The organism is Bacteroidales bacterium (assembly GCA_029210725.1).
GTDB lineage: Bacteria > Bacteroidota > Bacteroidia > Bacteroidales.
This window is the reverse complement of record JARGFM010000021.1, coordinates 1-55906: the sequence shown is the minus strand read 5'-3', so window position 1 is coordinate 55906 and position 55906 is coordinate 1. Positions and strand designations below refer to the sequence as shown.

The window sequence follows — 55906 nt, the reverse complement described above, 5'->3', positions numbered from 1 at the left end:
TTGTCTGGAGATGTTCTCCATAATGAGAGTCTAGCCTTTGCTATATCTTTGAATTACTGACATATGTATAAGAACGATAGCTGTCGTGTGGGAAAAGTATGCACATAAATCACGAAAACGGCCGAATTTTATGAAAAACCACATCAAATTCGTGGAAAAGGATTTGGTATGAATGAAACTTTGCCTGGAGAAAGCTCAATTGAGATTGCGATGTAGTATCTTGGTTTGAAAATAGGAATGAAAAAACCCGGATTTTGGAGTTTATGAATTAATCAGGCTAGCACATTCCTTTTGGATGCGAGAGTCTGCCGCAGGCGGACGGGCAGACAAAAGTTCAGCGAATGCTGAATGTGCTAGAACATAGTAGTAAACACATATTATTGTGTTTATGGAATACAAGTTAAGAAGATAAAATCAATGGAGTTTATTCTGGGTTAAGATTATCCAGTGGATTTTTGATTTTAGTGAGTTGCCTGGAACTGACGTGTGTATAGATTTCGGTGGTTTTGACGCTGGAATGTCCCAGGATCTCCTGTATGTAACGAAGGTTGATGCCCTGCTCCAGAAGATGGGTGGCGAAACTGTGGCGCAGGGTGTGGGGTGTCGCGTTTTTGTTGATGTTGGCTTTTTTCAGGGCTTTCCTGAAGATATTTGCAATACTGGTGGCACTGTACTGTCCACCGCTCTGGCCTTCAAACAGCCAGTAAGCAGGTTTGTAGAATCTGTAATAGTCCCTCAAAAGCTTTAGCAATTTTTCAGACAGCAGGGTATATCTGTCCTTATACCCTTTTGATTGGATGATACAGATAAGCATACGCTCAGAGTCAATGTCCGTGATTTTCAGGTTTATCAATTCAGATCGTCGCAAGCCCCCGGAGTATAGGGTCATTAGAATGCATTTGTGCTTGAGGTTTGTACATTGCTTAAGGATAAGTTCCACCTCTTCCACCGTCAGGATCCTGGGCAGTCTTTTTTCTTTTTTTGGTCTGTTCAGATGATAGTAGGCCTTTTTTCTTCCCAGTACATGTTCAAAGTAAAATTTGATTGCACTGATTCTCTGGTTTTGCTGCGAAGATGAAATATCCCTGGTGCGAATAAGCCTTAGGATGTAAGCATTTATTTCCGGAATAGTTACGGATTGCAGATCCCGGCCAGCAAATTCGTCCATGAAGGATCTCATGTAGCTCACATAGGTTTTAATGGTATTCTGGCTATATCGTTTCTGAGTTAGCTTTTCCAAATATCCAGATGGCAGTTCCATACTGGTATATGTAGTCAGGATTCTGATATCGATGTTCCCGTCAGATATAAGAGCCATCAAAAATTCAATACGCAAAACGTATATAACAGGAAGATGTTAATTTTATCAGACAAAAAGCGAACCCTGATAAAGATTACTTTTACTTGCTTTCATACATCTGGTTCAAGGCATCTTTGACCTCATTTACAGGCAGTTTACACACTTTATCCCGGCATACATAAATGGTGGTTTGACCTTGAATGAGTTTTCCATGGAGCAGGGAGAGTTTTCCTTCGCTTTTTCCCCCAGAGAAAAACACATCTGGTAAGTACTTCTTGTTGAAGGCTTTGCGAATGGTCTTATATTCGTCTCCCAGAATGGCAACTTCGTAGGGCGGACTGGTAAACCAGGCCATCAAAATATCCCAGTTTGCATAATAGGCGCCACCTGTTGAAGTTCCCGCCTTTACATTATTGAGCATCTGTCTGGCCAGGTAGATGTGGTCATTATTGTTGAAATAAGTTCCGAGTATAAACAGGTTTTTGGCCATCTCAGAATTGGAGGCGGGAATGACATTGTCGGTGACTTCCATTTTCCGGGCGATTAATGCTGGATCCACATCGGAAGTGTAAAAAAACATGCCGCTTGCAGGATCATAAAAGTGATCAATGGCATAGTCTGTCAGGAGCTGTGCATCTTCTATCCACTTTTCATCTAAGGTGGTCTGATACAAAGAAATTAAAGCCGCGATCGTAAAGGCATAATCATCCAGAAATGCATTGATGGAAGCCTTGCCGTTTTTGTAGTTCCGGTTTAGTCTGTGATCCGGCGCTTTTAGTTTTTCCTGGATAAACCTGGCGTTCTGCAGGGCCATATCCAGATACTTGCTGTTGTCAAACGCATGATAGGCATCCAAACAGGCTTTAAGCATAAGCGCATTCCACGCAGTAATGATCTTATCATCCAATCCGGGCGGGATCCGCTTCATTCTTTCTTTCAGCAAAATTTTTTTCGCCAGGGAAACCTGCCGGAGCAGATCAGTTTCAGTGATGTTGTACTTAAAAGCCGTCTGTTTATCATTCCCGGATTTGAACAGGATATTCCGGCCATGCTCCCAGTTTCCTTTCTCTTCCACACGGTAATACTCGATGATTAAGTCTGCCATATCACCCAGAATCTGCTGCAACTCATCTTTGGTCCAGACATAATACTTTCCTTCTTCTCCCTCGCTATCCGCATCCAGGGAAGAATAGAAACCCCCTTCATCAGAGCTTAGTTCTCTTTGTATAAAATCCAGAGTTTGGCTTACGACAATTTTATAGTTGACATCCCTGGTATGCTGATAGGCTGATGAATACAGGCTGACGAGCTGTGCATTATCGTATAGCATTTTCTCAAAATGGGGTACTTTCCAGAATGCATCCACAGCATAGCGGGCAAATCCACCTCCAATCTGATCATAAATACCGCCATCAGCCATTTTGTTCAAGGTTAACTGGACGGCTCTTAAGGCATCTGCATTACCAGTAAGATAATGGTACTGAAGCAAGTACTGGAAGCCAACAGGCAGCGGGAATTTCGGGGCCCCTTTGTGCCCCCCGTGGACATCATCCAGACTGCTTTCCCAGGCAGAAAAAACCTGATCCAGGTCACCAATAGAAACCTCCGCTTTCTCGATATTCAGCGAAATCAGGTCACTGGACTGCAGACCTTCTGTGAGCGCTCTGGCCTGTTGTTCTGTTTTGTCCGGATGTTCCTTTACAAAAGTCAGGACCTGGGAAAGCATATGGAGCCATTGATCCTTAGGGAAATAGGTGCCGCCATAAATGGGCCGTCCATCGGGCAGAGCGATACAGTTCAGTGGCCAGCCTACCCTGCCCTCAATCAGCTGAACAGCATTCATATAGACCTGGTCTATATCGGGCCGCTCTTCCCGATCCACTTTGACCGAAACGAAATGTTCATTCATGAATCTGGCAATGGCTTCGTCCTCAAAACTTTCGTGTTCCATGACGTGACACCAGTGACAGGCTGCATAGCCAATGCTGATGATGATCAATTTTTTTTCTTCCCGGGCCTTTTCCAGTGCTTTTGCTCCCCAGGGGTACCAGTTTACCGGGTTATGGGCATGCTGCAAGAGATAGGGACTGCTCTCATGCATGAGTTGATTTGTAATGCGATGTTCTTCAGAATTCATTTTCTGTCCGTTGTATTTTGTCTTATGATCCCGGAGATACCATTTCAAGTCTGCTCTTCACTCTGTATTGACAACCGGAATGAAAGATTGTGCGGTTGTAATATTGCTTTTATTGATTCAAGTCTGTGACAATAAACAGAGGCTGCCCGGTCTGGACAGCCTCTGAGCCAGCTTCTGCTGGGGTGCTTGGGTGCCTTAATATACTAATTTTCAGCGCTCCACTCTTTCAGGGAGTCGGCCAGTCTCACCAGCTTCAGGAATTCGGAGCGGTAACCTTCCTCGTCCTCTCCCCTGGCCTCTTTTGCAAGGGCAATCACCTCCTCCATGGAAGCTTCTGCCTTGTATTCGGAGTTTCTGAGGAGCAGTCCGAATTCAGCGATGGCTGCAGAAAAGCGGAAATTATCCGAGGTTTCTTCCAGGTCCAGAACCTTTCCTTTGACCGGGATCTCCACCCTGGTGCTGGTATCTCCGTCGGGCTGCTTATAGCGCAGTTTCACGGTCATCAGCTCGGCTTTGGGGTCGGCTTGCACCTTTTCAGAAGCTTTTGCATCAGCCCTGTTAGCCTGGTACTTCAATGGGGCTATGCTTTTCAGCGGCTCATCCGAACCGGCGGGAATGATCTCATAGAGTGCGGTTACCGTATGTCCGGCACCCATTTCTCCGGCATCCTTCTTATCGTCATTGAAATCTTCATCATTCAGCAGGCGGTTCTCATAACCCACCAGCCGGTATCCTTTCACACGGGCAGGGTTGAATTCCATCTGGAACTTCACATCCTTGGCGATGGTGAAGAGCGTTCCGCCAAATTCGGTGATAAAGACCTTGCGGGCCTCCTGGATGTTATCGATATAGGCATAATTGCCATTGCCCTTGTCGGCAATGATCTCCATCTTGTCATCCTTGTAATTGCCCATGCCGAATCCCAGCACGGTCATAAACACGCCGTGTTCGCGCTTCTCTTCGATCAGGCGTTCCATTTCGGCATTGCTGGAAGAACCCACATTAAAATCGCCGTCTGTTGCCAGGATGATCCGGTTATTGCCCTCCACGGCAAAATTCTCCTGGGCGACCTTGTAGGCCAGCTTCAGACCGGCACCACCGGCGGTGGATCCGCCCGATTGCAATTGGTCCAGTGCGGCCAGGATCCTGGCTTTCTCATTGCCCGGGGTAGATTCCAGGACCAATCCGGCTGCCCCCGCATAGACCACGATGGCCACCCGGTCCTCGGGCCTCAGCTCATTGACCAGCATACGAAAGGCCTGCTTCAGAAGAGGAAGTTTACTGGCATCACTCATGGAACCCGACACATCGATCAGAAAGACCAGGTTGGACGGAGGCAATTCATCCTTGTCAATGCTCTTGCCTTTAAGTCCCACGTGCAACAGCTGGTGCTTGCTGTTCCAAGGGCATTGTGAGATTTCAGTGTAGACAGAGAAGGGATGCCTGCCTTCCGGTTCGGGGTAATCATAGGAGAAATAGTTGATCATCTCTTCGATCCGGACCGCATCCATGGGGGGAAGTTGTCCCATATTCAGGAACCTGCGTACGTTGGAGTAGGAGGCCCTGTCCACATCAATGCTGAAGGTGGACAGGGGATTGTGAAGCACATCTTTAAATCCGTTTTCATCAATGGCCGTGTATCCTTCTGTATTGTGCTGGATATAACCCTGCTCGGGTGCAGCAAAGCTCGGGTAGCTTGCCCGTTTGATGTATGAATTTGAGGAGGCACCGAGGAGCGGTACACCGGAGGATTTCGCTTCCCTGGGGGCCGCCATGTCATATTCCATGTCATATTCCATATGAATCACCTCCTCCAGCGCCTGGCTGGATGGCTGAAGGCTGATATGAATACGGTTGGAACGGGGTATTTTGACTTCCTCGGTTTCATATCCGGCATAAGAGAATACCAGGGTTTTGGCTTCTGAGCTTATCTGGAGCCGGAAGGCGCCGTTCACATCTGTAATGGTGCCCTGGGTGCTTCCTTTCACCACGACGGTGACACCCGACAAAGGATTTCCCGCTTCATCACTGACCGTTCCGCCGATCGTACGGATCTGATCGGGCGCCAGGCTGAAGGCTGAGAAAAAAAGAACTGTAAGTATTGAAATGATTGCTTTCATGATTTCTGTTTTTTTGTTTGACTTCACCCTTAGGATGCAGCCTTCTCCCCGATTCCATAAAACCTAAGGCAATTTTTTTTAATTTTAGCTCAATTCATTCCCGGCTTATGCTCGAAATCAGCGGTAAACATCCCGAACGCAGCGATGAGGAACTCCTCCTGCAATTCAAACGTACGGGCAGCCTGGATACGCTGGGAGAACTTTATTCCCGCTACATGCACCTGGTTTACGGGGTGTCACTCAAATACCTGGAAAACAGAGAAGAAGCCAAAGATGCGGTCATGCAGATCTTCGAAAAACTGGTAACTGACCTGCCCGGACAGGAGGTGCGGAATTTCAAAAACTGGCTGTTTGTCCTGACCAAAAACCACTCTTTGATGCAGATCCGCTCGCAGAAAAGTGTGTCGGGCCGTATGGAAAAGTATAAAATCGAACGGGAATTTATGGAATCGGAGCAGGCTTTGCATCCTATAGACGAAGAGCCGGCTACTGTGGATACTGTGGAGGACGCCTTAAAAAACTGTATTGAGCAGTTAAAGAATGAACAGAAACAGTGTATTGTACTCTTCTATTATGAGAAACTCTGTTACCAGGAGATCGCGGAAAAGATTCAGATCAGTGAAAAAATGGTGAAAAGCTATCTCCAGAACGGTAAAAGAAATTTGAAAATCTGTCTGGAAAAAAACAAATGACCGCTAAAAGGAAACATAGAAGCACCCAGGAGTACCTGAAGTACCTGAAAGGAGAACTTTCTCCCGGGGATCGTTATTCCTTTGAAAGAGACCTGGAGGCTGATCCTTTTGAAAAGGAAGCGTTGGAGGGTATGGAGCAGGTTTCTGACCGTGAGCTGGAGGAAGACCTGCTGTCTCTTCATGCCGGTTTACAGAAGCGACTGAGCAGAAGGAGAAGACGCACCTGGTATTATGTGGCGGCTTCAGTGGCCTCCCTGTTGATCGTTGGTACTGTTTTCCTGAATATTTATGAGTTCGATCCTGAAACTGCCCCGGAATCCCTGCCAGGTGATCAAATATATCTTCAGGAAGATGCAAGTGCAGATAGGGAAACACCCGCCCCGGAAACAGCAGAAGCGGAAGAGGCGGAATCTGATATGGGTTTGATCCAGGAAGAAGCGCGGGTTCCTGAAGAAGAAACCATCGTGGAAAAAACTGGTCTTGAAAGGGACGTCAGTACAAGGAGGATTCGTCAAACAAAGATTGCCGAAAGGAATGAACCGGTTGTGGCTGAGGCTGAACCGGTCTTGGCTAAGGCTGCCGGGGCCACGGACCCTGCTGAAATAGCACCGGAGGACAAAGGACCGGGGAAAAGGGCTTTGGACAAAAAAGCGGTAGAGGAAATGGCGATAGAAGACCAGGCGCCGGAGGTAAGGGCGCCGGAGGTAAAGGCGCTGGAGGTAAAGGCGCTGGAGGTAAAGGCGCTGGAGGTGGAGGCCAGGACTCCTGCTCCGGTGGCCGGTGAGGTGGGTGTGGAGGCACAGCCCGATCTGGCCGTTTCAGATGAGGTGGTGGTCATCGGATACGAGGGCGGTAAACCGGCCGATCCGGGCGATAAGGCAAAGCAGGTGAGACTTGAATCAAAAGAATATACATCCCAAAGGGCAGAGCCTGAAGGGGGGCTCGAGTCCTTCAAGATGTACATAGAGGAGCAGATCCGGTTCCCAGCCGGAGATACCCTGAGTAAGAGGGAGGTAGTGGTCCTGAGGTTTAACGTGGCCAGGGATGGATCTATTTCCGGTATTCAGACTCTTCGTTCTCCCGGTTCAATGTATACAGAAGAGGCCATCAGGCTTTTGCAGGAAGGTCCCCTCTGGAATCCTGCCAGGAACGAAAGCGGAACCACTGACGAAAAGGTCCGTATGCGTATTGTATTTGAACGATAGTTTAATACACCGACATGAAACGTAATTTCCTGAACAATGCAGGACTGCTCCTCCTTGCCATTGTTTTCTCCTTTGGTTTAGTTTTTGCCTTTATCGAACTTCCCACGCTGCTGGATGCAGGCCTGCAGAACAATCTTGGGTTTCCCCAGTTTGACCACGGCGGAGGGGATGCAAATGCTTTTAAAACCGAGCTTTTTATCCAGGGACTTCACCTGAGATGGATCGGCTATGGCTCGCTGATCCTGATCCTTGGATTGATCGTTGTAAGTTATCTCACCCGGAAAACCGGCTTGGCCGTGACCGGAGCCGTTGGTCTCTTTATCCCGGTATTCGGTCAGTTTGCCTTCAGTATGTTTTTCCTGGCCGGACTGGGATTCCTCCGGGTGGGCTGGCTCCCTTTCCTGGAAATATCCTTCGATATCCTCGATCTCGGGAAAGTTATCTATGTTCCCTACTGGATCCTCAGGTGGTTCCTGGGGCTCTTCCATTGGGATGCGCATGATTTTATTTCCTGGTTTTTTATGGCTGCGGGGGCCTTTCTTTTTACCTGGGGCGTCCTGCTCTGGTTTAAAACCAGGTACAGCGGTGATAAAGTGGCAAGCTCCTGGATTTATAAAATATCCCGCCACCCGCAGTACCTGGGCTGGATTCTCTGGAGTTATGGCTTCATTCTTTTCTCTCCCCATGAAAGAAGCATGAAAATGACCTGGCAGGTACCCTCTTCCCTTCCCTGGCTGCTGATGACCATGATCATTATCGGGATCTGCATGATGGAGGAGATCCGGATGATGAAGATCACCGGGGGAAGCTATGCAAGCTACAGGGAATCCTCCCTCTTTTTTTTTCCGCTTCCGAAATGGCTGAACAGGATCCTCACCTGGCCGGGCCGGATGGTCACAGGAGGAGAATTCCCCGGAAAGCGGAGACAGGTACTCTGGATCGTACTGATCTACACCGGTATATTCATGGCGCTCTCCCTGTTCTGGATGGACCTGGGTGGATCGGACAGAAAGGCAGAAACGCCTGAAGAAAGCAAGCAGGAACTGAGCGAAGTACAGGCAAAACTGGAGGAGGCCCAGGACAAGCGCCGTGAGATTTATGCCCTGATCGAACAGATCCCCGGGTACGGGGAGGCCGGAAAGGATCTCCATCTTGGCCTTTCCGAAAGCCCCAATCCGGTGATCCGGGAGTTTGCCCTGATGCATCTGGGCAGCATGAAAGTCCGGGAAGCAGAAGACATCATTGTCCGGTCCCTGTACGACTCCGTAAAACGGGTACGAAGCAGTGCCATTGTGGCGGCAGGGGAAATCAAATCGGCCCTTGCTTCGGACAGCCTCGCCGGCATACTGACCAATCCCACCCAGGATAACAACTTCTTTCTCATTTACGGGGCTCTGGGTACCATAGGAGACCCGGGTGCCCTTCCGGTCCTGCTGGAAGGATTGAACGGTGGAGAACATTACAACCAGATAGCTGCCCTGGATGCCATCGTGCAAATCGATCCCGGCATTGGGCTCACCCAGGCCATCGGAGAACTGCAGGACGAGCATGTCGATGTAAGAAGAAACGCGGTCATTGTCTGCATTCAATCGGGAAATCCCCGTGCTATTGAACCTTTAAAAGCCGTGTTTAGCAACGAGGACTTTGAAGTTCGGTTTTATGCAAAACAGGGAGTGAAGCGCTTAAAAAATAAACTACCGCACCACCGGGAATTCAGTAATTCTGAGGGTTGAACACCCGTAGGGAATCAGGGTGATCTCCAGCGGGAGATCGCCCTGCAGGTGCTTCAGGGGCAGGCTGTGTGGAAGCGGACCGGCCATCTCCCGGTACAGTTCCCAGTCGGGAATGATCCTGCCTCTGCTGTGCAATTCCACCGGGGCATTCTCCAGGGTCCAGGGATAAATGCCCTTTTCCTGCCAGTCCGGACCTTCTTGTTCACTGAAAGCCTGGCCTGTTTGGCGCCCGGCCTGTCCGGGATTGCCGAGCGATCCGCCCGGCTTACCGCCCGATCCTTCCGCTCTGCCGCTTAATTTTTCCCTGACAGGAAGGGAGACAAATTCAAAACCGGATTCCGGGTCCAGAACAGCCGCTTCCAGCAATCCGATATTCCAGGGATCCAGGGGGCGGACTTCGCTGTAGTTCCCGTATTTGTCCTTGTTCTCCACCTCTGTCCATTGCTCTCGGATCTTTAAGACATATACCAGCGGGCCCCGTTCCACGGAGACTGCGTTTTCCTCCCAGCGGTTCAGGTAAACGTCCATGGGCAGATGCAGCTCCAGCAGGTCTCCCTCCTGCCAGGTGCGGTCCACCAGCAGCATCCCTTTTTCCACCTGAAAGGAGGCTGGCTGTCCGTTGACAGTCAGGCCTGGTTCTTTGCACCATCCCGGGATTCTCAGGTGCAGCGGGAATCCGGCCGGATTCTCCAGTGAAAAATGGAGGCGGATCTTATCTTCAAAGGGATAGGCTGTTTCCTCCCGGATGGTCACTTCTGCGCCCTCACCCACCCTGGCTGTCAGATGACAGGGACCATAAACCACCGCGGCCAGTCCGCCCCCATCGGTGGCATACCAGAGATGGGAGACCAGTTTGGGCCAGCCCTGGTGCAGGTTGCAGGTGCAGCATGGATAACCGGTGAGCAGGCCGTAGCAAAGGTCCGTTCCTCCGTGATGGTCCTCTTCATAGAAGTTGTGGCGGTGACGGGTGAGCATCACCTGGTTGGCCTGCTGGAAATACTGCCGGGCGCTGAAATCATCTGTCACCTGGGTGGGCAGGGCATTGTAGGCAATCTTTTCCAGGTGGTCCATCATAGCCGGATTGCCCGTAATGGCAATCATCTTCTCCAGGGAATACATGAGTTCCACCACCGAGCACAGTTCAATTCCCTGGGTGGGATCCTTTCCGTGCATGGGCTCATCTCCCCCGTACATCCCCTGGGGCTGTCCGTGGTAGAGGCGGATATCCTCCAAGGCCTGTTCCACCGCTTTCAGATAGCGCGGATCCGGGTCCTGCTGGTAACGGATCAGGGGTTCCTTGATCCCCTGTGCCAGGTTTACACAGTGGAAACTCTGCAACTGCCTGGTGCAAAGCCGTGAAATCAGCTCCTGGTCGAAAGGATAGCGGTTCCCGGTATTATAGGGATAAAGATGATCCAGATCCGCGCCCTGGTAACCATTCTCATTCAGGAAAACCTCTGTCCAGGGGAAGGTCTGTTCGTGGAGCAGCTCCCCCAGCTCCAGCAGGAAATCCTCGCCAGTCAGGTTATAGAGCCAGTGCACCAGCATCAGGTTATCCCCTCCCCGGCGGTTGGCCCAGAAGGTCCAGTGATCCAGCGGAGTTTCGGGGAGTTCCCTGAGCTGGAACCTGAAGTAGTTCAGCATCAGCTCGATGACACGCTTATCGCCCGACACTTCGTAATACTGCTGCAGGACCTTGAGCATCACCATCTTGGGCCACCAGTCCTGCCGTTTGGTCTTTTGGAGTCCGGGCTCTGCTTCAGGGGGCTCCTCAAAAGGCACCGGGCCGAAATATCCGGATTCGGTCTGACTCCCCAGGGTCCATTCGATCCAGGGTTTGGCCTTTTCCTTCAGAGCCTCATCCTCCAGCAACCAGGCCAGGGGCAGCAGTCCGTCCAGCCAGTATACCCCGCGCTCCCAGCCATCGCCATCGCCTCCCAGCCAGCCGTTCCGCTCGCCTACCACCGAGGGGTACCATTCATCGAGGTGACCGGTCATCCCGTCCCGCATCAGCTCCAGCTGCTGCAGGAGCCAGCCCTCAGGACGAATGGAACCCAGGGGAAGCTCCAGGTATTTTTTGGGAAAAAGAGGCGCACGGTTTTGCAGGCAGAAACCAGGGGCTTCCGAAAAGGTCCGGTCCGGACAGTCTTTGGATTTTTCTGCACAGGCTGTCAGGAACAGCAGCAACAGCAAAAAGGATATCCTGGTTTTCATCTGCGGGGAGTTTAATCTGAGTTAAATCATTTTAAGATTTCCGTCATCAGAACGGGCCGGTTTTCCTGAACCGATTTTTTGGCTGCCAGTCCGATGGCTATGGAGATCAGTCCGTCCGATCCCCCCACGGGCATATCGCTTCCCGATAGCAGGGCATCGATAAATTCACGGATCTCCTGATTGTAGGAGGCATCATAGCGCTCCAGGAAAAAGTGGAGGGGAAGGTCGCCCGATACCCCTTCTTCTGTATATAGTTTGTGGTTGTTTGGGAAATGGTTCCCGGCCTGCGCCATTCCCTTGCTTCCGAACACCTCCAGGCGCTGATCGTAGCCATAGGCTGCCTTTCTGCAATTGTCGATCACAGCCATGGAATCATCCTCAAAGGTAAGGGTGATCACCGCGGTATCCACGTCCCCGGCCTGACCAATCTCAGGATCCACCTTCACAGCCGCTTTTGCAAATACCTCTTTCACCTCTTTCCCGGAGATGTAACGGGCCATATCAAAATCATGGATGGTCATATCCAGGAACATTCCTCCGGATACCCGGATATAAGAAACGGGAGGAGGGCCCGGATCGCGACTGCTAATTTTTATAATCTGCGGATCTCCCACCGCATCGCTTTCCACCAGGCTCCGGATCTTCCTGAACTCCGGATCAAAGCGGCGGTTAAAGCCCAGCATCAGCTGTACCCCGGATTCTTTTACCACCTCCAGGACCTCCTGCACCCGTTCCAGGGAGAGGTCCAGGGGTTTCTCGCAAAAAATCTGCTTCCCTGCCCTGGCGGCCCGGATGACATAGTCGGCATGTGTATCTGTGGGCGAGCAGATCACCACAGCATCCAGATCCGGCACTGCCAGCAGCTTTTCGAAGGTTTCTGCGAACACCGGGACCCTGAACTTTTCGGCGATTTCCCTGGATTCTTCCAATGGATCCATGGCCGCCACCACCTTGATTTCACTGAAGTTCCGTGCCAGATTTTCCAGGTGAATCTTGCCTATTCGGCCCAGGCCGGCAATTGCTACATTAATCGTTTTCATCATTTGTTTGTTTTATGATCCTATAATCCCATTGATTTGATGTAATTCCGGTTGCTGGCCGCACAACATTTCGGGGAGCCCATCCCGGGCAGTACGTCCTGCTCTACGACGATCCATCCCTCATAAGCTTTGTCTTTCAGTATTTGAACGATGGCTTTGAAATCCACATTTCCCTTTCCCAGTTCGCAGAATACGCCCTGTTCCACCGATTTAAAATAGTCGTAAGATTTCCTTCGCACCTGCTCTCCCACCCCGGGGTCGAAATCCTTAAAATGCAGATGCCAGATCCTGGAATAATACTTCTCCAGCGCTTCCACCGGATCCCCTCCTCCAAAGGCATAATGGCCCATATCAAGGCAGAGGCCCAACAGGCCGGGATCGGTCAGTTCCATCAGTTTTGCCACTTCCCCCGGGGTCTCCACATAGCCCCCGCAATGATGGTGAAATACAGTTCTCATTCCGTAGCGTTCTTTCACCGCCCGGGCCACCAGCTCTGCCCCGGAGGAAAAGGTGCGCCACTGTTGCTCCCCCAGCCCCATGGCCGGCGTAATACGCCCGGCATTTTTAGTGCGCTCTTCCACGGAACCATTCTCATCGGCCAGGACAATAAATGCCCCGGGATAGCCAGCCTCTTGCATTAGTCCGGCTGTTTTCAGTGCCAGCTCCACCCCGGCCTTATGGGCATCACTCTTTGCCAGGGCCACCGGGACAAAGGCCCCCAGAAGCTCCAGGTTCCGGATGCTCAGAACCTCTTGTAATTCCAGGGGAGAGGTGGGCATAAAGCCCCAGTCGCCCAGCTCAGTCCCGGCATATCCGGTTTCCACCATCTCGTCCAGAACCTGCTGGTACCCGGAGGATTCACCCTCCAGGTCGAATTCTAAAGCACCCCAGGAACAGGGTGCGTTGGCTATCTGTATCATTCTCAAGAAAATTTCAATTTATTGATTATCCGTATAATTCATGTCATGTCGCTTTAAAACTTGCGAGACCACTCCCTGGGCCAGCGCTCGATAACCACCTTCGTCTGGGTATAAAACTCAATGGCATGCCGGCCCTGTCCATGCAGATCCCCAAAGAAACTGTCGTTCCATCCACTGAAAGGGAACTGGGCCATGGGAGCGGCCACTCCGATGTTGATTCCTATATTGCCGGCATTGGCCCGGTTGCGGAAAGTCCGTGCACTCAGGCCGCTGGAGGTGAACAGACAGGCCATGTTCCCATAGCTGTTTCCATTCACAAACTCGATGGCCCGATCCAGGCTGTCCATGGAAAGCAGGCTCATCACCGGGCCGAATATTTCCGTCCGAACAAGCTCGCCATCCGGGGACACATTTTCCAGTATGGTCGGCTTAATGAAGTTCCCCTTTTCGTAGCCCGGGATCTTAGCTCCCCGGCCATCCAGAAGAAGCCTGGCCCCTTCAGCCACTCCCTGATCAATTAGCTGCTCCACCCGCAATTTGCTTTCGGGGGTGATAAGCGGACCCATCTCTACGCCTTCGTCCAGGCCAAACCCGGTGACTTTGTTTTTTGCGGCTTCAAACACTGCTTCTCGAATTGTTCCTTTGGTATCCCCCACTGTTACTATGTTTGAAGCAGCCAGGCAACGCTGACCGGCACATCCGTATACACTGTCGGCAATGATCCTGGCGGTCATTTCCATCTCCGCATCGGGCATCACAATAAGCGGGTTTTTCGCTCCGCCCTGCGCCTGAACGCGCTTGCCATTGGCAGCCCCTCTCTGATAAATGTATCTGGCCACAGCAGTCGATCCCACAAAGCTGATGGCCTTCACCTCCGGGTGATCGAGCAGTGCATCCACACTCTCTTTCCCCCCGTGCACCAGGTTGACCAGCCCTTTCGGAAGGTCCAGCCGGTCAATCAGTTCAAAGACCCGCATCATGGTCAGAGGCACTTTTTCGGAGGGTTTCAGGATAAAACTGTTTCCGCAGGCAAGAGCATAGGGCATGAACCAGAAAGGAATCATCCCGGGAAAATTAAAGGGGGAGATACAGGCAGTGACTCCCACAGGCTGACGGATCATAAACTCATCAATGCCGGTGGCTATATTTTCCGAAAACTCGCTTTGCAGCAGCGTGGGGGTGGCGCAGGCCGTTTCCACATTCTCTATACCGCGTTGCATCTCTGCCACCGACTCTGCAAAACTTTTTCCGCATTCCAAAGTGATAAGCCTGGCAATTTCTTCCATGTGTTCTTCCAGCAGGGACTTCAGTTTATAGAGCGGCTGCACCCGTCGCATGACCGGTATCTGGCGCCATTCCTCCAGGGCTTTACTTGCTGCGGCCACCGCCTCTTCGACATCCGCCGCTGTTCCTGGTCCGAAGGGGATCCTGGCCAGAAGCTCCTGGCTGGCCGGATTAAGCACCTCTCTGCTCGCTTTCTCCCTGCCGGTGGTCCACTGCCCATTAATGTAGTTCTTTAATATCTCCATGATTCAGTTTCTTTGATTCAGTTTATTTGATTTCATTGGTTTACAGAATGATATATAACTCAGGCCCTTCCCAGCAAAATATAGATCAGGATGGTGACCACTACCAGCACAGCCGAGAGGTGTCTGGCATATTTCCACTGCACCATCTCCATCTTCACCGGAGCCGTCCGGATCCCGAAATTTTTCCGGGGATAAAAACAGGATACCGTATACATGATGATCACATTCATCACAAATTCAATCCCCCAGTTATGAATAAAATGAATATCTATTTTCAGAATAATCGTGGTCAGGATATAGTAGGCCATACCAAATAGCAAAGCGGCCTTGGCTCCCACCGCTGAAACCTTTTCCATGAAAAAACCGGCCAGCATAATGGAGGCGATGGGAATGAAAAAAATTCCGTTCAACTCCTGCAGAAGCTGGTACAGGCCCTCTGGAGCCCTGGCCACCAGAGGGGCGGCAAGAATGGCAAAAACGGCCAGGACCGAGGATACCGACCGGCCGATCCAGACCAGCCGCTTGTCTTCCACATCCTTTTTGATCAGCCGTTTATAGACATCCACGCTTAAAATGGTCGCCGCACTGTTCAGGACACTGTTAAAGGTACTCAGTACCGCACCCATGACCACGGCCGCAAAAAAACCGGACAGACCCAGGGGAAGCACCTTTTTGATCAGGGCAGGATAGATCAGATCCTGGTTTTCATACATGCTGTCGCCGAAATAGTAGAAGCCGATCACACCGGGCAGGATAATGATAATGGGGACCAGTATTTTCAGAACACCTGTAAATAAAAGTCCCTTCTGGGCCTCCACCAGGTTTTTTGCCCCCAGGGCCCGCTGAATGATGGTCTGGTTCATTCCCCAGAAATAGAGCTGGTTAATAATCAGACCGGTGAATAGCACCCCGAAAGGCATCACCGATCCCTTTTCCCCGATGACATTAAACTTCTCAGGTGCATGCTGAAATACCCTGGTAAGTCCGCTTATGGGATTGCCATCCCCAATGGCCACCAGGGCAAACAGCGGGACCAGCACCCCCCCGATCAGCAGTCCGTAGCCGTTAATGGTATCGGACACTGCCACCGCCTTCAGTCCGCCGAAAATGGCATACATGGAGCCAATAAGCCCCACGGCCACCACGGTGATCCACAGTCCCTGGGACCTGGACACCCCCAGGGTCTCGGATATATTGAAAATACTCTCCAGGTTGATGGCTCCCGTGTACAGTACGATGGGCAGCAGGGTGACCACAAAGGAGACCACCAGAAACAGGGCCACCAGGCTGCGGGTCAGTCCGTCGAACCGTTTTTCCAGGAATTCCGGAATGGTGGTCAGACCGAGTCGCAGGTATCTGGGTATGAAAAACATGGCAGCCACCACCAGCGCAATGGCGGAGGTCACCTCCCAGCCAATGATGATAAAGCCATTCTTATAGGAGGAGCCATTCATCCCGATCAGGTGCTCGGTGGAAATATTGGTCAGCAGCATGGAGCCGGCAATCACCACCCCGGTCAGACTTCGTCCCCCGAGAAAATAACCCTCGGAGGAATCCAGTTTTTCCTTTCGAAGTTTAAACCAGGCATAAAAGGCAACAAAAGCAGTAAAAGCGATAAAGGTGACAAGAGTTAACATAGGCGTGCTATCTTAGAAGAAGTAACGCTGTTTCTTTTTTTGCTCTTCGTAATTTTCACGGGCCTTCTGCACCGGCTCCGATCTGCTTACCTCGGCAATGGGAACATCCCACCAGGCATATCCGTATCCGGCCATTTTCCGTTCGGGAACCGTGGTAATATGAATGACCGTGGTCCGCTCCTCCTTCCGGGCCTCTTTCAGGGCATCCTTCAGGGAGGCCACATCGGCTGCCCGGAAGACCCTGGCCCCCAGGCTCTCTGCATTTTTAGCCAGGTCCACCGGAAGCGGCTCTCCCTCCAGCAGCCCCGATTGCTGGTCCCGGTATACATACCTGGTGCCAAATCCTTCACTTCCAATGGATTTGGAAAGTCCGCCTATGCTGGCAAAACCATTGTTATCGATCAGGATAATAGACAGTTTATAGCCCTCCTGCAGGGAGGTAATGATCTCGGAGGGCATCATCAGGTAACCTCCATCGCCCAGGATCACGTATATCTCCCGGTCGGGACAGGCCATCTTGGCTCCCAGTCCGCCCGAAATCTCGTAGCCCATGCAGGAATACCCGTATTCCAGGTGAAAACCCTTGGAGTGACTTGTGCGCCAGAGCTTATGCAGATCACCCGGAGCGCTTCCCGAGGCGCAAAGGACCACATCTTCCGGATCCATAAATGCATTAAGCGCCCCCAGGACCTCGGCCTGACTGGGCTGCTCCCTTTCTTCTGCCCGGTAGGCCTGCGTCACTTTTTCATCCCAGCTTCTGTTGTATTCCGCTGCCCATTGTCTGTATGATTTCTCCACCCTGTAGTCTTCCAGGGCTGCCAACAGCTCCTCCAGGATCACCCGGGCATCTCCTGTCAGGGGCAGTCCGCTGTGCTTAAAAGCATCAAATTCAGCGATGTTGATATTTAAGAACTTCACCTCCGGATTCTGAAAGGCAGTTTTGGAGGCCGTAGTGAAATCGCTGTAGCGGGTTCCTATTCCGATGATCAGATCCGCCTCCCGGCTGAAGGCATTGGCCCCTTCGGTCCCCGTGGCCCCGGTGGCACCCAGGTTATGCGGATCGTTGTAAGGAAGGGAACCTTTTCCTGCAAAAGTTTCTCCCACCGGGATTCCGGTGTGATGCACCAGCTTCTTCAGGATCTCTTCTGCCCCGCTGTAGATCACACCGCCTCCGGCGATAATCATAGGTTTTCCGGATCTGCGTATCAGTTCCACAGCTCTCTGAAGCGCCTGTTTGTCGGGGCGCGGACGTGGAATATGCCAGATTCTCTTTTCAAACATCTCCCGGGGAAAATCGAAGGCTTCGGCCTGCACATCCTGGGGAATACAGAGGGTCACCGCCCCCGTATCGGCCGGCGAGGTGAGCACGCGCATGACTTCCGGCAGGGAGGTGATCAGTTGCTCCGGACGGTTGATCCGGTCCCAGTATCTGGAGACCGGTTTGAAACAATCGTTCACCGAAATATCCTGGGAAGCGGCCGATTCCAGCTGCTGAAGGACGGGGGCCACCTTTCGTTGTGCAAAAATATCCCCGGGCATCAGCAGTACCGGCAAACGGTTGATGGTTGCTCCGGCTGCAGCGGTGATCATGTTGGTGGCCCCCGGACCGATGGAGGAGGTGCAGGCAAAGGTCGACAAGCGGTTCTTCATTTTCGCATAGCCCACAGCGGTATGGACTGCGGCCTGCTCATTACGTACCAGGTAGTACCGGAAATCGGGGGTCTGTTGCAGGGCCTGCCCGAAACCCGCCAGGTTTCCGTGACCAAAAATGCCAAAACAACCTGCAAAAAAGGCCCCTTCCCTGCCATCCCGTTCCGAGTATTGTTTCTTCAGGTATTCCAGGGTTGCCTGGGCAACGCTTAATCTGATCGTGCTCATGGTCGATGATTTAAATTCTGCATCCGGATTAAAACCCGCCTTTTGATTCAATGAATTTGAGAATATCCTTTTCGTATGGAGTGAAGTTGGCACAACCCAGCTGGGTAACCACGTGGGCCCCGCAGGCATTGCCCATGCGGCAGCTCTTGTACAGATCCCATCCCTTCAGGTATCCGTAAATAAAACCTGCTGCAAAAGCATCCCCTGCACCCAGGATGTTCACCACCTCCACCGGGAAACCGGGGACCTCTTCCACACGGCCATTGGCCCGATAGACCTTTGCTCCCCGGGAGCCGGTTTTAACGATCAGGGCCTCCACCCCCAGTTGCAGGATCCCCCGGATGGCCTCCTGGAGATCTCCCTTTATCTCGGGCGCTGAAATCTGCTGGTGGCTGATATACAGCTGGGACTCATCCTTGAGGTAGGCTGCCAGGATCTCCTCTTCGGTGCCCAGCACCAGGTTCACATTCCGCATGAAGGCCCGGCTGGTCACCCCGAAGGCCCGGATATCATGCCACTGGTCGGCCCGGAAGTCCAGGTCCAGCAGCACCGGGATCCCCTTACTGCGGGCGATCTCTGCAGCCAGGAACGCGGAACTGCGGGTGGGCTCCATATTCAGGGCCGTTCCGGAAACCTCCAGCAGCCTGGCTTGCTCGATCTCAGCATCCAGCACATGGTCAATGCTGATCTGTGAATCGGCACAGTTGTCCCGGTAGTAGACCAGCGGGAAGCGGTCCGGGGGCTCAATGCCCAGGATCACGGCCGAGCTTCTGGCCCCTTCAATAACCGGGATATGATCGGTCACCACGCCTTCCTCCTTCAGAAAATTCAGTATGAAATCCCCCACCTTGTCCCTGCCCACACCCGTCAGCAAGCAGGCCTTCAGGCCCAGCCTGCTGCAGCCCACGGCAATGTTCAGGGGAGAGCCCCCCACAAAGGCATGAAATCCTGGGATTTCCTCAAAAGGGGCACCTACTTCCTGGGAATAGAGGTCAATGGAAGAACGCCCGTAGGTGATCACATCGTATTTTTTGTCCAGTGCGCTCATAGCCTTAGTTTCGGATTAACTCTTCTTGTTCATTTCAGCAGTGACCAGCGGGATTCTGGGATCCAGTCCCTTCCAGGAATCATAGATCCACTTATGGTCCGGATCATCGGTATTGGCCAGCGACTGGTCGCTTCCGGTCAGAAAGTTCAGGTAATAAACATGGTAACCATGTCCGGCCACCACCGGATGATAGCCTTCCGGCACCAGGACCACATCGTTGTTCCGGGCCACGGCGATCTCATCCAGGCTGCGGTCGTCGTTATATACCTGCTGAATGGCAAAGCCCTGGGCTTTGTCGATCTTATAGAAATAGGTCTCCTCGAGACAGGCCTCCACCACCTCTCCCTTCTCATCCAAACGGCGTGCATCATGTTTATGAGCCGGAAAGGAACTCCAGTTTCCCGATGGGGTATATACTTCGACCGAGACCAGCCGGTGGCAATCGAAGCCCGGCTGAATCAGGCTGTTTATCTGGCGGGTGGCATTGTCTCCTCCCCGGATCTCCATGGCCACCTCTTCGGGAGCCTTGAAACGGGCAGGATGGTCCTGGTCCGTTTTGCACCAGCCATAGGCGATATCCAGCACTTCACTCCGGGCGCTGAGTTCAAACCGGGTGTTCCGGGGAAGGTACAGAGTATGCGCAATCCCGCTGAACACATCCCTGCGCCCGTTCACGGTTTCCCAGTTCCCCTTGTCGGATTTCACCGAATAATTTCCTCCCAGAAGAATGATGGCATATTCGTTTCCTTCGGTGTGGCCCGACCAGCTTTCCCCCTTTTTCATCAGCCGGGCCTGGAAATTCAGGAATTGCCAGCCGGTCTCCTCCTTTAAAACACTCTGGTAGATGCCGTGGCCTGACTCCGCTTTGGCCAGCAGGCGGTATTTGGAATCTCTGATCATACTGGATTTTTTATTTGTGTTGCTTTTCCCGTGGATTTCAATAATTCAAATTTCTCCAGAAGGAACTCTTCGAAGACCTTCACATAGGTTTTACCCGGTACTACCGGGTCGAACTGGGCAGGTGCATATTTGAAAAATTCGCGGTGTACGCGGGTCCAGATCAGTCTGGCGTCGGTGGCAATGTTAATTTTGCAAACCCCATATTCCAGGGCTTTTACAAGTTCATCGCCCGAAACTCCTCTGGCATCGATACCCAGCTGTCCGCCTGCTGCATTGATCCTTTGTATCTCCTCACTATTTACTTCTGAACCACCATGCAGCACCAGTGGGAATCCGGGCAAACGTTTTTGAATTTCGCTTAAAATATCAAACTGCAGTCCCTTCCCCCCGGAGAATTTATAGGCTCCGTGACTGGTGCCCACAGCCACAGCCAGGCTATCGCACCCGGTCTGCTTTACAAACTCTTCCACTTCTTCCGGGCTGGTATATTTCTCAGCCTTTCCCTCCACCATCCCCTCGTCCTCAATGCCGCTTAATACTCCCAGCTCCGCTTCCACTGCCATGTCTTTTTCATGGGCCTTTTCCGCAAGCTGACGGGTGATGGCGATGTTATCCCGGAAGGATTCATGGGAGGCATCGATCATAGCCGAATTATAGTCTCCCGACCGGATGCACTCCAGCACATCTTCCCTGTTCCCGTGATCGAGGTGAATGGCAAAAACAGTATCCGGATAGATACGGGAGGCGGCGGCAATCATGGCAATCAGCATGCGTGGATGAGCATAGTTCCTGGCCAGTGGGGTGGTCTGCACAATAAAAGGTGCCCGGGCCTTTTGTGCGGCGCTGAACAGTCCGTGAACCTGCAACATATCCCAGACATTCACTGCGGCAATTCCAAATTGGCCATAACACATACTGAAAAGGTCCCTGGTTGATACAAGCATGGACGGATTGTTTTAAGGGTCAGAGGACCTAATTTAGCCCTTTATTTGGATCGAACACAAAAAAACGAAGGAAAATCTTTATGCAAAGGTTTGCATTGAATTTACATAGAAACCGTATATATCAAACTGCTTATCAAGGGTTTTCTGCGATTAACACTGCCCTGGAATTACCTGGAAGAACCCCGGATCACCAGTTCCGGGTGTAGCGTTTCAATTCTCAGCCTGGACAGCTCATTGTTGGAAGAGATACGCTTCATCAGAATGCGGGTAGCCAGCATGCCCATCTCGTAGGTGGGTTGCCAGACCGTTGACAGGGATGGCTTGAAATAGGACGAATGCGGGTCGTCATCAAAACCGATTACAGAAATTTCACCGGGGATCTGTAGTTCCGCCTCTTTGATTACATACATGGAACCTATGGCCACCCCATCGTTAATGGTGAATACAGCATCCGGAGGCTCCGGAAGAGAAAGCAGCTTTTTGCAGGGTTCGATCCCATGCTCCGGTGCGAAACCATCAGCTTCCACCATATACTCTTCCCGGACAGGCAGGCCGTGTTTCTTCAAGGCATCTTTATAGGCTTTGAACCGGTGGCGAGCCGTGGAGAGGGTCTGCGGACCCCCGATATGTGCAATCCGCCTGCACCCGGTCTGAATCAGATATTCCACAGCCTGGAAAGCCCCCTTGTATTCGTCCACAAACACCTTATCCACATGGAGACCCACACAATCCCGGTCAAAAATGACCAGTGGAATATTATTGGATGCCAGTATTTCCAGGTGATCATAGGTTTTGCTTTCCGAGGAGGGGGACACCAGGAAACCATCCACATTGATGGACGTAAAGGTTTGTACAATGCTTTTTTCCTCCTGGCAGGATTCGTTCGACTGGCCTATGATCATGTTTACCCCAAGCGAGTTCACATAATCCTGGATACCATTGATAATGGAAGAAAAAAAATAGCTGGTAATCTCCGGCACGATCACCCCGATGGTATTGGTCTTTTTCTGCAGCAGGTGAAGCGCCAGAAGGTTCGGTTGGTAGTTTCTCTTCCGGGCCAGCTTTACAACTGCCTTCCGGGTTCTGTCACTGATGGCCGGGTGCTTGTTCAGGGCCCGGGAAACCGTGGAGGGAGAAATTCCCAGCTCCCTGGCTAGATCTGTTATGGTGGTCCTCGATCTTTTCACAGGCCCAGATAGCGTTCCAGTTCCTTCATATGTGTAAAGCTTATGGCACCCAGTTGCTCAAAATGCCCCCTCTTCCTTTCTCCGGCCCGGGCATACACCATAAATCCACCCGACAGCGCCGCCCTGATTCCAGCGGCACTATCTTCAATCACCACACACTCTTCGGGCAGAAAACCCATCTCTTTTGCGGCATGCAAAAATATTCCCGGTTCGGGTTTCCAGCTGCCAATATCATAGGAACTGTAGATCCTGTTCTCGAAATATTCGAGTAAACCGACCAGTTGCAGATTTAATCTGATTTTCTCGACAGGACCGCTGGATGCCACACAAAAAGGGACCTGCAGCTTCCCGGTAAGATCATGGATCCCTTCCACAGCCTTCAGTTCTGTCTTAAAAAGCTCATAGGTCCGCTCTCTGAACTGCTTCTCAAAATCTTCCGGCAGGGTTCCCGGTATATTTTTCCGGATGAAATTCAGATTCTCCTTCATGGAGATTCCTGCGAATTGCTCCACGGCAGTTTCGAAATCGAGCTCCAGGCCCAGTTCCCGGGCTATCTCCTGAAATACCCTGGCCGAAAGAGTTTCACTGTCGACCAGTACCCCGTCGCTGTCAAATATGACGCATTTATATCCCTTCATAGAGCAAGTCCCAAGTTAAAAAAATGAAACCGTTCTGAAAAACAATGATAAAAACCCGCAACCTTGCGGCTGCGGGTTAAGGTTGCCTTGCGGAGAGAAAGGGATTCGAACCCTTGGTGCCCGCGAGGAGCACAACGGTTTTCGAGACCGCCCCGTTCGACCACTCCGGCATCTCTCCGGGACCGCTGCAAAATTAGAATAATTATGCGATATTTAAACCGTCCATTAAATACCTGCCTGTATGCATCGCTTTTCTTACCTTCTCCTGCTTATTCCGCTAATGATCCTGCTGGCCGGATGTAATTCCGAAGCTCCCCTTATCACCGATAAAGCTGCCTATGTGGCCGAGACAGAAGCCTGGCGGCAGCAGCGCCTCGAAAGGCTGAAGAGTAAGAACGGCTGGCTCAGCCTGACCGGACTGTTCTGGCTGGAAGAGGGAGAGAACAGCTTTGGCTCGGATCCTTCCAACGATATCCGCTTCCCGGAAAAAGCCGCTGCCTTCTGCGGCACCCTGGTCCTGGACAGCGGGTCTGTCCGTCTTCGCGTGGCAGAAGGGATTTCCATTTCGGTCAATGACACGCTGGTGAGGGACATGAAACTGGCCAGTGACTTTGATAAGAACACCACCTACCTGCAGCAGGGCGACCTGGCCTGGAATATTATCAAGCGGGGCGTGCGCTACGGGATCCGGCTCCGGGATCACAGGCATCCCCGCATCGAAAAGCTGGATCACATCCCCTCCTATCCCATAAACACCGCATACGTGGTGGAGGCCACCCTGGAACCCTTCGAGGAATCAAAAACCATGACAGTGGCCACCCCGTTGGAGGGTTTTACAGAATCCTACGAGTGTCCCGGCATCCTGAAATTCAGGATCCAGGGCAAAAAGCTTTCCCTGCATCCCTTTATTTCGGGCGAAGGATATTTCCTGGTAATTGCGGACGAAACTTCCGGTCTGGACACCTACGGTGCAGGCAGGTTCATGTATGCCACCCCCGACTCCGCCGGCCGGATTATCCTGGATTTCAACAAGGCTTACAATCCCCCCTGTGCCTTCAGTCCCTTTGCCACCTGTCCGATGCCTCCCAGGGAGAATTTCCTGCCGGTGGCCATTGAAGCCGGTGAAAAGTCGGTCCACCTGCAGTAAGTGCAGGCAAGGTTTTCTGCCTAAAGGTTTGTTCGCTGAGGCTTATTGAAGTAAATTGCCTGTATCAAGCTGTTTTTGAACGGATCCTATGAGTGAAAGCATCACGAAAATCGAACTGATTAAGCTGAACATCCCGTACAGGGAGCCCTTTGTAATCTCCCTGGGAGTCATTCCGGAGGCCACCAACGTGGTGGTCCGTATCCATACCGGTGCCGGGCTGACCGGCACCGGGGAGTGCGCTCCCTTTGTTTACATCGTGGGGGAAACCCAGGAGACAGTCTTTGAACTGGGAAAACAGGTGGGCAAAATGCTGCTTGGCAGGGATCCTTTTGCCATTGAGGAAAGGCTCCGGGAGATCGACCGGGCCGTAAAAGGGAACCCCACCATGAAAAGTGCCTTCGATATGGCCCTGTATGACCTGCTGGCACTACGGGCAAATATGCCGCTCTATCAATTACTGGGGGGAAGCAAGCACAAGAAGGTCCATACGGATATGACCATCAGCATCGGTGATCCCGAAAAAGTGGCGCGTGATGCTTTAGAATTTAAGAAAGCCGGTTTCCCGGCCATCAAGGTGAAGCTGGGAACCACCACCCGGGAAGATGTGGCCCGGATCCGGGCCATCCGGGAAGCCGTGGGCCCCGGCTATCCCATCCGGATCGATGCCAACCAGGGCTGGGACAGCATTACGGCCATTGAAACCCTGAAAGCCCTGGAGCCCTTCGGCATTGAACACTGTGAAGAACCCATCCCCCACTGGAACAACCGGGAACTGGTAAAGGTCCGGGAACACAGTCCCATTCCCATCATGGCCGACGAATCGGTCTTTGACCACCACGACACCTTCCGCCTGGCCAGCATAGGGGCCTGTGATTACTTCAATATCAAATTCTCCAAATCGGGCGGGATACACAATGCCCTGAAAATTGTGGCGGTTGCCGAGGCTGCCGGCATCAAATGCCAGGTGGGATGCATGTCTGAATCGCGCTTTGCTCTGACCGCCCTGATGCACCTGGCGCTGGCCCGCGACAGCATTGTCCACTACGATATGGACTCCTCCCTGATGCTGGATGCTGATCCGGTTACCGGGGGCATCGAATACCAGGGAGCAGGCCTGTGGACACTTGGGGAGAGTCCGGGAATCGGGGCCGGTTTTGACGACGTTTATCTGGAGTCCCAGGAAAAAATTATTATATCTTAAGCCGGGACTATCCTATGAATAAAGCGGACGGGCAACATATCATGGAAAGCAGGACCGGCACCACGGTGGTCCTCGATGGAAAGAGCTACCTCTATTTTGCAGGAACCAGCTATTTCCAGCTGCATTCCCATCCGGAGGTAATCAGGGCTGCCAACGAGGCTACCAGTAAATACGGAATTGGGAGTGCCACCAGCAGGGCACTCACGGGCACCACTCCCCTGCTGGAGGAGATGGAGGAAAAACTGGCCAACTTTTTTAATACCGAGGATGCCGTTTACCTTCCTTCAGGTTACCTGTGCAGTCTGGCAGGTTTGAAAGCCCTCGATGAGATGGGCCTCTTCCAGGTGATCTTCCTGGACGATAGTTCGCATTACAGCCTGGTGGAGGGGGCTGCAGCCACCGGAAAAGAGGTGATCCATTTCAGGACCCGGGATCTGCAGGATCTGGAAGATAAAATGAAGAAGCACCTGGGAAAAGCTCAGCGCCCCCTGGTGGCCAGTGATGGCCTGTTCCCCGTCATGGGAACACTTGCCCCTGTCAGAGAGTATCTGAACATGGCCAGAAAATTTGACGGGGTGGTTTGGATCGACGATGCCCATGGCGTGGGAATTCTGGGAGTGCACGGAAGGGGAAGCTGTGAAGCACTGGAAACACCGGCCAGTGAGATATACCTGGGTGCCACCCTCTCCAAAGCCTTCGGGGCATACGGGGGCATCGTGGCCGGTAACAGAGATTTTATTGCGAAAGTCCGTTCCGGAAGTGTCCTGACCGGTTCGAGCGCTCCCATGCATGCCGCGGTGGCTGCAGGCATCAGGGGACTGGAACTGGTCCAGGGGAATCACAGCCTGAGAAAACAGCTGTGGAACAATGCTTTATACCTGAGAGAAAGTCTCCAGCATATTGGAATCAAGAGCGAAACCATCTACATCCCGAAGATTCATGGAACCGTTCCCATCTTCTCCTTTTCCCACCGGGATGCTTCCACCATGAAGAAGATCCATAATTTCCTGCTCGATCAGGGCATCTATACCCAATATACCTCCTATAAAGGGGCCGGGGCCGAAGGGATTCTGAGAGTAGTGGTGAGCTCTGCTCATAAAAAGGTGGAGATTGTAAGGCTCACTCATACCCTGAGAGAGGCCCTGCACTCCCTCAAGCCATAGCAAAGCCAAGCAACAGATAGATCAGTACCGTCAGGGTTCCTGTTAGCAGGGCATAGGGTAATTGGGTCTTTACATGATCGATATGATCGGAAGCCGATGCCATGGACGAGATCATGGTCGTATCGGAAATGGGCGAACAGTGGTCGCCGAAAACGCCTCCTCCCATGGTGGCCGCCACCACCAGGAACAGATTCGCCCCGTGCATTTCAGCCATGGGCAGTGCAATGGAGATCATAATAGCAAAGGTGCCCCAGGAGGTCCCGGTGGAAAAAGCAATAAAGGAGGATAAGATAAACACAACGGCAGGCAACAGGGCGGGCGAGAGCCAGCCCTCGGTAATGCCCGCCACATATTCGCCGGTTCCCAGAGTATTGCAAACATGACTGATGGAGAAGGCCAGCATCATCAGAAGCGCCAGGGGCATCAGTTCGCTGATCCCTTTGAGGATCAGGCTCACCATCTTTTTCACCTTCATGATACCCTGGACGCGGTATAGTATCATGGCTACCAGTATGGAACAGGTCACTGCATATAAAACGGCCGAGGATCCCGACCCGCGTCCCAGCGCGCGGGCAACATGGTCCATGAATCCGGCGGGTTCCTCCACTTCTCCCCAACCTGTGTATACCAGGAAAACGATCATCATCACCACCATGGTGAGCAGCGGGATCACCATATTCATGGCCCTGGGCCTGATCCCCTCTTTCATTTCCATGGAAGTCACCTCATCCGATACCAGGGGCCTGGAACCGTCGTTCAGTAGTTTACCCGTCACCCGGGTACGTTTCTCGGCCCGGGCCATGGGACCGAAATCCCTCCGGGTGATAATCACCAGGAAGACCATCAGGATGGCAAGCATGGGATAAAAGTTGAAGGCCATGGCAGAGATCATGGTCCGGAAAGGCGCCTCAATCCCCTGTGCAAGTAAAAGCCCCATGATAAAGGCTCCCCAGGCATTGAAAGGGATCAGGATGGAACTGGGAGCCGAACTGGAATCGGCAATATAGGCCAGCTTCTCCCGGGGGATCTTCAGCCGGTCGAATACCGGACGGAAGAGGGTACCTACGGTGAGGGAGCTGATGCTGGTCTCGATAAAAAGCAGCACCCCGATAAACAGGGCCATCAGCTCCACCACAATCCTGCTCTTCCCGCTCTTCTTCTGCTCCATGGCATGAAGCATTCTGTCGATCCCTACAATAAAGCCCCTGACACCCCCTGAATATTGTATAATAATCAGCAGGGCACCTACCAGGGCACTGAACATGATGGTCCGGGTATTGCCGGGGCTCTTAAATACCTCCACAAAGCCCTCCAGGGTGGCCAGGGTTCCCTGCAGGGGGTTCCAGTCGCTGATGATCAGCCAGCCCAGCCATATTCCCACCACCAGGGAAATATAAACCTGCCTGCTTCGTAAGGCCAGTATGATCGCCAGCAGCGGAGGGAGGACGGAGAGAACCCCAAAGTCATTCATCTGACTAAAATAGTGATTATGCGGGAAACTTAAACTACTGCGGGTTCCAGCAGCCTGAAACTGTTCTTATCTGCATCCAGGGCTGCCCGGATCCCGGTGGGGATGGTCACCATCCGTTTGATATGTCCGAAGGAGAGTCCGTAGGAGACCGGTATACCCAGGGGTTTCAACAGGTCGTCCAGCGCCTCCTTCAGTGAAAGGGAGGGTGCTTCATTCACATTGCAGTCGCCGAATACCCCCATAACGATGCCTGCAGCGTCCTTCAGGTTGGTTCCCGAGAGCAGGTGAAAGACCATTTTATCGACCCGGTAGGTCTTCTCATCCACTTCCTCCAGGTAGACCATCCTGTTTTCAAAGTCCGGTTCAAAGCGTGTTCCGATCATGGAATCAAGCACAGAGATATTTCCACCGGTCAACAGGCCTTCCGCCGTCCCTCCGTTCAGGGTATAAGGATCAAACTCGGGCTTGTTCCTGGTCCCTTTCTCTCTCCGGTACGGGTATTTATAGCTTTCTTCGGGCTCCAGCAGGACCTTTTGGATGGATTTTTTGCTGAAGCGGTTAAAATCAGAGATCCCCACCGGACCATGAAAGGTTACCAGGCCGGTCTCCTGATTAATGGCCGTAAGCAGGGCCGTAATATCGCTGTAGCCCATAAAGACCTTGGGGAAACGGCGGATCAGCTCATAATCCAGCAGATCCAGGATCCGGATGGACCCATAGCCCCCCCGTACACACCAGATGGCGTCCACGTCTTCCCGGGTGAACATCTCCATCAGTTCATCGGCCCGCTCCTGGTCCCTACCGGCAAAATAGCCGTATTCCGATAAAACAGAATCCATATAAGTGGTGCGGAAACCCATCGCCTCCAGTTTGACAATGCATTCGGTCAATTGCTCTTCACTTACCGGGCTGCCGGGGGTAACCAGTCCGATTCTTCCGCCTTCTTTCAGGCGGGCGGGCAGAATCCGTTCCATGGCTCTGCCGGAAGGTGCACTGTCAGCTGCTGTTCCGGGGAGCGTTCTCTCAGCTGCTTGTCCGGCAAGAGCGCCTGCTTTCAGGCCGGAGGCCGAAGCCAGGGTCATGGCTGTCAGGACCCCTGTCTGTTTTAAAAATGCTCTTCTGTCTGTCATAGGTGATTTCTGGTTTTCCGATCCATCAGGACTTTGACCCGGTCCCCCGGGCCTGCAACTTCCTGATCCCGATACCGGGGAGTTCATTCAGGGTCACCTTCCCGTCGATCACCTGCATTCCTTCGTAGAGGTCATTGCTGATCAGCAGATTTCCGTCCAGGTCGGCCCAGTCCACCAGGGGCGACAGCTGGGAAGCAGCCGACACGGCACAGGAGGTTTCGGTCATGCAACCAATCATCACCTTCATATCCAGGGCCCTGGCCACGGTGATCATCTTATGGGCCTCGCGCAGGCCGGTGCTCTTCATCAGCTTGATATTGATCCCGGAGTAGACCCCTTTAAATGCGGCCACATCGCCCAGCCGCTGAAAGGCTTCATCGGCAATAATGGGCAGGGGACTGTGGGCGGTCAGCCAGGCCATATCCTCCACGGCATCCCTGGGAAGGGGTTGCTCCACAAATTCAATTCCCTGTCCGGCCAGCCAGTGGATCATCTCCAGGGCCTGATGCTTATCACTCCATCCCTGATTCACATCCACATAAACGGGTACATCAGTGACCGATCGTACGGTTTCAATCATCTCCCGGTCGTTGCCTCCGCCCAGCTTCACTTTCAGGACCCGGAACCGGGCGGCTTCTTCCGTCTTGAGCCGGACCACTTCAGGCGTGTCGATCCCAATGGTGAATGAAGTATTGGGGGTGTAGCGGGGATTGATCCCCCAGAGCCGGTAAAGAGGCTGGTTCACCAGTTTCCCAATCAGATCATGCAGGGCGATATCCACACAGGCCTTGGCCGCACGGTTCCCTTCCTCCAAGGAGTCCACATAGGCCAGGATATCATCCAGCATAAAAGGATCCTTAAACTGTTCCAGGTCCACCTTGTTCAGGAATTTGAGCACCGAGGCCTGCGATTCCCCCAGGTAGGGCGGCATGGATGCCTCCCCGTAGCCGGTCAGTCCCTCATACTCAATTTCGGTGAGTACCACCGGAGTGGTGTTCCTGGAGTTTCCGGCCACCGTAAAAGTGTGGCGGAGCTGCAATTCATAGGGCCTGAATGTCAGTTTCATTTTCCCATTGCCAATCACAGCCGGAGCTGCAGTCCCCCCGCTCTTCTGGCAGGCGGTCAGTGGAAGGGTGGTGGCCAGCGAGGCCATCCCCATGCTTTTCAGGAAGTTTCTTCTCTTGTGTTTCATTCCTTGCTGGCGATTATCTCTTTATAGAAGCTGTTCTCCGATATGGGCTGAAAACCCTCGTATTCCTCCCCAAGGAGGCGGACCGCCCTGACGAAAATCTCCGGGTAAGTTTCAATATAATGTTCGCGGGTGCTGTCCATGCTGTTGATGCTGACCCGCTCGTGGTAACCGGCGGAATGAATATACTCACCCTTTCCGATATACATGGCCACATGGGTCACATTCTCCTTTTCTTCCTCCGTGGCCTTCCGTCCAAAGAACAGCAGGTCCCCGGGCTCCAGACCGTCCGGCACAAATACGGTGCCCAGTTCCCTGCCGATCAGGGCCTGCATATCTGCATCCCGCGGAAGCTGAATTCCATTCAGAAAATAGACGTTGCTTACCAGTCCGCTGCAATCGATGTTTTTCGAGGAGGTCCCTCCCCAGAGGTAGGGGATTCCATGGTATCTCAATGCCGTCTTCACCAGCATCTCCGGAAGTGGTTCCTTGTAAAAGATCTCTTCTGCGGGGACCAGCTCTTTGCTCCTGACCCAGCCCTGGCGTCCATCGGGGTACTCAACCCGGGTAAATCCGGATTGCTCAGTGACTTTGCTCAGGATGTTTCCGATAACCAGGTCGCTCACCGGCATGGAAGCTTCATCTGCTTCGCTGTACGACAGGCCATACTGGGCGTTAAAAATGACCTTTTCAGCCTCCCTGTAGGCCTCCAGGCCCTCCCGGTCCAGGGGATGCACTTCAGCGCTGTTCACCCAGCCCATATACCCGTCCGGAACCTGGACCAGGCTTTTCCCACCCCTCGATTTCAGGATGCGCACCGGGGCCCCCAGCAAGGCCTGGGTAACCAGCTCTCTGGTGCTGCTGGGTTCCCGGCGCAAATGGATCACTGAATTGTTGACCAGGGCATTTACCGCCGGGCCCGGATCCTCTTCCGAAAGCAGGACCACTTCAAATTTTATTTCGGGATAACGGCTTTCCAGTTCCCGGACCACGGCCTCATAAGTCTCCCTGCTGCTAAGCTCTCCCAGCACCACAAGACTTCCATCCTGGTCCTCCGCACTTAGCTCCCACCACTGGATGCGGTCATCAGGGACATACTCCTGTCTGAGCTGATCCAGCAGGGTATTTAATTCCGAAACCCTTTTTGAGGTCTCTGAGGTACACGCTCCCAGGAGCACCGCGGCCAGGAGCAAAACCATCCAAATTCGACGAGATCTGTCCATCTTATATCCTTTCTTTCCTGTAAAAATAGCATTTAAAAAAATACCAGTTGAAAAAAGTATATTTGAGAAATAATCCGCACACGATGAAAATACACCTCTGGGCGCTGCTGGCCCTTGCCTCCCTGTATTCCTGTCAACCCGCACCAAAAAATCCGGCCCCTGATTCGGGAAAGATCATTTTTACACCTGCAGATCAGCAGATTCTGGAACAGGTTCTGGACCTCTGCTCCGCCGGTCAGGAGGCCACTCTGGCGGATCTGATGATAAAAGTGGGGCGCTTTTTTCTGGGAACGCCCTATGTGGCCCATACCCTGGAAAAAGAGGAAGAGCAGCTGCTTATCAATTTACGGGAGATGGACTGCACCACCTACGCGGAAAACTGTCTGGCGATCTCCAGAACCATCCGAAGCGGAAAGCCAAGCTTCGAACAATTTACCGCAGAATTACAAGGCATACGTTACCGGGACGGTATCCTGGACGGCTACCCCTCCAGGCTGCACTATTTTTGTGACTGGATTTACAACAATCAGCAGAAGAAACTGATCGAGGATATCTCTGAAGAGATTGCTCAGACGCCTTTCCCCAAAGAGATCAATTTTATGAGCAGCCATCCCGATAGTTATGTACAATTAAAAGAGGATGCCCGGATGGCAGAAGTGATGGCTGAACAGGAAAAAGAAATATCGGCCAGGGAACTGTTCTACATTCCTGAAAGCAATCTGCCGGAGGTGGAAAGCAGGCTGATGGACGGCGATATCGCCGGGATCACTACCAGCATTGACGGCATCGCCATTCAGCATGTGGTACTACTGATCCGGACAGACGGCCGGATCCATATGATGCACGCCTCATCGCTGGCCGGAAAGGTGGTGATTTCAGAATCGACCCTGGAGGAGTATCTGCGGAGCATTAATTCCGCTACAGGCATCATGGTCGCCCGCCCCCTGTAGTCAGAAACATGGTTCCCAAAGGTCCTAGGGTTCCTCATGTTCGGTGCGCCGGATAATCTCCTCCTGCAGCTCCGGCCCCAGATCATTAAAATAGTCGCTGTAGCCCGCCACCCTTACGATCAGGTCCTGGTATTTCTCCGGGTGCTTCCGGGCATCCCGGAGGGTATGGGCCGATACCACATTAAACTGGATGTGGTGCCCGTCCATCCGGAAATAGGAGCGGATCAGCTGGGTCACCTTGCGAATACTCCGCTCATCGGAGAAAAAGTCCGGGGAAAATTTCTGGTTGAGCAGGGTTCCCCCGGTTTTCAGGTGATCGATCTTCAGGGCCGAATTGAGCACAGCCGTAGGGCCTTTCCGGTCCATTCCCTGGACGGGGGAGATCCCTTCGGAAAGCGGCTCCCGGGCCAGGCGGCCATCGGGGGTGGCACCGCAAACCTTTCCAAAGTAAACATGACTGGTTGTGGGCAGCATATTGATCCGGTAGGTGGCGCCCCGGGGACTCTGCCTGCCATTCACCGCCTCATAGAAGGCATCAAAGACCCGGCGGGCATACTGGTCGGCCAGCTCGTCGTCGTTGCCGTATTTGGGGGTATCGTACAACAGGGCAGCCCGGAACTCGTCGTGCCCTTCGAAATTATCTGCCAGCACCTTCAGACAGGTCTCCATGCTTATGGCCTCCCTGTCAAAGACATGGTATTTGATGGCCGTAAAGATATCCGTGATGGATCCCAGGCCCACTCCCTGGATGTAGTTGGTGTTATAGCGGGCCCCGCCGGCATTGTAGTCCACTCCCGAACTGATACAGTCATCAATAAGCAGGGATAAAAAAGGAGCAGGAAGATGCTGAGTGAATATCTGCTCAATCATATTGCTGCCGGCAACTTTGATGTCAATAAAGTGTTGCAGCTGTTTCCGGAAGGCTGCTTCCAGATGCTCGAATTTTGTGAAGGTGCGGGCATCGCCCGATTCGATCCCGATCATCCTGCCTGTCTGTGGGTCAGTCCCGTTATGGAGGGTAATCTCCAGCACCTTTACCAGGTTGAAATAACCGGTAAGGATATAGGCCTCGGTTCCAAAGGCTCCGCTCTCCACACAACCGGAAGCCCCGCCATTGCGGGCATCCTCCAGGGTTTTCCCCTGCCTCACCAGCTCCTGCACGATGGCGTCCGTATTAAAGATGGAGGGCTGGCCAAAACCGGTCTTTACGATCCTGACCGCCCGGTCCACGAAATGATCAGGATTCTTCCTGCTCACCTGCACCATCGAGGAGGGTTGCAAAAGCCGCATCTCCTCGATCACATCCAGCAGGATATAACTCAATTCATTCACCGCGTCGGATCCGTCCGTTTTTAGTCCCCCCGCATTAATCAGGCAGAAATCGGTATAGGTGTTGCTCTCTTCGGCTGTCACCCCCACCTTGGGAGGAGAAGGGTGATTGTTGAATTTGATCCAGAACGATTGCAGCAGTTCAATGGCCGACTCTTTGTCCAGTTTGCCTGATTTAAGACCGGCCCTGTAGAAGGGCAGCAGGTGCTGGTCGAGCCGGCCCGGATTGAAAGAGTCCCAGGGGTTCAGCTCCGTAATCACCCCCAGGTGTACAAACCAGTAATATTGCAGGGCTTCATGCATGGTCCGCGGGGCCTTTGCCGGTATCCTGCGGCAGATGGCGGCCATTTGCGCCAGCTCCTTCCTGCGCTCCTGGTTCTCCTCCCCGGCTGCAAGCTGGTCAAGTGCATCAGCATGCCGCTCCGCAAACATGATCAGGGCCCCGGCAGCAATCTCCATGGCCCTGAGTTCCTCTCTTTTCGCGTAGGCAGCCGGGTCCTTATAAAGATCGAGCTGCTCCATGGCTGCCCTGACCTCCCCGATCAGGTCTTCCATCCCCTGGTGGTAGATCTTGCTTCCCAGCACCGTATGGCCCGGAGCCCGCTGCTCCTGGAATTCAGTAAATACCCCGGCCTGGTAGGCTTCGATCCATGCCGGCTCCATATTCCTGAAAACCCGCTCCCGGTTGGTCCGTCCCGTCCAGTAAGGAATAATGACCTCCTCGAAGGCCCTGCGGGTTTCCTCATCGACCCTGAAAGAAACTTTTTCCCTGGCATTCAGAATCTCCAGGTCCTTCAGGGAATGCAGGTTGATCTCGGGATAAGTGGGAGTTGCCTTGGGCGCAGGTCCCCGTTCCCCTACAATCAGTTCCCCCTGGTTAATACATATAGACTTATGGCGGAGGATGTAGGCAAAGGCCTTTGCCCGCTGAACGGGCACCGCTTCCTCCGCTGCACTCAGCTCCCTGTAGTACTGAGTCACCAGCAATGCGCGTTCGGCCGAAAGCCGGTTAACTGCCTGCAGGCTCTCCTCTCTTAACTTCTTTATTCTGCTGTTCATTCTGTTGGTTTGTTTATGCCCGGGCATCATCTGGTTTACCCCCCGATTATCACTTCCAGACCTGTCTGCCTGAATTTTTCTTTTAACTGATGCATCATCTGCTGATCAGGTTCAATCGCATCCGCAAGATGCTCCTTCATATGCAGGCGCCGGTATTTATTACTGGCAATCCGGTGATAGGGAAGCAGGTGCACTTCTGTCATTTTTTCTGCCCGCTCCTTCAGAAAACGGATCATTTCAGAAAGCTCCCTGTCGGAAGTATTGATCCCAGGTATTACAGGGATTCTGAAAATCACCTCTGCTCCCTGCTCCAGCAACTTATCTGTATTGGAGCGTATGAGTCCGTTTTCCACCCCGGTATACCTGACATGGAGCTCCGGGTCCATATGCTTCAGATCGAAAAGGAAAAGATCTGTGAAGGGCAGGATAGCTTCGAATTGTTCCCAGCCGGCATAGCCTGAAGTATCCACGCAGGTGTGAAGGCCATGCATCTTGCAGGCCTCCAGCAGCTTCAGGAGCCCTTCAGCCTGCATAAGCGGTTCTCCCCCCGAGAATGTGACCCCTCCGCCCGACTCCTCATAAAAGGGCACGTCTCTCAGAAGCTTCTCGGTCAGCTGATCCAGCTCCATTCGTTCCCCGTATATTCTTTTTCCTGCCAGCTTTTTCCCGTTCACCTTTCTTGTAATATCAACAGTTACCGGTTCCATCTCCTGGCTTTCCGGATTATGGCACCATGCACACCGAAGGGGGCATCCCTTCAGAAAGACCGTGGTCCGGATCCCGGGCCCGTCATGTACCGCAAAGCGTTTGATATCAAAAATGGTCACCATAAAAGCGCGAAAAATAAGTAGTGGAATCAGAAAACAGAAAGCAAACAGGGGAACCGGAGGGTGGTTCCCGGATCAATGATAAAAGATCCAGCACTCGAAAAGTGCTTTACCAAAATCATGGTAAAGGTTGCTATATACAGCCGCTTCTCTCATAGTACTCAAAGTTACAAAAAAAACTACACCACCTTCAGCTTCCATTTTCCCCTCCGGAACACGGCCAGTGCAATCAGCGTAAGCGTAGTATCGGCGATCAGAATGGCATAGCATACCCCGTGAATATCCAGCCCCATCACCTTTGCAAAAAGAAAGGCAAGAGGGATCTCCAAGACCCAGAAAGCGATGAAATTGATCCAGATGGGCGTAGCTGTATCACCGGCTCCGTTAATGGCATTCACCATGACCTGGCCCAGGGCATATACGAAAAACCCGAAACTGATCACGCGCAGGCAGGTAACCCCGCTCTGCATAACCACCGGTTCACTGGCAGCATCGATAAAGGTTCCGATGAAAGCATCCGGAATGGCGATAAAGATGATGGATACCAGGCCCAGGAACATCATATTGGCAATTCCCACCACCCAGGCGGAACGTTCGGCCCGATCGGGCTTTTTGGCCCCCAGGTTCTGCCCCACCAGCGTGGCTGCAGCATTAGCCAGTCCCCATGCAGGAAGCAGCGCAAAGAGGATGATCCGGATGGCAATGGTATAGCCGGCCACCACCTCCTCTCCCAAACTGGTAACCACCCACACCAGGACAACCCAGGAGGAAGTGGCAATAAGATACTGTCCGATGGCTCCCAGGGAGAGTTTCACCAGCTGCATCATCTCTTTGACCCTGATCACAATCTGGCTGGCCCTGACCTGCACCCTGTGCTTTCCCTTCCCCAGCAGGTAGAGCTGGTAAAGAACCGCCACGCCCCTGCCAATATTGGTGGCCACAGCCGCACCCCGGATGCCCATTTCGGGAAAGGGACCGATCCCGAAGATCAGCAAAGGGTCCAGGATTATATTCAGGATATTGGCAAGCCACAGTACCCGCATGGAAATAGCAGCATCCCCGCTGCTCCGGAAAACCGCATTGATGATGAACAGAAGTATGATCACCATGTTACCCCCCAGCATAATGGCCGGGTACATATAGCCCATCTGAACCGTCTCCTCCGAGGCGCCCATCAAGCGAAGCAGATCTTTGGAATAAAAGATTCCGACAGCCGTAAAAACCAGGGAAACAGCCACTCCGGTGGTAATGGCCTGTACGGCAGCTACCGCAGCCTGTTCGGGGCGTTTTTCCCCGATTCTCCGGGCCACCAGCGCCGTGGTCCCCACACTGAGGCCGATCCCGATGGCATAGATAATGGTCATCAGTGACTCGGTGATCCCCACGGTCGCCACAGCTTCTGCCCCAAGGCGGGAAACAAAGAAGATATCCACCAGGGCAAAGACCGACTCCATGATCATCTCCAGGACCATGGGAATACTGAGAAGCAAAATGGCCTTGCTCAGGGGGATCTGGGTGAAATCCCGTTCCGAACCGGCCAGGGATTCGCACAGATCGCTATAGAACTCACGAAAGAATGTTCTTGAAAAAAGTGTTTTGAATATGGAAAGTAACATGAAAGGAGAATTACTGGTTGGAAATGAAGACAGTGTTGAGGGACCCGCTTATGAAAACAGCGGAGTTCGGTCCACGCTTATAATTCCAATAATCCTCATGTTCTCTCAGGAATAAGCCTCAAAAGTAAGCCATTCATCCAATTTTTCAAAATCTATCCGGAAAAAATCAGTATCCGGGATCCCTGTAAAGCCCGGGATACCAGATACGCAGTTCTCCGGCCACCTGCCGGGCAATGGCCTTTCTGCCCTTTTCAGCATAGTGTTCGGTGGTCCACTCCCGGTCGATAAACTGCTCATCCTCCACGATGGAGAGATTGTCCACCACCCTCACTCCCCTGGATCCGTAATAGTCCTTCAGCAGCTCCCTGTTCTGGTTCATCAGAAAAATCAGATCCTCTCCAACCAGCTCCCGGGCTTTTTCCATATTTTCGGCCATCAGGTTAAACACCAGCTTCCATCCTCTCTCCCGGGCAAGTTCCACGATCCTGTCAAAATCGGCAATTCGCGGATTATGAAGGGTATCAATCTGAAATCCATAAGCTTTTATATAGTGACAGGCCAATTCTGTTTTTGCCTGGTCGATCTCCCCCGATTCATCCGGAATGCCCCGGTAAGCCATCCAGCGATCCCATCTGGCTACATCTTCATGTGGAAACTCATAGGGAAAATGCAATTTATCTTTCTCCCATTGCTTTTTAAAATCCTGCTCGCGCTCCTCCCGGCTTTTAATCTCATAAGCTTTAAAGGACAGAAAAAAGCGGTTTACCAGGGGCGGGTATGGCCTCAGCAGTACCAGGCTCTTCTGCAGGGAAGTCTCCAGGGGGGAATGGATCCACTGGGCATTAAAGGAACGCAGGGTCATGGTAACGATAAGCGTCTCCACTTCACTCTCTTCAGGCATCTGCTCCAGCAAAACCCTGAAAATGCCTGCGTGCGCCGCGGGCTTGGTCAGATCATACAAGCCCAGTCCCGGATAATAATCCGCAATAAAATCCGAGATCTTCCGCGTATCCTGATCATCCGCATAAGAGGTATTATTGGACGATTCTCCCAGGTAAATGACAGCTGCATCCGGGGGGACCTCCCGGACCAGGTTGATGATGGGTGAATAACGCTGCAGGTCTCTTTCAAAAAAGAACTGCTTATAGAGAAGGTTCATTCCCCAGAGAAGAAGCAGCAAGGAAGCAAAACGCAGGATGATATGTTTCAGGTTTTCTCTCTTCATTTCTAAAACTGAAAATAGATAAAGGGAAAATGCTCCACCCCCGCAAATGCAATAATACCGAAAAGCAGCACTCCGTATACCAGCCATCTGAGCATAAAGGGCAATCCGCCCACCCAGCGGTCGAATCGCCTGTTATAAAGAATCATATCGCTGGCCAGAAAGATCAGGAGAAAGATCCAGGTACTTGCCGGAACAGCCAGGAAGCGCGAATCCGCAGGATTGTTGTGAAAAAGCATCCTGAACATGTCCATGGCCCCCCCGAAACTCTGACTCCGGAAAAACACCCAGAGGATGGTGACCAGCAGCCAGGTCTTCAGAGCCAGCAGCAGATGCCCGGCTGAGTAAGCTGAATGCACTTTCCGGAGTTTCAGGGTCCTGTTCACCAGCCTTTCCAGCAGATAGAGCAGTCCGAATAAGAGCCCCCAGATCAGAAAGGTCCAGCTGGCCCCGTGCCAGAGCCCGCTGATTAAGAACACCAAAAGGATATTCAGCACCCATCTCTGCCTGGAAACCCGGTTCCCGCCCAGAGGGTAATAGAGATAATCCCTGAACCAGGTCGAAAGGGAAATGTGCCAGCGTTGCCAGAACTCTGCAATACTTTTTGCCAGGTACGGGGTTTTAAAGTTATCCATGATCCGGATTCCCAGGAGCAGTGCACTTCCAATGGCTATGGTGGAATAGCCGTAGAAGTCGCTGTAGATCTGAAAAGAGTAAAGCAGAACGCCCTTCAGGATATCCGGGGAAGTAAAATTCTCCGGATGGGCATAGACCTGGTCCACAATTCCTGAAACATTGTCCGCAATCACCATCTTGATAAAGAGTCCATAGAGAATCAGCCTCAGTCCATTGGCCAGGTTCTCATAGCTCAGGATCTGCCTGGTCCGGAACTGGGGTGCCAGTCTGGAGTGACGCTCGATGGGGCCGGCCACCAGCTGGGGAAAAAAGGAGACATAGAGAGCAAAATAACCCAGGTGCCTTTCGGCTTTCTGTCGCCCGGAATAGACATCCAGGGAGTAGCTCAGTGTCTGAAAGGTGTAAAAAGATATTCCCACTGGAAGCAGCAGGTTCATCACGGGTATCTCCCTGGAGAGACCCACCTTCTGAAAAAGGAGGTTGAGATTTTCGGTGGCGAAATTAAAATATTTAAAAGAGAAGAGCAGGCCCAGGTTTACACACAGGCTCAAAATCAACCAGGGTAGCCGGGATCTCCGGTCGGGCAGCTTCCCCATTCTTAGTCCGCTGATATAATCAACCAGGGTGGAGGCAATAATGAGAAAAATATACTCCACTTTCCAGCTCATATAAAAATAGTAGCTGGCAGCCAGCAGAAGTGTCCACCTGAGGGAAGAGGGAATCAGATAGTAAAGAAGGACTACCAGGGGAAGAAAAATCGCAAAATCGATCGTATTAAACAGCATCTGTCCTGCTCATTTGTGCTTACTCACGCGGAGTCAGCAGCATATCCGCCTCCCTGGCCTGCACTTCACCGGTACCTGCCTCCGGCTTCCTGTTATTTCTGGAGAGTTCCTTTCCATAGACCCGGTATCTTTTGTAAACCTTTCCGCCCATATATTCCATTTCGGCCCTCACCTTGGTATTGCTCTCCATCTCCAGATGGCTGTCGATATATTCCATCTTCTGCTTCCTGGCCGAATCCAGCATGGCCGATCCCATCAGGGTATCGAGCCCCCTGTTCTGATAGTCGGGGTGAACGGCACCCAGCAGAAGGTTCAGCTGCCTGCTGCGGCGGCCGGCCACCAGGATATGCAGAATTCCAAAAGGAATCAGGTATCCTTTCGATTTTTGGATTCCCCTGCTGATATCGGGCATGCCAATGACAAAGGCAAGCGCCTCGCCGCGTTCATTCACCACTACCTTGATCAGGCGGGGATCCATGATCAGCAGGTAACGGTTGGCAAAATCGTCCATCTCCTCCAGGGTAAAGGGCATAAACCCGTAGATCTGGGTGAAGGTATCATTAACCAGACTAAAAATGGGCCTGATCCACGGCTTCAGATCCCTGCGCCTGGTGAATTCCAACAATTCAATCCCGGGATTATTACGCCGGGCACGTTCAGCCACCTTCATATAAAGATCCGGTGTTTTCTCCGGTATCTTTATTTTATAAACCACCAGGTCAATATCCTTTTGAAAATCCAGCGCCTTCAGGTGGTCCACCATATACTCGTAGTTGCAGTGCGCGGCGATGGATATGGGTTCTTTAAATCCCTCGATCAGGAAACCCTGAGGATCCTTATCCGAAAAGGCAAGGGGGCCCACCAGCTTCTTCATGCCCTTCATCCTGGCCCACTCCTCCAGATGGCAGAGCAGTACCCGGCTTACCTTCAGGTCGTCCCAGGTCTCCAGAAAATTGAAGCGGGCATTTTTTTCCTTATGAATATCGTTGTATTTGTAATTGATCAGTCCCATGATCCTTCCAACCAGCTTTTTTCCACGGAAAGCCAGCAGCAGGATCACATCACTGTACTCATAGGATTTGTTCTTCTTCTCATTAAAGAACTCCCACTCATCGGCATAGAGAGGAGGGATCCAGTTCGGGTGGTTCTTATGAATTTTAGCAGGCAAATGAATGAATTTCCGGAGATCGCTTCGTGAGCATACCGGTCTGACAACAATCTCCATCAAGGCTGGTTTAGTGGTAGTTTGGACTGACAAAATAGGATTTTTTCCCGATTGTCAATATTTACTGGCAAGTTTTACCAGACTATCACCGGTCATTCTGTTCACAATCCACTCATCCATCATCCTGGCTCCAAGCGACTTATAAAACTCAATGGAGGGCGTATTCCAGTCCAGTACCGCCCATTCCAGCCTGCCGCAGTCCCGCTCCAGGGCCCGGGCAGCCAGGCTGGCCAGCAGAAGCTTCCCATACCCCTTTCCCCGGTGGCTTTCCAGAACAAACAGATCCTCCAGGTAGATCCCCGGTTTACCCAGGAAAGTGGAGAAGTTATGAAAGAACAGAGCGAAACCCACCGGCAGCTCCCCTTCATAGCCGATCACTACTTCGGCAACCCTTTCGTCTCCGAAGAGATATTTCTCCAGGTCCGCTTCAGTGGCCACCACCTCATGGGATAGTCGCTCATATTCAGCAAGTTTCTTTATAAAATCGAGGATCAGCGGAACATCTTCTTTTTGAGCTTCCCGGATGATAAATGAATGCATACTGGCAGATTTTGTCATGGCAGGTTCAGGAGTTATCGTAGGTAGGTATGTAGGTAGGCCGCTCATAAAACTGCTGCTGCACCTCCTCGGGCAAAAAATTAAAACGCACCCTGATATCGGCAAAATGGGTCCCCATTACTTTATGCAGCAAACCCAGTCTTTTCTGACTTTTGAAAATCCGGTATAAATCAGATTTCTGGTCCATCATGATCATGGCCATATAGTGGCCGTTTCGTTCAAGCACCCCCTCCATCAGCTCGTAGAGGCGCTTTTCATTTCCGGGCTCGCAGTAGATCGCATCAAAAGCCAGGAAGCTGAGCTCCTTTTTATTGACTCGCTTTCTCAGTCCGGGGATTAAGGAGAGCAGTCCCGCCGAACGGTTGGCCAGCCGGCTTCCAAAATCCACAATTTTCCAGCTTACCTGGTAGATCTGCAGACCTGCCACCATCTTTCCCCCCTTTTTGATCACATAGTAGTCGTTGTTCTTAAATATGGAATCCGGGTAAAAGAGCGAATAATCCTTATAATACTCCCTGATCTGAGCCAGGATGATTCCCCGCTCACTTTCCTCCACGGGTTCAATCCTGCCGGACCTGCGGGGACGCAGGCGGCTGAAGCTGAAACCTGCCAGAGAACCAATGGTTTCTAGTCCCATCTGGGTGCTGAAATTCATGGACCGAAGGTTGGTCTGGTCAATCACGGCGAATATGACGGATGGCGGATTGCTCCGGCTCTCGCCTTCCCTTAAAAGGTGTGGCTGGGCAAAAACAGGCTGAATAAAACGCCCCAGAACCGTTTTCCGCTTATTCTCATCCTGCAGATCCTCTTTGCTTTTCCTCTTTTTTGGAACTCCTTTTATCGGTGCCTTGATGGAAAAGTAACGGATCAGCCAGCTGTCATGCGCCACGCCCCCGGTATGGCCCGGTTTGCCGACAAAACCCACCGAACCCAGCATCTTACCCGACTTCCGGAGATACATAAAATAATTCTCATCGCCGGATTTCATCCTGTCCTCCAGGTCTGTGTGATGGTATTGAAGGCCCCCGGGCTGACCCATGACAGTCTGATGCATATGGTCCAGCAGCTCCTTCCCGGGAGTAGTCTCGACCTCCACGGTCAGATCATGATAGCTGAGCAGGGTGCGTCTCTCTTTCATCCCCCTAATATAGGAAGCTTGCTCCGAATTTAAAATCAGGGATTGATCCCGGCCTCCTCAAGCGACGCTTTGATAATATTTGCCCAGAGCAGGTAGCCCTTTCTGTTCAGATGCAGCATATCTTCCCTGAATAAGGCAGAGTCGGGCAAGCCCTCCGGAGTCAGGAAATAATCATAGGTGTTTATGAAATGCAGGTCCCTGTGATGATTACAATATTTCTCGATCAGCCTGCTGGCCTCCCGGATCTGCTGCGACACATGCCAGCGTCTGGGGGTGGGCGTTACCTCCACCCAGCAGACCGGCGTGCCGGGATTTCTCATCCGCACCTGCTCCATCAGGTCCTGAAAATGCCGCCTGACCTCCCTGGGAGGAAGGTCGCTCTCTTCACCAGCAATATCATTGGCGACAAAAACCACAATAGCCTTAAAGGCATGCGGTTTTATGATGCGTTCGGCATAATAATTATAATCGGTCAGTTTGGCACCGCCGTAACCCCTTTGCATAAGCTGGTAAGGAGCCAGGTCCCGGTGGATCGAGTCCCACAAACGTACACTGGAACTGCCGGTCACCAGCAGGGTATTGGCATCGGAGTGTTCCGCAAGATTAAGTGAATCGAAGACCGCCATATCCTGCTCCCATTTGAGGATCTCATTCGAGGGGGCCGATTGGCCAGGGGAAGAGAAAGAGCTAAAAAAGAACAGCAGGCTTAGAAGAGCCGTGCCACAGTAGAAATTCATTCTGAGCATAATCCATAGTTTTCTACCCAAAATAAATCAAAAAATCAATGGCCCCGCTTAGTTTCTATTAATATAACACCATTGGACCCCCTGGAACCGTACATAGAGGCCATGCCATCCTTGATAACATCGATGGATTTGATATCACAGGGATTCAGCCCGTCAATGCTGGCGGCGGTCGAGCCATCGACAATCATAAGAACCTCACTGGAGCTGTTAATCGACTGGGCCCCCCGGATAAAAACGCGGTAGGAACCGGTGGTGCCATCTACGGCCACACCCGGGAACTTGCCCTTCAGTAATTCATATACATTCGAAAAATTGCAATACTCGTTGTTCTCCTGCTGCATATGATCCGCCGCAAAGGTCAGATCCTCCTTCTCCATATAGCCGTATCCGATGGCCAGGTCCCTGTTCTTTTTTGAGTCCATAAAGACCAGGTTGATACGAATAGTATCGCCTGTATTCTTGTCTACTTTCCGGCTCACCGTTTTAAAAGTCTCAGCTTTGATCTTAATCTGATCTTTCTCCTGGCAGACCAGGGAAAAGTTGCCAAGACTGTCCGATCTGGTAGAAGCCTTGCTCTTCTGGGCCTTCACCTCGATATTCGCAACCGGGTATTTATTATAGGCGGTCAGTTCTCCAAAAATCACCCGCGTCTGGGCTAAAGTCACCGAGGAGAATAAGAGGCCGAATATGACAGGAATCAGGGAACGCATCTGCTTGTAATTTTAGTTCAAATTATTAGACCCTTTTCCGGGCCAATGGTTTAAAAAACCGGTAATAATAAGGAAGATAGTACCGGAAACCCGCCGTACCTATTCCCGGTGCCCTTTGGTTTCGATAACTACCACCCCGTTGGCGCCCTGGGATCCGTAGAGGGCAGCCCCGCCATCCTTCAGGACATCTATGGTCGACATTTCACAGGGATTCACAAAAGATATATCGCTCACTCTGACTCCGTCTACCACATAAATGGCTTCATTATCCCCGTACAACGATTTATCCCCCCTCACAAAAACACCATCGGAGCCAAGCGAATTGGTCTTGATCTGAACACCCGGGAACTTCCCCTTCAACAGGGTGAAAACATCACTGTAGTTGCAAAAGTCATTGTTTTCATCGGCCATATGGGCCAGGGCAAAGGTGAGATTTTCATGTGAGATATAACCCAGTCCGGTGGCAATCTCACGGTTCCTGGGAGTGTCCCTGAAAATCAGGTTGGCCGAAACATAGTCGTCCCCGGCATCCACCTTCTTACTCAGCGCCTGGAACACTTTGGCCTTAATCAAAATCACATCCTTTTCCATACAAACGATTTCAAACTGGCCCAGCGAGTCGGTCATTACAGTGGATTTGGCCTTTTTGGAAGCGATCTCCACATTCTGCACCGGGTACTGGTTAAAGGTAGTCAGCTTCCCCTTTACCACCCGGGTCTGGGCAAAGGAGGGGAGAGAAAAAAGTAAGCAGGCAGCAATCAGGGCTAAAGTTCTCATGGTATCAGGTTTTATAGTAGAAATATAATGTATTTAGCAACATCTCTGTATAAGAGGATGCACAAATACAAAAACACCCTATCCCCTCGGACACTTATTTTCAAAAAGAACTGTGCTGCATAAATCCGGCGTTTAGTTTTAAAAAACGTGTTTTTCAGGTAGGGTATTTCGCCGTATAAACGGTATAGGAGTATAGTCAACAGTTTTACTAACAAAAAAAAATACGTGATGAATAAGAAATGGATGCTCGCAATTGGGCTGATCGCAGCCCTCTTTATTGCCGCCTGTGAACAGTCTGGTACCAGCTTTGATGAACTGGACGGGAACATAACCATGGCCGAAGAGGAAGTGGCCGACCTGAAATCGGCAGAAGCCCTCGAGAGTGATATTTCCTCAGCCAGGTTTGGCGGACATATGCTCGAGGGCGGAATGATGGTGGGAGGATCTCACCTTTTCTTTGGGAACAATTTTCCTCCCTGTGCAACGGTCACCGTTGACAGCGATGAATTTCCCAAAACCATTACCATCAATTACAGTGAAGGTTGTACAGGAAGAATGGGACTGGAGAAAAAAGGGATTGTAAGTATCCACATGACAGATACCATCCTCAATGAAGGAGCCGTTTATACAGTGACCTTTGAGAACCTGACTATGGGGCAAAGGGAGATTTCAAAAACCGCCACTTATACCAACGAGGGCCTCAATGAATCGGACCACTGGGTCATCTCCTTCGAGTCGCTGTCCACCACGACCTTTGAAAATCAGGGAGAGCTGTTTACCATCGTACGGGAATTCTCCGGTGAGAGAGAGTGGCTGGAAGGCTTCGAAACACCTGAAGTTAGCGATGATTTGCTCCTGCTGAGCCGCAATGGAAGCATCACCGTCAACGATGAACTCCGCTTTGCAAAAACCACCATGGAACCCTTACTGATAGACCGTTCATGCAGGTGGCCCCTGAGCGGGATCGCGGAGATCACCAGGGACGGTGAGACCATGACCATCGACTATGGCACGGGTGAATGCGACAACATTGCCCAGGTAAGCAAGGATGGAGTGACCGAAGAGATCGAATTGAATAGTGGCCAGTTTGGAAAAGGATTCCAGCGCCATAACAAACATATGAAGCAGAATAAGGGCTGGTGGTAAATCATAAGGTTGGTTAATTGGAAGCATGGAGGCCGGGATTCAATCCGAAAACCGGTCTCCTATTTAAAAAAGTTCATTGACATTATGTAGTTTTGTACAGCAATCAGAAGCAGAACCCGTGACCAAGGAGCAGTTTAAAACCCTATTCGATCTCTATTTTGAAGATATCAGAAGATTTCTCTATTATCGCAGCGGGGATACAACGGTCTCGACCGATCTGGCACAGGATACCTTTATGAGAGTCTGGGAAAAACAGATGGATCTGCAAGCCGGGAAGGATACGGGCCTTCTTTATAAAATAGCAGGCGACCTGTTTGTGAGTTTTACCCGGAGAGAAAAGCTCCGGAAAGAGGCTCCCTCACAGATCCGTTTCGAACCGAACGACAGCACGCCGGAAGAGGAACTTCAATACCGGGAGCTGGAGGAGAAATATGAAAAAGTGCTGATGAAGCTTTCTGAAAACCAGCGAATCACCTTTCTGATGAGCAGGACCGAGGAGCTTAGTTACCAGGAGATTGCAACAAGACTATCCATTAGTGTCAAAGCCGTGGAGAAAAGGGTTTCCAGGGCACTGGCACGATTAAGAAAAGAATTACTTACCTGATGATACAGGAGAACATACATAAGAATAAAAAGATTGATCCGGACGGACTTTCTGATCTGTTCTTTTCCCATTCAAAAATTGCCTGGGAAAAGAGTCAGGGAGAGGTGTGGGATCATCTTGAAAAACAGCTGACCCGGGAGGAAGCCTCACCGGTTCTGGTGCGGCCTCTTCTGCCCCGCAGGCAGTGGCTGGCCATGGCCGCCTCCTTCCTTCTCCTTCTTTCTGTTTCCGCTTTTTTGAGATTTTATACCGTGAAAACCTTCTGCCCCGAGGGAGTTCATACTTCCCTGCAGCTTCCCGATGGCTCTGATGTGGAGCTCAATGCCTCCACCCGTCTCTCCTATCACCCTTACTGGTGGTTTATCTCCAGGGAAGTAAAACTGGAGGGTGAGGCTTTCTTCAGCGTGGAAAAAGGAAAAATCTTCCGGGTAGTATCTTCTTTTGCGACTACCGAGGTCCTGGGAACCACCTTTAATGTATTTGCACGGGGAAGGGATTATATGGTGACCTGCCATACCGGCCGGGTCCGCGTAAGCGAATCTATCTCAGGAAGTTCCATAAACCTTTCGCCCAGTGAGAGAAGTGTGCTGAAACCTTCAGGTGGATTTTCAGTGACCCAGCTTAAACATACTCCCGACACTCCCGGGTGGACCGGGAACCTGATTATGTTCGCCTCCACTTCCCTGCGACTTGTGTTTGAAGAGATCGAACGTCAGTTTGGCATTGTTATTGAAACACCAGTGGAGATGCAGCAGGTATATTCGGGGAATTTTTCCCTGAATCAACCGGTAGAGAATATCTTATCTTTGCTCTGCCTGCCCTTTGATCTGGAATATGAACGTCAGAACGGGAACACATATCTGGTCTATCCTTCCGGTGAATAGAATCATCGGGTTCCTGCTGATTTCGGTTCTGTTTTCTCAAGTCCGGCTATACGGCCAATCCATAGAGATTCATGCAGAAGACCTGCCTCTCAACCAGGTGCTTTTGAGCCTGGTGAAGGATTACGGGGTTCAGCTATCCTTCGACGACCGTTTACTTTCCTCGTATCAGATTACAGCAGATAATCGTTTCGAAAGTCCGGAGCAGGCCATCCGCTTTTTGATCAAAGATTTTCCCCTGGAGTTCAAACAGATCGGGAAGGTCTTTACGATCTACAGGATACTTCCCCCTGAAGAGATAAAAACCTATCGCCTGGCGGGAAGGGTGGTCGATTCCAAAACGGGGGAAACCCTTCCCTATTCGCATGTCATCATCAATAAATCGGGAGTGGTGACCGATGTTAATGGGAATTTCTCCTTTGTTTCAGGCGACTCCCTCTTTCATCTGACCATCTCCTACCTGGGATATTATATACAGGACACGATCCTCTCTCCGGGAACTGTTTACCTTCTCGGGCTCACCCCTTCGGTCATCGGACTGAAAGAGGTGGTGGTGGAAGGAAGCCTCATTGAGCGATCGGGACAGTCGGGGGAAGAAGCCGGGATTATCCGGCTGAATCACAAAATTGCCTACCGGCTGCCGGGCAACGGCGACAATGCCGTATTTAATTTTCTGCGCCTCCAACCGGGCATCCTGGCCTCCGGCGAGCGCTCCACCGAACTGATCATCTGGGGAAGCTATTCGGGGCATAGCAAGATTATGTTCGATGGCTTCACGATCTTCGGTCTGAAGAACTTCAACGACAACATCAGTTTTGTGAACCCCTATATGGCCAAGGATATCAAGGTGCTCAAGGGGGGCTACCCGGCCGAATACGACAACCGGGTGGGGGGGGGCGTGGACATCTCGGGGATCAACGGTTCGGTCCACAAGCCTTCCATAAATCTGAACATCAACAACATGACGATAAACGGCATGGCCGGGGTGCCCCTGACCGAGCGCTCGTCCCTGACCTTTGCTTACCGGCAAACTTACTACAATCTGCTGGATGCGGAGGACCTGAATATCATCAGCGGGAGCCGGCCGGGCGGAGGGAGGTACGACATCAATGTCTATCCCGACTATCTCTTCCGCGATTTCAACCTGAAATATGCCGGAACCTCCGGCCGGGGCGACGATTATTTCATCAGTCTCTACGATGGCAGAGACCAGTTTTCCTACGAAGTGGAACAGGAGCGGAATATCGTGAGCATCTCCCAGGAAGTGCAGGAAAAGAACCGGCAGCGGGGCGGATCGGCTTTCTATGGAAGGACCTGGAACAAGGGGGTGAACAGCCATCTTTCCATGAATATATCAGGCCTGAACAGGGAGCTTTTTGAAAAACAGATCGTTACCCGCAACGCGGGCATAGGAGGAAACATGCTGCCATCGCGGGAGGCCCTGTTTTACAATGATGTTCTTGAATACAGCATCAAAAATAAAACCCGCATCCCCCTCTCGGAACGGCAAATGCTCGAAACGGGCCTGAACTATACCTATGAAAGTGTGGCATTCCGGAAAAACAGTCTGGAGAACACGGTCAGCAGTTCAGCCGAGCAGTCGCACCGCGTAGGGATGTTCCTGCAGGATGAGATCCGGCCCGGACCCAGGCTGAGCATCCGGCCCGGTATCCGGATCGACTATCCCGTCCAGCTCGAGCAGATCTACCTCCAGCCCAGGATCCAGCTTTCCTTCGACCTGGGCGATCGCTGGAGGTTGAATGGTGCCGCAGGCATCTACAGGCAGTTTATTTCCCAGACCTCGGTGATCGACGAACTGGGCAACAGCAGTTATTTATGGGAGATCAGCAATAACACAGATGTTCCGGTATTGAAAGCCAATCACCTGGCAGGCGGGCTCACCTTCCGGAGCGGAGGCCTCACCCTGGGAGTGGAGAGTTTCTATAAAACGACCAGCGGGATCGCCCGCCACGTGGATCTCTGGAGGGAGGGGATCCAGGAAGTCTACCAGGGGGATGCCCGCATGTACGGGACGGACCTGCTGGTAAAACAGTATTTCCGGAAACACGAGGTATGGGCCTCCTATACCTGGAGCAGAACCGAAGAACACTTCCCCTACATGCCCGATGAGGTGGATTACCGCTTTGCCCCCCAGGACCAGCGCCACGAGATCAAAGGGGCCCTCCTGCTGAATTTCAGTCCCTTCTTCCTCTCCGCCAACTATGTATATGGTTCCGGGTTCCGTACTCCCCTGGCAAGCATAGAAGACCTGGTGGATAACTACGTGGAGGAAGAGCGCTATCCCTACAACCGGCTCGATCTGGCCCTGATCTACCGGTTGAACGTGAAGAATTACCACTTCGAGGCCGGGATCTCGGTACTGAATGTATTCAATCACGAGAACATCAAGTACTCCAATGTGATCCTGATCCCCGATTCCCAGACCACCAGCATCAGCATCCATGCCGAGGCGGTTCCCTTCACCCCCACCCTTTACATGAACATGTCCTTTTAGAGGAGTTTTCTGAAGATTTGCTTACTTTTATTGGAAAGCAGTTCATCCATGAAAATCCTGACCTTTCTTTCTCTTTTTGCCCTGGCCATTTCACCCCTGAAGTCCCAGGAGCAATCCCAAGCCCGTTGGAGGCACTTTAGCATTGACCCGGTGCTTCCCGGATCATCCTGGGGGACCGGTGGCCCCGCCCTGGCAGACTATGATGGCGACGGCGACCTGGATGTGGCCATTTCCAGACGAAATACCCTGTCTGCTTACTGGTATGAACGAATCAACGACTCTCTCTGGATCCAGCACCTGGTGGGTTCCGGTGAGACCTTCGCCAATACCCTGGGGAGCACCCCCATCGATATCGATCACGACGGATGGATGGATGTGATGTTCAATGGAATCTGGTTCAGGAATCCCGGGATCCTGGCCGACTATCCCGATGTTCCCTGGAAAGGTTCCCTGATCAAGGCCGGCGGGCACGATGCGGCCACGGTCGATATCAACGGAAATGGGGAGATGGATATCCTGGTTTACGATGGAAACAAACTGGCCTGGTACAACACCTCCAATACCCTGCGCGAGCACATCATCAGCTCGGGGCACCACGACCATGGCGGCACAGCACCATGCGGCCACGGAGACCTGGATGGAGACGGGGACCCGGATGTAATTATACCCGGATTCTGGTACGAAAATCCCGGGGATGGCACGGGAAGCTGGGAAGAACACCTCTGGCCCTTTGTGCCGGTTCCCCATGCCTCCTATGGCCGGAGCACCCGGTCATGGATCACCGATGTGGATGGCGACGGGATCAATGACATTGTATACAGTCACTGCGACACCGGAGGATCTCATGTTTACTGGGTAAAAAACGGGGGAGAAGAGAAATCATGGACCTCCTTCCAGCTGCCCGATCCGCCTGCCCGCAGCGGAGATACAGAGGGCACCGGGTCCTTTCACTCCCTGGGAGTGGCCGATTTCAACCTGGATGGCTTTCCCGATATTTTTGCAGGTGAACAGGAAGACCCCGATGTCTATATGGAGAGCGACGGACTGGTGGCCATGAAGCCCCGGGGACTCAAAGAACGGGGGGTGATCTGGTACAGTAACGGGGCCAGGCTCCCTCAGTTCACACCATATATCATCCACCTGGACAACCCGGGCTGGCACGATGCCCAGCTGGGCGATGTAGATGGCGATGGCGATATAGATATTGTCTCCAAAGTCTGGAATGCCGACGGTCCCTCCTACCACCTGGACCTCTGGCGCAACGAAGTGATCAAATAAACCGTCCGGATTTATTACAGGCCACTGATAACCTGTACCATGCGCCGGATATGTTCCGGCGTGGTCCCGCAGCACCCGCCCACAATATTTGCACCAGCTGCTACCAGCTCTTTTATCTGCGAAGCCATTTCGCCGGCCGATTCGGGAAATACCGTCTTCCCGTCCCGGTAGACCGGCAGCCCGGCATTGGCTTGGACCAGCACCGGTATGGAAGCATCCAGTGCCCGAATCTCCCTGACGATCTCGATCATCCCGGCGGTCCCGTTCCCGCAATTGGCCCCTATGATGGCCGCACCGGCCGATCTGGCCATCTCCATGCAGGCTCCCACATCGGTACCCATCATGGTCCGGTAGGCTCCGTCCTGGTTCCAGGAAAAAGTAAAGGTACAGGCAATATCGAGCTCAGTTGCTTCCCTGGCGGCCTCGATCGCTATCCGCGCCTCCTCGGGATCGCTCATGGTCTCGATGACAATCCCGTCGGCCCCGCCGTCGGCCAGCCCTCTGGCCTGCTCCCTGAAACCTTTATATACCTCTTGCGGATTTACCTCTCCCATCATCACCATCTTGCCGGTGGGACCCATGGAGCCCATCACCAGGACCCTGTTACCCGCTGCTCTTTTTGAAATCTCAGCAGCACTTCTGTTCAGTTCGTAGCACCGGTCTTCCAGTTCGTACCTCTCCAGTTTCAACGGACTACCGCCAAAGCTGTTGGTCAGTATGATATCTGCACCCGCCTCCACATACGAACGGGCGATATCCAGCACATCCCCGGGACGGTCCAGGTTCCAGAGTTCCGGGCATTCGCCCGACTTTAAGCCCTTCTGGTGCAGGAAGGTCCCCCAGGCACCATCCGATACCAGGACCCTTCTCTCTTCAATTTTATTCAATATGATTCCCATAACTCCTTGGATTTTATTCTGTGAGTTTCCGGATCTCCTCTTTACCGGTGGCCGGCTGAACCAGGACGGTACCGCTAATACCTGAATGCTTCCCCGACTTTACTCCCCCGGAAGTGCTGATCCTCAGGCTGAGATGGTTGTCCCTGGTATAAAAAATACTTTCTGATACATCCAGCTCAAAGACCCCCTCCTCTCCCTGGAAAAAACCCGCCCGTATCTCATTCAGAAATACGAAAGCTGTCGGACCCGTTTCTTTAAAAATCAGCGAGACAGGCCTGCCATCCCATTGTTCGGGAAGCGTAAACCTGCAATGGTACCAGTAAACACCCGGCTCTTCCGTTCCCGGGAAATGTTCCTCAATGGTTGCCGGGATCCTTACCAGCAAACCCATTCCGCGATGCAGCTCCTCCCAGCCGCAGGAAGGCAGCTCATTTCCCGGATCCGCCCCGGTATCCTGCCACAGGTTCCATTGATAAAACTCCAGGCCCAGTGTTCCTGCGTCATATTTGTGGCTGCAGGAGCTTCCCGCCAGCAGCAGTATCATCGTTATCAGGTAAGATCTGCTTTTCATCGTCTAATATCCTTGCAAATTAAGTCTGACCCTGTCCAGGCTCTCATTAGAACCCACCAGGGTAACCACATCGCCCAGCCGAAGCCGGGTATAGCCATGGGAAATGATCGGGTGATCGCCCCGTGTCACCGACAGGATGATCACATCGGAGGGAAGTCGAAAATCCCGCAGGGTCAGGCCGTGGAAATCCGAGTTCCTCAGTTCAATATCAATGGAATCCTGACTCTCATCCATTCCCAGTAACAGGGAGGTGGCAATGGGCGATCTTACAAAATGTTCCATCAGGGAAACCATGGCCGTGGGCGGATCGATCACCATCGCCCCGATCTGGTGAAATTTCTTGTAGTACTCCCGGTCATTCAGTCTGACAATCAGATTTCTGGTACCAAAATGTTCATATGCTGTTTCGCAAATAGCATAGTTAAGTTCATCCGACAGGAGGCAGAGAATGGTATCGGCACTCTCTGTATTGAATTTTCTTAAAGACAGATGGTCTGTTCCCAAAAACTCATGAACCAGAAACTCCTTGTTCCCGATCGCCTCCACGGTGGGGTCCGTCACCACAAATTCCACCTCCCAGTTTTGCTTGCGCAGCTGGCTGGCCAGCGCCAGGGATTGATTCTCCCATCCGAAAATCAGCACCTTCCGCTGCATATCATAACTTCCGTCGGACCTTACGTGAACCTCACCAACCAGGTGAAGCGCCCACTTAAACAGGGGGGGACCCACTATCTGGTTTAACACGATCACGGAGATCATGATTGTTGCAAACTCAGTTCCCCATCCGGGATATTCGACAGCAATAATCGTAGCCAGTCCAACTCCTACCCCGGCCTGAGTCACATAGGGCATCCAGGATACTCTTCTGAAAATGGAAGGATCCCCGGCCAGTGCACTACCGCTGAATCCAGCCAGGAACAGGGAGACCAGCCGAACACCAAATATAATCAGGGTGATAAACCACAGGGCAGCCACCACCTCCAGGGAGATCATGGCACCGGTTAGGGTGAAAAAAAGGATATACACATAAGGTCCCAGCTCCTTGACGATCCTGGTAAAATCATTCCGGTAAACCGAATAGTTGGTCACCAGAACACTCCCAATAATACAGATCAGCAGTGGTTCGATATGAAGTTCCGGTCCCCCGTGCATGCCGGAATAATCCCCCGCCAGTTTGGTGAAAAGATAAACTAAAAAACCTGTCAGGAGCACCAGGCCCTTTTTCAATGGAACCATTCCCTTCAGCGACAGGATGGCCCGGAGCATCAGCCAGACCACGAAACCCAAACCAAATGCAGCCAGCAGTTCAAGCAAAACCTGCAAAATATATATGGGCCTGAATGCCGTTTCCCGGACCAGGGATTTGGAAAGCGTGAAAATAATCGCAAAAAAAATAATAACCCCGAAGTCCTTTAAAACGGTCACCCCAAGAGTTGTTTGTGTAAAAGGCCCCCTGGCACGCAGTTCATTGATAATGGCAATGGCAGAAGCGGGCGAGCGGGCAATGGCAATGGTTCCGGCCAGCATCGCAACAGTAATCCGCGCTGCCGCTTTCATCTCCCCGGCAAATGGGATCAGATCGAGAAGAAGGAACATGGCCAGGCTAACCAGAATGAAGGTGATGATCACCTGCGTGATCATCATGTAGATTATGCTCTTCATCCTGCTCCGAAGCTCATTCAGGTATAGTTCCGAACCCACTGCAAAAGCAATAAATGCCAGGGCTATTTCATTGACAAAACCAAGCTCTGAAAGCGCCTCCTTTTCAATCAGTCCAAGTACCTCCGGACCTGAAAACAGGCCGATAATCAGGAATCCGGTGATCAGCGGCAGCTTTACCTTTTGAAATACCCTGGCCACTTTCCCAGCCGCCACAGCCACGATCCCGAAGGCCCCCAGGTATATAATCAATTGCCAGACAGCATCCAATTTATCCGAAACAATTCCCATCATTGACTTCTTCCAATGCTTGCATTTTGTAATATACGAAAACCCCGCGACTAACTCCCGGTCTGAATCCCTTTGCTGTAAATCCAAAAAAATTATATATTTGCAGCCCGAAAGAGTCCGGTACGCGACCCGGTTCCAAAAACATGATGGCGAGGTAGCTCAGATGGTTAGAGCGCATGATTCATAATCATGAGGTCGGGAGTTCAATTCTCCCTCTCGCTACTTAATAATCAACCACTTATACACACATTTGTATAGGTGGTTTTCTTTTGTGCTAGGTTTGTGCTAGGTTTTGTCTGATTCTGACAAAATCTTCATCAAAATAGTAGTCCTCTCAAGTAGATGGAACAAACTAGCAAGATGACCACTTCAGGCCGATCTGGTTGATCAACTATATGCCTTGGTATTCTGAAGTTTATCTAAATTATCTCATTCCGGCGAAGGATGGTCAACGCTTCCGGTTTTTCCACTAACTCTCCAAGAAAAGAAGAAATCTTCCCAGCGTATTTTTTTGGTTTACTTTTGATCCAATATGCACATTTAAATTGCTGAGCATCTACCGTATGAATATATTCAGCTTCCCAGTAGGTATTTGAGATAATATAGAGCTCCTTTCGAGCTCTTGACATTCCAACATATAACTGTCTCCGCTGAGCTTCGATTGTATCAAGTCCACGGTTCTTGTTAGGTAAAATACCACTTACTAATCCCACAATAAATACATATTCTGCCTGAAGTCCTTTAGATTTATGAATAGACATTAGATTAATCTCACCTTTCTTAAACTCGATTTTTGGATTAATAAGGAGAAATATGCGATCAAGTGATCCTTCAATAT

General features: G+C 51.9%; 45 protein-coding genes and 2 tRNA genes. 13 read left to right on the top strand and 34 right to left on the bottom strand.

The window, feature by feature from the left end:
• Positions 1-424 precede the first annotated feature (424 nt).
• The 3 genes from P1P86_12150 to P1P86_12140 form a co-directional block, all read right to left on the bottom strand.
• The gene (locus P1P86_12150) at positions 425-1318 is read right to left on the bottom strand and encodes a site-specific integrase (GenBank protein ID MDF1575929.1); all 894 of its coding nucleotides are present in this window, start codon (positions 1316-1318) and stop codon (positions 425-427) included.
• A gap of 82 nt (positions 1319-1400) precedes the next feature.
• Positions 1401-3401, bottom strand: a complete 2001-nt coding sequence (locus tag P1P86_12145; protein MDF1575928.1) for a thioredoxin domain-containing protein — start codon at positions 3399-3401, stop codon at positions 1401-1403.
• Between the two features lie 239 nt (positions 3402-3640).
• Positions 3641-5557 carry a von Willebrand factor type A domain-containing protein gene (locus tag P1P86_12140; protein MDF1575927.1) on the bottom strand — a complete coding sequence of 639 codons (1917 nt, stop codon included), beginning with the start codon at positions 5555-5557 and terminating at the stop codon, positions 3641-3643.
• 107 nt (positions 5558-5664) lie between these two features.
• Here P1P86_12140 and P1P86_12135 point away from each other — a divergent pair, with 107 nt between their 5' ends.
• Genes P1P86_12135 through P1P86_12125 form a run of 3 tightly spaced genes read left to right on the top strand, consistent with a single transcriptional unit; the run spans position 5665 to position 9187 of the window.
• On the top strand, positions 5665-6249 hold the full coding sequence (locus P1P86_12135; protein MDF1575926.1) for a sigma-70 family RNA polymerase sigma factor: 585 nt from the start codon (positions 5665-5667) through the stop codon (positions 6247-6249).
• The gene (locus tag P1P86_12130) at positions 6246-7454 is read left to right on the top strand and encodes an energy transducer TonB (GenBank protein ID MDF1575925.1); all 1209 of its coding nucleotides are present in this window, start codon (positions 6246-6248) and stop codon (positions 7452-7454) included. The genes P1P86_12135 and P1P86_12130 overlap by 4 nt, the downstream gene beginning before the upstream one ends.
• 14 nt (positions 7455-7468) lie before the next feature.
• Positions 7469-9187 carry a HEAT repeat domain-containing protein gene (locus tag P1P86_12125; GenBank protein ID MDF1575924.1) on the top strand — a complete coding sequence of 573 codons (1719 nt, stop codon included), beginning with the start codon at positions 7469-7471 and terminating at the stop codon, positions 9185-9187.
• Here P1P86_12125 and P1P86_12120 read toward each other — a convergent pair.
• The 12 genes from P1P86_12120 to P1P86_12065 form a co-directional block, all read right to left on the bottom strand.
• The gene (locus tag P1P86_12120; GenBank protein ID MDF1575923.1) at positions 9149-11401 is read right to left on the bottom strand and encodes a glycoside hydrolase family 127 protein; all 2253 of its coding nucleotides are present in this window, start codon (positions 11399-11401) and stop codon (positions 9149-9151) included. The genes P1P86_12125 and P1P86_12120 overlap by 39 nt on opposite strands.
• A gap of 26 nt (positions 11402-11427) precedes the next feature.
• Positions 11428-12441 carry an inositol 2-dehydrogenase gene (iolG, locus tag P1P86_12115; GenBank protein ID MDF1575922.1) on the bottom strand — a complete coding sequence of 338 codons (1014 nt, stop codon included), beginning with the start codon at positions 12439-12441 and terminating at the stop codon, positions 11428-11430.
• A gap of 20 nt (positions 12442-12461) precedes the next feature.
• A complete protein-coding gene (locus tag P1P86_12110; GenBank protein ID MDF1575921.1) occupies positions 12462-13361 on the bottom strand; it encodes a sugar phosphate isomerase/epimerase in 900 nt (299 codons plus the stop codon).
• A 53-nt stretch (positions 13362-13414) separates the two neighbouring features.
• Positions 13415-14890: a CoA-acylating methylmalonate-semialdehyde dehydrogenase gene (locus P1P86_12105; GenBank protein ID MDF1575920.1), complete on the bottom strand. Its 1476-nt coding sequence runs from the start codon at positions 14888-14890 to the stop codon at positions 13415-13417.
• 59 nt (positions 14891-14949) lie between these two features.
• Positions 14950-16527, bottom strand: a complete 1578-nt coding sequence (locus P1P86_12100; GenBank protein ID MDF1575919.1) for a solute:sodium symporter family transporter — start codon at positions 16525-16527, stop codon at positions 14950-14952.
• Between the two features lie 12 nt (positions 16528-16539).
• Positions 16540-18405, bottom strand: a complete 1866-nt coding sequence (iolD, locus tag P1P86_12095; GenBank protein ID MDF1575918.1) for a 3D-(3,5/4)-trihydroxycyclohexane-1,2-dione acylhydrolase (decyclizing) — start codon at positions 18403-18405, stop codon at positions 16540-16542.
• Positions 18406-18433: 28 nt separating this feature from the next.
• Entirely contained in the window at positions 18434-19453 is a 1020-nt protein-coding gene (gene iolC, locus P1P86_12090; GenBank protein ID MDF1575917.1) for a 5-dehydro-2-deoxygluconokinase, read from the bottom strand.
• Between the two features lie 15 nt (positions 19454-19468).
• Positions 19469-20353: a 5-deoxy-glucuronate isomerase gene (iolB, locus tag P1P86_12085; protein ID MDF1575916.1), complete on the bottom strand. Its 885-nt coding sequence runs from the start codon at positions 20351-20353 to the stop codon at positions 19469-19471.
• Complete coding sequence (locus P1P86_12080; protein ID MDF1575915.1) at positions 20350-21297, bottom strand: class II fructose-bisphosphate aldolase; 948 nt, start codon at positions 21295-21297, stop codon at positions 20350-20352. The genes iolB and P1P86_12080 overlap by 4 nt, the downstream gene beginning before the upstream one ends.
• A gap of 167 nt (positions 21298-21464) precedes the next feature.
• Positions 21465-22484, bottom strand: coding sequence for a LacI family DNA-binding transcriptional regulator (locus tag P1P86_12075; GenBank protein MDF1575914.1), 1020 nt, complete (start codon positions 22482-22484; stop codon positions 21465-21467).
• Positions 22481-23122, bottom strand: a complete 642-nt coding sequence (locus tag P1P86_12070; protein MDF1575913.1) for an HAD family hydrolase — start codon at positions 23120-23122, stop codon at positions 22481-22483. The genes P1P86_12075 and P1P86_12070 overlap by 4 nt, the downstream gene beginning before the upstream one ends.
• A gap of 90 nt (positions 23123-23212) precedes the next feature.
• Positions 23213-23300, bottom strand: a tRNA-Ser gene (locus tag P1P86_12065).
• A gap of 63 nt (positions 23301-23363) precedes the next feature.
• Between P1P86_12065 and P1P86_12060 the strand changes: the two genes are divergently transcribed.
• The 3 genes from P1P86_12060 (at position 23364) to P1P86_12050 (ending at position 26633) form a co-directional block, all read left to right on the top strand.
• On the top strand, positions 23364-24269 hold the full coding sequence (locus tag P1P86_12060; protein ID MDF1575912.1) for a DUF1684 domain-containing protein: 906 nt from the start codon (positions 23364-23366) through the stop codon (positions 24267-24269).
• An 88-nt stretch (positions 24270-24357) separates the two neighbouring features.
• Positions 24358-25470: a dipeptide epimerase gene (locus P1P86_12055; protein ID MDF1575911.1), complete on the top strand. Its 1113-nt coding sequence runs from the start codon at positions 24358-24360 to the stop codon at positions 25468-25470.
• A 14-nt stretch (positions 25471-25484) separates the two neighbouring features.
• Positions 25485-26633, top strand: coding sequence for a pyridoxal phosphate-dependent aminotransferase family protein (locus P1P86_12050; protein MDF1575910.1), 1149 nt, complete (start codon positions 25485-25487; stop codon positions 26631-26633).
• On the opposite strand, the gene P1P86_12045 is transcribed toward P1P86_12050, so the two are convergent.
• The 4 genes from P1P86_12045 to P1P86_12030 are packed head-to-tail and all read right to left on the bottom strand — an operon-like array spanning position 26623 to position 31646.
• Positions 26623-28104: a Na+/H+ antiporter NhaC family protein gene (locus P1P86_12045; GenBank protein MDF1575909.1), complete on the bottom strand. Its 1482-nt coding sequence runs from the start codon at positions 28102-28104 to the stop codon at positions 26623-26625. The two genes, P1P86_12050 and P1P86_12045, sit on opposite strands and share 11 nt — an antisense overlap.
• Before the next feature lie 29 nt (positions 28105-28133).
• Positions 28134-29234, bottom strand: a complete 1101-nt coding sequence (locus P1P86_12040; protein ID MDF1575908.1) for an LD-carboxypeptidase — start codon at positions 29232-29234, stop codon at positions 28134-28136.
• Positions 29235-29259: 25 nt separating this feature from the next.
• Positions 29260-30426, bottom strand: a complete 1167-nt coding sequence (locus P1P86_12035) for a dipeptide epimerase (protein MDF1575907.1) — start codon at positions 30424-30426, stop codon at positions 29260-29262.
• On the bottom strand, positions 30423-31646 hold the full coding sequence (locus tag P1P86_12030) for a C40 family peptidase (protein MDF1575906.1): 1224 nt from the start codon (positions 31644-31646) through the stop codon (positions 30423-30425). Before P1P86_12030 ends, P1P86_12035 begins: the two co-directional genes overlap by 4 nt.
• Positions 31647-31729: 83 nt before the next feature.
• Between P1P86_12030 and P1P86_12025 the strand changes: the two genes are divergently transcribed.
• Positions 31730-32596 (top strand): DUF1460 domain-containing protein, encoded by an 867-nt coding sequence (locus P1P86_12025; GenBank protein MDF1575905.1) that lies wholly within the window; start codon positions 31730-31732, stop codon positions 32594-32596.
• Between the two features lie 24 nt (positions 32597-32620).
• Here P1P86_12025 and P1P86_12020 read toward each other — a convergent pair whose 3' ends face one another.
• From P1P86_12020 to P1P86_11970, 11 genes are all read right to left on the bottom strand, one after another.
• Positions 32621-34984, bottom strand: a complete 2364-nt coding sequence (locus P1P86_12020) for a glycyl radical protein (GenBank protein MDF1575904.1) — start codon at positions 34982-34984, stop codon at positions 32621-32623.
• Between the two features lie 35 nt (positions 34985-35019).
• On the bottom strand, positions 35020-35814 hold the full coding sequence (locus P1P86_12015) for a glycyl-radical enzyme activating protein (GenBank protein ID MDF1575903.1): 795 nt from the start codon (positions 35812-35814) through the stop codon (positions 35020-35022).
• Positions 35815-35990: 176 nt separating this feature from the next.
• The gene (locus P1P86_12010) at positions 35991-37427 is read right to left on the bottom strand and encodes an MATE family efflux transporter (GenBank protein ID MDF1575902.1); all 1437 of its coding nucleotides are present in this window, start codon (positions 37425-37427) and stop codon (positions 35991-35993) included.
• A 166-nt stretch (positions 37428-37593) separates the two neighbouring features.
• Entirely contained in the window at positions 37594-38652 is a 1059-nt protein-coding gene (locus tag P1P86_12005; GenBank protein MDF1575901.1) for a hypothetical protein, read from the bottom strand.
• 2 nt (positions 38653-38654) lie between these two features.
• Positions 38655-40070: an MBOAT family protein gene (locus tag P1P86_12000; GenBank protein ID MDF1575900.1), complete on the bottom strand. Its 1416-nt coding sequence runs from the start codon at positions 40068-40070 to the stop codon at positions 38655-38657.
• A gap of 19 nt (positions 40071-40089) precedes the next feature.
• The gene (locus P1P86_11995) at positions 40090-41295 is read right to left on the bottom strand and encodes a hypothetical protein (protein MDF1575899.1); all 1206 of its coding nucleotides are present in this window, start codon (positions 41293-41295) and stop codon (positions 40090-40092) included.
• A 54-nt stretch (positions 41296-41349) separates the two neighbouring features.
• On the bottom strand, positions 41350-41835 hold the full coding sequence (locus P1P86_11990; GenBank protein ID MDF1575898.1) for a GNAT family N-acetyltransferase: 486 nt from the start codon (positions 41833-41835) through the stop codon (positions 41350-41352).
• A 25-nt stretch (positions 41836-41860) separates the two neighbouring features.
• On the bottom strand, positions 41861-42991 hold the full coding sequence (locus P1P86_11985; protein ID MDF1575897.1) for a hypothetical protein: 1131 nt from the start codon (positions 42989-42991) through the stop codon (positions 41861-41863).
• 35 nt (positions 42992-43026) lie between these two features.
• A complete protein-coding gene (locus tag P1P86_11980) occupies positions 43027-43737 on the bottom strand; it encodes a GDSL-type esterase/lipase family protein (protein ID MDF1575896.1) in 711 nt (236 codons plus the stop codon).
• A 35-nt stretch (positions 43738-43772) separates the two neighbouring features.
• A complete protein-coding gene (locus P1P86_11975) occupies positions 43773-44447 on the bottom strand; it encodes a TonB-dependent receptor plug domain-containing protein (protein ID MDF1575895.1) in 675 nt (224 codons plus the stop codon).
• Positions 44448-44546: 99 nt separating this feature from the next.
• Positions 44547-45224: a TonB-dependent receptor plug domain-containing protein gene (locus P1P86_11970; protein MDF1575894.1), complete on the bottom strand. Its 678-nt coding sequence runs from the start codon at positions 45222-45224 to the stop codon at positions 44547-44549.
• A gap of 228 nt (positions 45225-45452) precedes the next feature.
• Here P1P86_11970 and P1P86_11965 point away from each other — a divergent pair, with 228 nt between their 5' ends.
• The 5 genes from P1P86_11965 to P1P86_11945 all read left to right on the top strand — a co-directional run bounded on the left by P1P86_11965 (position 45453) and on the right by P1P86_11945 (position 51648).
• Entirely contained in the window at positions 45453-46370 is a 918-nt protein-coding gene (locus P1P86_11965) for a hypothetical protein (GenBank protein ID MDF1575893.1), read from the top strand.
• A gap of 118 nt (positions 46371-46488) precedes the next feature.
• Complete coding sequence (locus P1P86_11960; GenBank protein ID MDF1575892.1) at positions 46489-46974, top strand: sigma-70 family RNA polymerase sigma factor; 486 nt, start codon at positions 46489-46491, stop codon at positions 46972-46974.
• The gene (locus P1P86_11955) at positions 46974-47858 is read left to right on the top strand and encodes a FecR domain-containing protein (protein ID MDF1575891.1); all 885 of its coding nucleotides are present in this window, start codon (positions 46974-46976) and stop codon (positions 47856-47858) included. The genes P1P86_11960 and P1P86_11955 overlap by 1 nt, the downstream gene beginning before the upstream one ends.
• Positions 47809-50370, top strand: coding sequence for a TonB-dependent receptor (locus P1P86_11950; protein MDF1575890.1), 2562 nt, complete (start codon positions 47809-47811; stop codon positions 50368-50370). The genes P1P86_11955 and P1P86_11950 overlap by 50 nt, the downstream gene beginning before the upstream one ends.
• 48 nt (positions 50371-50418) lie before the next feature.
• Positions 50419-51648, top strand: a complete 1230-nt coding sequence (locus tag P1P86_11945; GenBank protein MDF1575889.1) for a VCBS repeat-containing protein — start codon at positions 50419-50421, stop codon at positions 51646-51648.
• A 14-nt stretch (positions 51649-51662) separates the two neighbouring features.
• On the opposite strand, the gene P1P86_11940 is transcribed toward P1P86_11945, so the two are convergent.
• The 3 genes from P1P86_11940 to P1P86_11930 are packed head-to-tail and all read right to left on the bottom strand — an operon-like array spanning position 51663 to position 55068.
• The gene (locus P1P86_11940) at positions 51663-52547 is read right to left on the bottom strand and encodes a homocysteine S-methyltransferase family protein (protein ID MDF1575888.1); all 885 of its coding nucleotides are present in this window, start codon (positions 52545-52547) and stop codon (positions 51663-51665) included.
• Between the two features lie 13 nt (positions 52548-52560).
• Positions 52561-53118 (bottom strand): hypothetical protein, encoded by a 558-nt coding sequence (locus P1P86_11935; GenBank protein MDF1575887.1) that lies wholly within the window; start codon positions 53116-53118, stop codon positions 52561-52563.
• A 3-nt stretch (positions 53119-53121) separates the two neighbouring features.
• On the bottom strand, positions 53122-55068 hold the full coding sequence (locus P1P86_11930) for a cation:proton antiporter (GenBank protein ID MDF1575886.1): 1947 nt from the start codon (positions 55066-55068) through the stop codon (positions 53122-53124).
• A gap of 148 nt (positions 55069-55216) precedes the next feature.
• On the opposite strand from P1P86_11930, the gene P1P86_11925 reads away from it, so the two are divergent.
• Positions 55217-55290, top strand: a tRNA-Met gene (locus tag P1P86_11925).
• A gap of 197 nt (positions 55291-55487) precedes the next feature.
• On the opposite strand, the gene P1P86_11920 is transcribed toward P1P86_11925, so the two are convergent.
• The coding region (locus P1P86_11920) for a 3'-5' exonuclease (protein MDF1575885.1) at positions 55488-55906 on the bottom strand (419 nt) is incomplete at its 5' end.

Bases quoted from the DNA above. Each gene is read 5' to 3' on its own strand.
- P1P86_12100 (MDF1575919.1), bottom strand. From the start codon at position 16,527: ATGTTAACTCTTGTCACCTTTATCGCTTTTACTGCTTTTGTTGCCTTT.
- P1P86_12080 (MDF1575915.1), bottom strand. From the start codon at position 21,297: ATGCTTGTATCAACCAGGGACCTTTTCAGTATGTGTTATGGCCAATTT.
- P1P86_12020 (MDF1575904.1), bottom strand. From the start codon at position 34,984: ATGAACAGCAGAATAAAGAAGTTAAGAGAGGAGAGCCTGCAGGCAGTT.
- P1P86_12050 (MDF1575910.1), top strand. From the start codon at position 25,485: ATGAATAAAGCGGACGGGCAACATATCATGGAAAGCAGGACCGGCACC.
- P1P86_11970 (MDF1575894.1), bottom strand. From the start codon at position 45,224: ATGAGAACTTTAGCCCTGATTGCTGCCTGCTTACTTTTTTCTCTCCCC.
- P1P86_11965 (MDF1575893.1), top strand. From the start codon at position 45,453: ATGAATAAGAAATGGATGCTCGCAATTGGGCTGATCGCAGCCCTCTTT.
- P1P86_12000 (MDF1575900.1), bottom strand. From the start codon at position 40,070: ATGCTGTTTAATACGATCGATTTTGCGATTTTTCTTCCCCTGGTAGTC.
- P1P86_12105 (MDF1575920.1), bottom strand. From the start codon at position 14,890: ATGGAGATATTAAAGAACTACATTAATGGGCAGTGGACCACCGGCAGG.
- P1P86_11940 (MDF1575888.1), bottom strand. From the start codon at position 52,547: ATGGGAATCATATTGAATAAAATTGAAGAGAGAAGGGTCCTGGTATCG.
- P1P86_12150 (MDF1575929.1), bottom strand. From the start codon at position 1,318: ATGGCTCTTATATCTGACGGGAACATCGATATCAGAATCCTGACTACA.
- P1P86_12145 (MDF1575928.1), bottom strand. From the start codon at position 3,401: ATGCATGAGAGCAGTCCCTATCTCTTGCAGCATGCCCATAACCCGGTA.
- iolB (MDF1575916.1), bottom strand. From the start codon at position 20,353: ATGATCAGAGATTCCAAATACCGCCTGCTGGCCAAAGCGGAGTCAGGC.
- P1P86_11945 (MDF1575889.1), top strand. From the start codon at position 50,419: ATGAAAATCCTGACCTTTCTTTCTCTTTTTGCCCTGGCCATTTCACCC.
- P1P86_12005 (MDF1575901.1), bottom strand. From the start codon at position 38,652: ATGAAGAGAGAAAACCTGAAACATATCATCCTGCGTTTTGCTTCCTTG.
- P1P86_12035 (MDF1575907.1), bottom strand. From the start codon at position 30,426: ATGAAACACAAGAGAAGAAACTTCCTGAAAAGCATGGGGATGGCCTCG.
- P1P86_12110 (MDF1575921.1), bottom strand. From the start codon at position 13,361: ATGATACAGATAGCCAACGCACCCTGTTCCTGGGGTGCTTTAGAATTC.
- P1P86_12010 (MDF1575902.1), bottom strand. From the start codon at position 37,427: ATGTTACTTTCCATATTCAAAACACTTTTTTCAAGAACATTCTTTCGT.
- P1P86_12040 (MDF1575908.1), bottom strand. From the start codon at position 29,234: ATGACAGACAGAAGAGCATTTTTAAAACAGACAGGGGTCCTGACAGCC.
- P1P86_12030 (MDF1575906.1), bottom strand. From the start codon at position 31,646: ATGGACAGATCTCGTCGAATTTGGATGGTTTTGCTCCTGGCCGCGGTG.
- P1P86_11955 (MDF1575891.1), top strand. From the start codon at position 46,974: ATGATACAGGAGAACATACATAAGAATAAAAAGATTGATCCGGACGGA.
- iolG (MDF1575922.1), bottom strand. From the start codon at position 12,441: ATGAAAACGATTAATGTAGCAATTGCCGGCCTGGGCCGAATAGGCAAG.
- P1P86_11975 (MDF1575895.1), bottom strand. From the start codon at position 44,447: ATGCGTTCCCTGATTCCTGTCATATTCGGCCTCTTATTCTCCTCGGTG.
- P1P86_11950 (MDF1575890.1), top strand. From the start codon at position 47,809: ATGAACGTCAGAACGGGAACACATATCTGGTCTATCCTTCCGGTGAAT.
- P1P86_12140 (MDF1575927.1), bottom strand. From the start codon at position 5,557: ATGAAAGCAATCATTTCAATACTTACAGTTCTTTTTTTCTCAGCCTTC.
- P1P86_12125 (MDF1575924.1), top strand. From the start codon at position 7,469: ATGAAACGTAATTTCCTGAACAATGCAGGACTGCTCCTCCTTGCCATT.
- P1P86_11935 (MDF1575887.1), bottom strand. From the start codon at position 53,118: ATGAAAAGCAGATCTTACCTGATAACGATGATACTGCTGCTGGCGGGA.
- P1P86_11930 (MDF1575886.1), bottom strand. From the start codon at position 55,068: ATGGGAATTGTTTCGGATAAATTGGATGCTGTCTGGCAATTGATTATA.
- P1P86_12015 (MDF1575903.1), bottom strand. From the start codon at position 35,814: ATGGTGACCATTTTTGATATCAAACGCTTTGCGGTACATGACGGGCCC.
- P1P86_11980 (MDF1575896.1), bottom strand. From the start codon at position 43,737: ATGCTCAGAATGAATTTCTACTGTGGCACGGCTCTTCTAAGCCTGCTG.
- P1P86_12045 (MDF1575909.1), bottom strand. From the start codon at position 28,104: ATGAATGACTTTGGGGTTCTCTCCGTCCTCCCTCCGCTGCTGGCGATC.
- P1P86_11985 (MDF1575897.1), bottom strand. From the start codon at position 42,991: ATGAAAGAGAGACGCACCCTGCTCAGCTATCATGATCTGACCGTGGAG.
- iolD (MDF1575918.1), bottom strand. From the start codon at position 18,405: ATGAGCACGATCAGATTAAGCGTTGCCCAGGCAACCCTGGAATACCTG.
- P1P86_12070 (MDF1575913.1), bottom strand. From the start codon at position 23,122: ATGAAGGGATATAAATGCGTCATATTTGACAGCGACGGGGTACTGGTC.
- P1P86_12055 (MDF1575911.1), top strand. From the start codon at position 24,358: ATGAGTGAAAGCATCACGAAAATCGAACTGATTAAGCTGAACATCCCG.
- P1P86_12120 (MDF1575923.1), bottom strand. From the start codon at position 11,401: ATGAAAACCAGGATATCCTTTTTGCTGTTGCTGCTGTTCCTGACAGCC.
- P1P86_12060 (MDF1575912.1), top strand. From the start codon at position 23,364: ATGCATCGCTTTTCTTACCTTCTCCTGCTTATTCCGCTAATGATCCTG.
- P1P86_12130 (MDF1575925.1), top strand. From the start codon at position 6,246: ATGACCGCTAAAAGGAAACATAGAAGCACCCAGGAGTACCTGAAGTAC.
- P1P86_11990 (MDF1575898.1), bottom strand. From the start codon at position 41,835: ATGCATTCATTTATCATCCGGGAAGCTCAAAAAGAAGATGTTCCGCTG.
- iolC (MDF1575917.1), bottom strand. From the start codon at position 19,453: ATGAGCGCACTGGACAAAAAATACGATGTGATCACCTACGGGCGTTCT.
- P1P86_12025 (MDF1575905.1), top strand. From the start codon at position 31,730: ATGAAAATACACCTCTGGGCGCTGCTGGCCCTTGCCTCCCTGTATTCC.
- P1P86_12135 (MDF1575926.1), top strand. From the start codon at position 5,665: ATGCTCGAAATCAGCGGTAAACATCCCGAACGCAGCGATGAGGAACTC.
- P1P86_11995 (MDF1575899.1), bottom strand. From the start codon at position 41,295: ATGGAGATTGTTGTCAGACCGGTATGCTCACGAAGCGATCTCCGGAAA.